32 protein-coding genes are annotated in these 41,846 nt (G+C 37.2%); 21 read left to right on the plus strand and 11 right to left on the minus strand.

Annotation, left to right across the window (positions count from 1 at the left end; translation table 11 throughout):
• Positions 1-201 precede the first annotated feature (201 nt).
• From chiA to JO950_RS11070, 4 genes are all read left to right on the plus strand, one after another.
• Positions 202-5,190: a T9SS-translocated chitinase ChiA gene (chiA, locus tag JO950_RS11055; protein ID WP_237732337.1), complete on the plus strand. Its 4,989-nt coding sequence runs from the start codon at positions 202-204 to the stop codon at positions 5,188-5,190.
• A gap of 301 nt (positions 5,191-5,491) precedes the next feature.
• Positions 5,492-5,851, plus strand: a complete 360-nt coding sequence (locus tag JO950_RS11060) for a helix-turn-helix domain-containing protein (RefSeq protein WP_202702696.1) — start codon at positions 5,492-5,494, stop codon at positions 5,849-5,851.
• Between the two features lie 184 nt (positions 5,852-6,035).
• The gene (locus tag JO950_RS11065) at positions 6,036-6,809 is read left to right on the plus strand and encodes a TlpA disulfide reductase family protein (protein WP_202702697.1); all 774 of its coding nucleotides are present in this window, start codon (positions 6,036-6,038) and stop codon (positions 6,807-6,809) included.
• A gap of 164 nt (positions 6,810-6,973) precedes the next feature.
• Positions 6,974-8,593 (plus strand): ABC-F family ATP-binding cassette domain-containing protein, encoded by a 1,620-nt coding sequence (locus tag JO950_RS11070; protein WP_202702698.1) that lies wholly within the window; start codon positions 6,974-6,976, stop codon positions 8,591-8,593.
• 58 nt (positions 8,594-8,651) lie between these two features.
• Here the strand turns inward: JO950_RS11070 and JO950_RS11075 are convergent, their stop codons facing one another.
• On the minus strand, positions 8,652-8,825 hold the full coding sequence (locus JO950_RS11075; RefSeq protein WP_202702699.1) for a hypothetical protein: 174 nt from the start codon (positions 8,823-8,825) through the stop codon (positions 8,652-8,654).
• A 240-nt stretch (positions 8,826-9,065) separates the two neighbouring features.
• Between JO950_RS11075 and JO950_RS11080 the strand changes: the two genes are divergently transcribed.
• Positions 9,066-11,810, plus strand: a complete 2,745-nt coding sequence (locus tag JO950_RS11080; RefSeq protein ID WP_202702700.1) for a fibronectin type III domain-containing protein — start codon at positions 9,066-9,068, stop codon at positions 11,808-11,810.
• A gap of 59 nt (positions 11,811-11,869) precedes the next feature.
• Here the strand turns inward: JO950_RS11080 and JO950_RS11085 are convergent, their stop codons facing one another.
• From JO950_RS11085 to JO950_RS11105, 5 genes are all read right to left on the minus strand, one after another.
• A complete protein-coding gene (locus tag JO950_RS11085) occupies positions 11,870-12,442 on the minus strand; it encodes a DinB family protein (RefSeq protein ID WP_202702701.1) in 573 nt (190 codons plus the stop codon).
• 57 nt (positions 12,443-12,499) lie between these two features.
• Complete coding sequence (locus JO950_RS11090) at positions 12,500-13,006, minus strand: Crp/Fnr family transcriptional regulator (RefSeq protein ID WP_202702702.1); 507 nt, start codon at positions 13,004-13,006, stop codon at positions 12,500-12,502.
• Complete coding sequence (locus JO950_RS11095; protein WP_202702703.1) at positions 12,981-13,631, minus strand: class I SAM-dependent methyltransferase; 651 nt, start codon at positions 13,629-13,631, stop codon at positions 12,981-12,983. The genes JO950_RS11090 and JO950_RS11095 overlap by 26 nt, the downstream gene beginning before the upstream one ends.
• 193 nt (positions 13,632-13,824) lie before the next feature.
• A complete protein-coding gene (locus tag JO950_RS11100; protein ID WP_202702704.1) occupies positions 13,825-14,901 on the minus strand; it encodes a DUF418 domain-containing protein in 1,077 nt (358 codons plus the stop codon).
• Positions 14,902-14,973: 72 nt separating this feature from the next.
• Positions 14,974-15,576: a Crp/Fnr family transcriptional regulator gene (locus JO950_RS11105; RefSeq protein WP_237732338.1), complete on the minus strand. Its 603-nt coding sequence runs from the start codon at positions 15,574-15,576 to the stop codon at positions 14,974-14,976.
• Between the two features lie 307 nt (positions 15,577-15,883).
• Between JO950_RS11105 and pyrR the strand changes: the two genes are divergently transcribed.
• From pyrR to JO950_RS11135, 6 genes are all read left to right on the plus strand, one after another.
• Complete coding sequence (gene pyrR, locus JO950_RS11110) at positions 15,884-16,423, plus strand: bifunctional pyr operon transcriptional regulator/uracil phosphoribosyltransferase PyrR (RefSeq protein ID WP_202702705.1); 540 nt, start codon at positions 15,884-15,886, stop codon at positions 16,421-16,423.
• A 97-nt stretch (positions 16,424-16,520) separates the two neighbouring features.
• Positions 16,521-17,450: an aspartate carbamoyltransferase catalytic subunit gene (locus JO950_RS11115; protein ID WP_017497616.1), complete on the plus strand. Its 930-nt coding sequence runs from the start codon at positions 16,521-16,523 to the stop codon at positions 17,448-17,450.
• 226 nt (positions 17,451-17,676) lie between these two features.
• A complete protein-coding gene (locus JO950_RS11120) occupies positions 17,677-18,009 on the plus strand; it encodes a ribonuclease Z (RefSeq protein WP_070908864.1) in 333 nt (110 codons plus the stop codon).
• An 88-nt stretch (positions 18,010-18,097) separates the two neighbouring features.
• On the plus strand, positions 18,098-19,003 hold the full coding sequence (locus JO950_RS11125) for a ribonuclease Z (protein ID WP_202702720.1): 906 nt from the start codon (positions 18,098-18,100) through the stop codon (positions 19,001-19,003).
• Positions 19,004-19,189: 186 nt separating this feature from the next.
• Positions 19,190-19,834 (plus strand): pyridoxamine 5'-phosphate oxidase, encoded by a 645-nt coding sequence (pdxH, locus tag JO950_RS11130; protein ID WP_202702706.1) that lies wholly within the window; start codon positions 19,190-19,192, stop codon positions 19,832-19,834.
• A 171-nt stretch (positions 19,835-20,005) separates the two neighbouring features.
• Positions 20,006-20,518, plus strand: coding sequence for a CAP domain-containing protein (locus tag JO950_RS11135; RefSeq protein WP_202702707.1), 513 nt, complete (start codon positions 20,006-20,008; stop codon positions 20,516-20,518).
• Between the two features lie 380 nt (positions 20,519-20,898).
• Here JO950_RS11135 and JO950_RS11140 read toward each other — a convergent pair whose 3' ends face one another.
• The 3 genes from JO950_RS11140 to JO950_RS11150 all read right to left on the minus strand — a co-directional run bounded on the left by JO950_RS11140 (position 20,899) and on the right by JO950_RS11150 (position 32,131).
• Positions 20,899-22,839, minus strand: coding sequence for an OmpA family protein (locus tag JO950_RS11140; protein WP_202702708.1), 1,941 nt, complete (start codon positions 22,837-22,839; stop codon positions 20,899-20,901).
• A gap of 11 nt (positions 22,840-22,850) precedes the next feature.
• Positions 22,851-23,768: a type IX secretion system membrane protein PorP/SprF gene (locus tag JO950_RS11145; RefSeq protein ID WP_202702721.1), complete on the minus strand. Its 918-nt coding sequence runs from the start codon at positions 23,766-23,768 to the stop codon at positions 22,851-22,853.
• Positions 23,769-23,923: 155 nt separating this feature from the next.
• Positions 23,924-32,131 carry a choice-of-anchor L domain-containing protein gene (locus JO950_RS11150; RefSeq protein ID WP_202702709.1) on the minus strand — a complete coding sequence of 2,736 codons (8,208 nt, stop codon included), beginning with the start codon at positions 32,129-32,131 and terminating at the stop codon, positions 23,924-23,926.
• A 501-nt stretch (positions 32,132-32,632) separates the two neighbouring features.
• Here JO950_RS11150 and JO950_RS11155 point away from each other — a divergent pair.
• The 6 genes from JO950_RS11155 (at position 32,633) to JO950_RS11180 (ending at position 38,115) form a co-directional block, all read left to right on the plus strand.
• Positions 32,633-33,118, plus strand: a complete 486-nt coding sequence (locus JO950_RS11155) for a histidine phosphatase family protein (RefSeq protein WP_017496680.1) — start codon at positions 32,633-32,635, stop codon at positions 33,116-33,118.
• 5 nt (positions 33,119-33,123) lie between these two features.
• Positions 33,124-35,193 (plus strand): polyphosphate kinase 1, encoded by a 2,070-nt coding sequence (gene ppk1, locus JO950_RS11160; RefSeq protein ID WP_202702710.1) that lies wholly within the window; start codon positions 33,124-33,126, stop codon positions 35,191-35,193.
• Positions 35,194-35,240: 47 nt separating this feature from the next.
• The gene (locus tag JO950_RS11165; protein ID WP_026110010.1) at positions 35,241-36,131 is read left to right on the plus strand and encodes a Ppx/GppA phosphatase family protein; all 891 of its coding nucleotides are present in this window, start codon (positions 35,241-35,243) and stop codon (positions 36,129-36,131) included.
• A 180-nt stretch (positions 36,132-36,311) separates the two neighbouring features.
• On the plus strand, positions 36,312-36,893 hold the full coding sequence (locus JO950_RS11170; RefSeq protein WP_202702711.1) for a TMEM175 family protein: 582 nt from the start codon (positions 36,312-36,314) through the stop codon (positions 36,891-36,893).
• Positions 36,894-36,910: 17 nt separating this feature from the next.
• The gene (locus JO950_RS11175; RefSeq protein ID WP_202702712.1) at positions 36,911-37,471 is read left to right on the plus strand and encodes a Crp/Fnr family transcriptional regulator; all 561 of its coding nucleotides are present in this window, start codon (positions 36,911-36,913) and stop codon (positions 37,469-37,471) included.
• 62 nt (positions 37,472-37,533) lie between these two features.
• Entirely contained in the window at positions 37,534-38,115 is a 582-nt protein-coding gene (locus JO950_RS11180) for an NAD(P)H-dependent oxidoreductase (RefSeq protein WP_202702713.1), read from the plus strand.
• A 4-nt stretch (positions 38,116-38,119) separates the two neighbouring features.
• Here the strand turns inward: JO950_RS11180 and JO950_RS11185 are convergent, their stop codons facing one another.
• Both JO950_RS11185 and dnaX read right to left on the minus strand, forming a co-directional pair.
• On the minus strand, positions 38,120-38,464 hold the full coding sequence (locus JO950_RS11185; protein WP_081603534.1) for a DNA polymerase III: 345 nt from the start codon (positions 38,462-38,464) through the stop codon (positions 38,120-38,122).
• 287 nt (positions 38,465-38,751) lie between these two features.
• Entirely contained in the window at positions 38,752-39,837 is a 1,086-nt protein-coding gene (dnaX, locus tag JO950_RS11190; protein WP_070908854.1) for a DNA polymerase III subunit gamma/tau, read from the minus strand.
• Positions 39,838-40,122: 285 nt separating this feature from the next.
• Here dnaX and JO950_RS11195 point away from each other — a divergent pair, with 285 nt between their 5' ends.
• From JO950_RS11195 to JO950_RS11210, 4 genes are all read left to right on the plus strand, one after another.
• Positions 40,123-40,521: an NIPSNAP family protein gene (locus tag JO950_RS11195; RefSeq protein WP_202702714.1), complete on the plus strand. Its 399-nt coding sequence runs from the start codon at positions 40,123-40,125 to the stop codon at positions 40,519-40,521.
• Positions 40,522-40,684: 163 nt separating this feature from the next.
• On the plus strand, positions 40,685-41,134 hold the full coding sequence (locus JO950_RS11200; protein WP_202702715.1) for a nuclear transport factor 2 family protein: 450 nt from the start codon (positions 40,685-40,687) through the stop codon (positions 41,132-41,134).
• A gap of 98 nt (positions 41,135-41,232) precedes the next feature.
• Entirely contained in the window at positions 41,233-41,481 is a 249-nt protein-coding gene (locus JO950_RS11205; RefSeq protein WP_202702716.1) for a type II toxin-antitoxin system ParD family antitoxin, read from the plus strand.
• Positions 41,474-41,767 (plus strand): type II toxin-antitoxin system RelE/ParE family toxin, encoded by a 294-nt coding sequence (locus tag JO950_RS11210; RefSeq protein ID WP_202702717.1) that lies wholly within the window; start codon positions 41,474-41,476, stop codon positions 41,765-41,767. Before JO950_RS11205 ends, JO950_RS11210 begins: the two co-directional genes overlap by 8 nt.
• Positions 41,768-41,846: the final 79 nt, after the last annotated feature.

Here is a 41,846-nt window from a genome sequence, read left to right on the forward strand (position 1 = left end):
CTACTATTCACTAATGATTATGGCTAGAATCAGTAATAGTAATATTTATTTTTAGAAGTAATGAATTAAAAATCCAGTGTGTCGTGATGTTATCTATTCGCGGTGTATTGAACCCCGATTGCCGTATTTATTTGCCGCATTTTGGCAGGTAAGGTATTGTAATTGGAATATTTATTATCTATTAACCAATATTTATTAACTATGAAACATTATTACAGATTACTCTTTATGTTACTGTTTCCCTTACTTGCGTCGGCCCAACCAGCCCACGGCAAAAAAGTAGTAGGGTATTATGCGCAATGGGCTATTTATGCCCGGGATTTCAACGTTCCCAAGATAGACGGGAGCAAGATAACCCATTTGAATTATTCTTTTTACGGGACAACTTTTGACCCTGCCCGTCCGGAGAATACAAAATTAAAATGTTTGGATACCTATGCTGATTATGAGCATACGGAAGGCGGAATTCCATGGGATGCTCCTGTAAAAGGGAATTTTTATGACTTGAAAAAGTTAAAAGAAAAGTATCCGCATTTAAAAATTTTAATCTCTGTTGGAGGATGGACCAAAGGTCAGGATCTTTCTCCAATCGCCGCAAGTCCGGTGGCAAGAGCTGCTTTAGCTGCAGATATGGCAAACTTCATCGTCACTTATCCGTTTATTGATGGATTTGATATCGACTGGGAGTATCCTCTTATGGGAGGAACAGACGGTACTGAAATCGTGAACGGAATCCCGGTTCCTCCGCAAAAGTACCACCCGGATGACAACAAAAACCTTGTACTTTTACTAAAAGCCATGCGTCAGGCAATGCCTAATAAACTGGTTACTATTGCAGCCGGAAACAATGTTCGAAATGTACCTAAACAATATTTAGGGCCAAACAACAGGGCAACGTATGGAATGACCGAAGATATTTCAACGTATTGTGATTACATCACTTACTTTGGATATGATTTTGGTGGAAACTGGTATGATAAAACTTGTTATAATGCTCCTCTTTATGGAAGCGGAAACCCGAATGATCCATTATATGGTGCAACTCAGTCAGAATCACTTGATGAGTTAACGAACATCTATTTGAATGTAGTTGGTTTTCCTGCCAATAAATTAATCATGGGATTGCCTTTTTACGGTAAAAAATTTGACAACGTTGCCAATAACGGAACCAATCCAAACTTTCCGGGGTTATTTGTTGCTGCACCAAGATATAATGTTGCAGGTTGTACAAATCCGCAAAACCCAACAGGAACCTGGGACGGGCCGGCAGCTTGTGAGAAATCCGGCAGTATCGAAATTTGTGGTCTGGTCGGAAATCCGGTTACCAATTCACATGCTTTTTTAGATCCAAATACCATGTTAGTTACGCCAACGGCAGCTGCCGCAGGTTGGGTAAGGTATTTTGATAATACTACTAAAGTTCCTTATTTGTACAACAGTAGTTTGAAACAGTTTATCAGTTATGAAGATAAACAATCAATGGATTTAAAAGTACAGTACATCAAATCTAAAAATCTGGCCGGTGGTATGATTTGGGAATTATCTCAGGATACCAGAGGCTCTATTCCTAATTCACTTTTAACTCAGGTAGATACTTCGTTTAAAAGTATTGTTCCCGGAACGGTTAGCATTGGAGGTTCTGTAAAAAATGGAACAGCTTTGGTTACTAACGTTACTATAGAGATTAGAAATGCAAGTAATGCAGTTATAGAAAGTGTAGTGTCTCCAACAGGTAATTTTGCATTTTATAATTTGCCAAAGAATCAAAACTATACCCTTACAGCGATAAAGGCGGCCTATAATTTTACACCGGTTAGCTTAACAAATGTTGCTGCTGATCAGACAGGTGTTGTGATTCAGGGAACACAGCCTTTGTACACAGTAAGCGGAACTATTGTAGTCGGCACAAGTACAACACCGGTTTCAGGAGTTACCGTTACAGCAACGTCCGGTACGACTGTTTTAACTGCTGTTTCCGGTACTAATGGAACCTACAGTATTACAGGTTTAACAGCCGGACTTAATTTTACAGTTACAGCTGCCAAAACTGGCTTTCCTTATACACCAGCTTCGACAGTGTATAATGCAATTGATAGCAATAAAACGTTAAATTTTGCTCAGGGTGATCCAATTGTATATTATATTGTTAGTGGTACGATCTTAAACGGAACTGCCCCTGCTGTGGGAGTTAATGTTACAGCAACATCCACAGGAGCACCTATTACAGGAACTTCTAATGCAAATGGTTTTTATACCCTTACCTTACCATCAGGAGGAAATTATACCATAACAGCTGCGGCTACAGGAAAAACTTATACGCCAGCTTCAACAGTTTATACCAATTTATTAGCCGACAAAACTTTAAATTTAACCGAGTATAACGTTGGAACCAATAAAATTAGCGGTACGGTTAAAAACGGTACAGTTCCGGTTGCAGGAGCTAAAGTAGAAATCGTTTTACCTTGGACCGACAACACACACGGATGGAAAAGCGTTCTAGCAACTACAGATGCACAAGGAAATTATAGCTTTGCCAATTCAGTTGTCGACGGATATGCTATTATTTCGAGTTTGAAATTGAATGCGTGGCAAAATAATGACGTTAATTATTTTCCAAATAATCTGACCAGTTTTGCTGTTCCGTCAACCCCAACGGTTTATAATTTCAATACCGCCGCTACCGCAAGAACGTCCTCTTATGCAATGAGCGGAAAAGTTCTAAACGGAACTACTCCGGTATCAGGAGCTGTAGTTTCGGCAGTTTCAGGTACGACAGTTTTAACTGCTACAACAGATAGAAATGGAGCTTATTCTTTTGGAGGTTTAACTTCAGGATCAGATTATAAGGTATCTGTTGCTAAAACAAACCTGACATTTGCTCCGGTTTCAGCAGTTTCGACAACAGAGTCTGGTAACAAAACTCTTGATTTTACGCAAAATTTGGCCAGTACAAATCTAATTAGCGGAACCGTTAAAAATGGTTCAGTTCCGGTTGCAGGAGCGAAAGTAGAATTAGTTGTGCCTTGGACTGATAATACACACGGATGGAAAAGTGTTTTGGCTACAACAGATGCTCAGGGGAATTTTACCTATGACAATACAGTTACAGCAGGTTATGCACAAGTTTTAAGTTTAAAATTGAATGGATGGGAGAATAACGGAACGAATTATTACCCAAACAATCTGGTGAATTTTGCAATGCCAACAACGCCAACGGTTTATAACTTCAATACGCAGGCAACGGTTGTAACTAAACCAGTAGTTGCCATTACAGCGCCAACGACTCCGACGATTGCAATAAATTTAGGGTCAGCGATTAATTTTGTGGCTAGTGTTGGATTAAGTGCTGCAGATGCTACTACAATCTCGTCTGTTTCCTTTAGTTTAAACGGACAAAGCCTGAGTGCTACCAATTCTTCAGGAACTTATACCGCAACTTGGACACCAGTAGCCAATCAGTTTTCGCTTAGTCATACATTAACAGTTACGGCTACTGCCTCAAACGGTACCACAGATTCAAAAACATATAATTTTGTATTAAACTGTTCAGGTGCAAACTGTCCAAATACATTGCCAGTAATTACTTGGAATTCACCATCTAATACTACTATATTTCAGCCTTCTTTCCAAGTTGTGCCAATTTCAGTGACAGCTGTCGACAGTGACGGATCGGTTTCAGGTGTAACGATTACAATAAACGGAGGTACATTTAACATGACAGCAGGTACAAATAATACCTATACGTATAATTTTACACCAACTGCTTATCAGGATTATCCGATTGTAATCAAAGCAACCGATAATAAATCCGGGCTAACTACATTAAACAATAGCATTAAAATTACTTCGGTAGGTACTAGATTCGTTCCGCTTCCACCAGGCAAAATTATTTTAGGATACGCACATTCCTGGGAAAATGCTGGTGCTCCATTTTTATATTTTTCTCAAATGGTAGGAAGTAAGTTTAACGTAGTGGATTATGCATTCGTAGAAACCGTTAACCGTGATGGTTATACTCCGGTATTAACTACAAATGATACCAGATATTTGACCAATGGAGTTTTTAATAAACAATTGTTAAAAAATGATATCAAGAGCTTAAGGGATAAAGGTATTCCGGTTATTGTTTCTATTGGAGGTCAAAATGGTCATGTTGTTTTAGAGAACGTAACTCAAAAGAATATTTTTGTTAATGGTCTGAAGGCAATTATTGACGAGTATCAATTTGATGGAGTTGATATCGATTTTGAAGGCGGATCGATGAATTTTAGTGCAGGAGGTTTAAGAGATATTTCTTATGCGGGTATTTCTGCTTATCCAAGATTAAAAAATGTAGTAGATGCTTTCAAAGAATTAAAAGCGTTCTATGGTCCTGGATTTTTATTAACTGCAGCTCCGGAAACACAATACGTACAAGGAGGATATTCAACCTATAATGATACCTTTGGTTCGTTCCTTCCAATCATTCAAAACTTACGTAATGAATTGGATTTGTTAGCCGTACAATTGTATAATACAGGAGGAGAAAACGCATTAGACGGTCAGTATTATGGTTCAGCTAAGAAATCAAACATGGTAACTGCCCTAACGGATATGCTGATAAAAGGGTACAACATTGGTACAACAGGAATGCGTTTTGATGGTTTACCGCCTTCAAAAATCCTTATTGCATTACCAGCTTGTCCAAGTGCAGCAGGAAGTGGTTTTTTAACGCCGACAGAAGGAATTAATGCAATGCATTATTTAAGAACCGGGACTACTTTCTCAGGAAGAACCTATACCATGCAGCCAGGCGGACCATATCCTGCTTTGAGAGGTTTAATGACTTGGTCTGTAAACTGGGATTTTTCTTCTTGTGGTAATTCAGCTGAATTGTCTAAAGCGTATGCCGCTTATTTTGCAGGACAGACAGCTGCAAGGGCATTACCTGAAGGGATCGAAACGAAAAACACGACTATCGCTTACTTTAAAAATGATGCTTTATTAGTGACAACTGACTCTGGAGATATTGCTCAGGTAGAAGTTTTCAATACCATTGGACAACCATTGGTGAGTCATAGAAATGTTCATCAAAACAAAGAAGTGGTGCTTCATAACTACAGCTTTACCACTAAGCAATTATTTTTAGTTGTGGTGACGGACAAAGCAGGAAATAAAAAATCATTCAAAGTAATGAACTTTTTGAACTAAAAGGACAGTATGGAAGAATGAAAAATACAGAAATAAAAAGTTGGAATGGTTAAAATTGAGTTTGGTTATTTATTTTTTAATCTAATTTTTATTTCGAATAAATGCTGCAAATTGAGGTGATTTGTTATTTGGTTTTCACCTGAAGGAAGCGCATTATAAACCCGACAATTGTATTGTCGGGTTTTTTTTGTCCAAAAATAATACATTACTCTTTGCTTTTATTTTATAAGTTTTATCGGATATTTAAAATTTTACCTGACGATAGTTTTGTAAATAATTTCTTATATTTGAAAAAAAAAGAATGATTGGGGAGAATGTAAGAAAGATTAGGGTTATTAAGGGATATTCTCAGCAATATATGGCTGATTTGTTAGAAATTTCGCAAGCTGCCTACTCAGATATGGAGACAGGTAAAACAAAGATTAGTTTTGAGAAATTGCAGAAAATTTCTTTAGCCTTAAATCTTGACATGAATTATATCGTTAATTTTCATGAGAGTAAATTGTTCAGTTCTAATTTGAATAATTTGATGACAAACAAAGAAGAGATTAATGACCTTAAAACTCACTTTGCTAAAGAAAGAGAACTTTACAAGGAACAAATCAATACTTTAAAAGGGGAGATAAGTTATTTAAGGAATAAACTTGATAGTAAAGAATAAGTAGATAATGTAAGGCGAAAACTAAATCTTTTTTGAACGTTTTGTGAATCATGCAGTATTCTTTAAAGAAGGAATTTTTTTTAAGGATAAGTGAACCCACAAAGTGCTATTTTTTTTGCTGCTTTATGGACCCTAAAATTGAATTTTAAGTACTTTTGAATTTCATAAATTCATTAAAAAAGTCATGCAAAAATCAATCTGCCTCGTAATCGTATTTTTAATTTCTACTATTATCACAGCTCAGACAAAATTTAGCGAACCCGAAGTTGATCCTATCCAGATTCAAAAAAACTTTAAGGACTGGTCTGTCTATCAAAGTAAAAATATTATGCTTTCAAGAGATTTTCTAGCGTTGGATGCTCTTTCAACGGAAATTTCCAAAGAAACTTTTTTGGATCAATTAGCAAACGAAAATTACATTCCAATTCGATTAAAGTCAGAGCAGGGGATCTATTGCTACAAATTGTTTACAATTCAGCCCAATTCAGATACCAGTATAAAAGCAACAATACACCAAATAGGTTTTGATGCTCTAAAAAACTATAAAATGGAAGGAACTGTTTTTCCTCCATTCTCTTTTAAAGATTTAGAAGGTAACCTGGTTTCAAACGAATCGATGAAAGGAAAGATAGTAGTCATCAAATGCTGGTACATTCATTGTACACCCTGTATCAGAGAATTTCCACAAGTCAACAAATTAGCCGCAGAATACAAAGATCGAAAAGACATGCTGTTTGTAAGCCTTGCAGAAGATTCTGCCACGCAATTAAAAACATTCCTCTCCAGAAAGCCATTGTCCTATGCTGTAATTCCAGACATGAAAGTATACATGAATGAAGCCTTGCAGTTAAATTCATTTCCAACGCATTTTATTTTAAACAAAGAAGGAATGATTGCTAAAGTCCTGCCTAATTTCGAAAGTTTAGAAGTCGCTTTGGATAAAGAGAGTAAATTATAGTGTGTGAGATGTAAAGCGTAAGATGTTATCACATTGGAGCGAAATGAAGTGTTTTACAATTAACATTTCACATCTCACAATCCACATTTTACAATAAACATAAGGCCTTTGCAACTCTGAACCTTTTTTCATACTTTTGCACCAAATTAATTAAAAAGACATTCATGTTAACAGTCAATAATTTATCAGTTCAGTTTGGCAAACGAATTTTGTTTGACGAAGTAAATACAACTTTCACTCATGGAAATATTTACGGAGTTATTGGAGCCAACGGTGCTGGAAAATCTACTTTTCTAAAAATCATCTCAGGTGATATCGATCCAACTTCGGGGCATATTCATTTAGAACCGGGAAAACGTATGTCGGTTTTGAACCAGAACCACAACATGTTCGATGAGCATACGGTTTTGGAAACTGTGTTGATGGGAAATAAAGTTTTGTATGCTGTTAAGAAAGAAATGGATGAACTTTATGCAGACTACAACGATAAAAACGCAGACAGAATTGGAGAACTTCAGGTTCAGTTTGAAGAAATGAACGGTTGGAATGCCGACTCTGATGCGGCGGCGATGTTGTCTAACTTAGGAATCACAGAAGCAGATCATTATACTCTAATGGGGGATTTGGAAGGAAAAATTAAAGTACGTGTGCTTTTAGCGCAGGCACTTTTTGGAAATCCTGATTTGCTTATCATGGATGAGCCTACCAACGACTTGGACTTTGAGACCATTGCGTGGTTAGAGAACTTCCTTGCGAATTATGAAAATACAGTAATTGTAGTATCTCACGACCGTCACTTTTTAGATGCGGTTTGTACACATATTTCTGATATTGATTTTGGAAAAATAAATCACTACTCAGGAAACTATACGTTCTGGTACGAGTCTAGCCAATTAGCGGCAAAACAACGTGCACAGCAGAATAAAAAAGCAGAAGAGAAGAAACAGGAGCTTGAAGAATTTATTCGTCGTTTTAGTGCGAATGTTGCGAAATCGAAACAAGCTACTTCTCGTAAAAAAATGATTTCGAAATTGAATATTTCTGAAATTAAACCTTCAAGCCGTCGTTATCCTGCAATTATTTTTGATCAGGATCGTGAAGCCGGAGATCAGATTTTGAATGTTGAAGGTCTGGGAGCTTCCATCGATGGCGATCTTTTGTTTAAAGACGTTGATTTGAATATGGCAAAAGGCGATAAAATCGTTCTTTTTTCTAAAGATTCACGTGCTACAACAGCATTCTACCAAATTTTGAACAACCAGCAAAAGGCAGATGCCGGAACTTTTGATTGGGGAATTACAACCAATCAGGCTTATTTACCGGCTGAGAATCATTCTTTCTTTGAAAATGATCTGACTTTGGTAGATTGGTTACGCCAATACGCCAAAACAGAAGAAGAGCGTGATGAGGTTTTTATTAGAGGATTCTTAGGGAAAATGATTTTTTCCGGAGAAGAGGCGTTAAAAACAAGCCGCGTATTATCAGGAGGAGAAAAAGTACGTTGTATGCTATCCAGAATGATGATGGAGAGAGCTAATATCTTAATGCTTGATGAGCCAACCAATCACTTAGATCTGGAGTCCATTACAGCTTTTAATAACTCATTGAAAAATTTTAAAGGTTCCGTAATTTTCACCACACATGACCACGAGTTTGCACAAACAGTTGGTAACAGAGTAGTGGAATTAACACCAAACGGAGTCATAGACCGTTACATGACATTTGACGAATACCTGGACGATGAAAAAATTCAGGAATTAAGAAAAAAAATGTACAACCTGTAATTTTATAATTTATAATAAGAGAAATCCCGTTCGCTAGCTGAACGGGATTTTTTTTGATTTATTTTTTGCCAAACAGTTTGGCGAGAATGAAGATAATTATCGCAATAATAAAAATAACGATAAAGATACCAAAGCCCATTCCGGCTTTAAAAATGTCTCCGATAACTTCGCAGCTCGTAAATGAAAATACTATTACAAATACCATTAACAAACGTTTGATTTTATTTTGCATGACTTTGATGTTTTAAGAACTTGCTGTTCTGATTCGTATAACTTAAAATTAGGCCAAAGAACAAGAAAGATCTTATATGATTTAATTAAAAAGTTCTATGATTTAGAGTAAAACCAACTAGGTGCAAAAGGTTAAACAACTTTACAATAAAGAGAAGTAAAGATAAGGGAAAGGTAATGTTCTCTTAAAAGCTATTACGTTTTCGAACAATACTTTTGTTCAGTCTAAACAAAAAAACGTATGAAAAAACTTTACTTATTATTTATGCTTCTGGGGCTAAGTTATGCTTCAAAAGCGCAAAATTTATTTCCTTATCTGCAAAACGCGACACCAACATCTATCTACGTTAACTGGAAAACGGATAGTAATCCGGAATCTATCGTAGAGTACGGAACAACAGCATCAAATCTAAATGTTACGGTTACCGGTAATACAAATGTTTTTACAGATTCAGGTTATCCGGGGAATTATTTCTATCATAGTGCAAAGTTGACGAACCTTTCGGCTAACACGAAATATTTCTACAGAATAAAAACCGGAGCAGATGTGTCTTCGGTTTATTCTTTTAAAACATTGCCCAATCCGGGACAAGCAGCCACAGCTAATGGACACATTCGGTTTTTGATTATGGGGGATAATCAACTGAAAGCTGTTCCGCGTTATGATTCTTTGGTGTCAGCTGCTAAAAGAAAGATAAAACAGAAATGGGGAAAAGACGCATCTCCGGATGATAATATCTCTATGACTTTTATGGTGGGAGATCAGGTTGATGTGGGAACTTTAGATCATTATGAAAATGTGCATTTTAAAAAGAACAGAGGTTTGTCAGGTAATGTGCCTATTCAGACCACAGTAGGAAACCATGAAACTTATGGAACGCTGGGAATGAATTCCTATTACGATCATTTTTATATAAGTGAACTTTCATACAAAGGGATTTCGTCGGGAACAGAGAATTATTATGCCCAGCAGGCCGGTAATGTCTTGTTTATCAGTTTAAGTTCAGAACATACAGGGGCTGAACAGCTAAGCTGGTTGCAAAAAGTTCTTACCGCTGCAAATGCGGATAATACCGTAGAATGGATTTTCTCTTTAAGCCACAGACCTTATCAGGCAGAGCAATATGTGGGGGATATTTCGACCTGGGTTCGTAATACAGCCGTGCCGCTATTGGTAACTTCTCCAAAATATTCAATGCATATTGGGGCGCACCATCATTTGTATCATCGCGGACAATTGAAAAATACACCTACCTATAATATTATTTCGGGAGGTACAGCCTGGGATCAATATTGGGGATCTTCTACAGAGCAGGATTTTGATGATGTACAGAAAACCATTTGTAACTGGATTTACCAAATTGTAGATATTGATGTGACAAACGGAAAAATGGACATTGAAAGCTATTCTATTGGAAGTGTTGATAAATGGAAGAACAACCAGCTAATGGATGAATTTCATCGATATAAAAACAAAGCGGCACCTGCCAAACCTTCGATTACGAATACTTTTACTGCGACAAATACATTGCCGCTAACCGTTTCCGGATCGACTTATACGACAACTACAGAGGAGAAGTTGAATACCAGTCAGTTTTTGATTTCTCAGACACCAACATTCGATATTGTAAAGAAAGAAGTATATAGAGATTTCGAAAATTTATACGGAAAGTATGGCACTAAGAAAGATTCGACTGTAAACATCAATCTGGGTGTAGATATTACCAAAATGGATTTGGCTTCTAATTCACTTCCAAATGGCAAATACTATGTGAAGTTAAGATACAGAGATCGTAATCTTGAATGGTCGCCATGGAGTGATGTTCAGACTTTTACGATTACAGGAAGTAACAATGTAAATACGGCAATAGTTACAGATGCTGTTACTTATTCGTTGAACGCACCCATAAAAGTTGATTTTACTGATGCTCCGGCCAGTACTTCAACGTGGATTGGTTTATACAAAGAAGGGCAGACTCCGGGAGGTTCTTCGCCATCGCAAACCTGGAAATATACGGACGGAAGTGCCAGCGGGTTTATCACTTTTTCTAGCGGACTGGCTACTAAAGGACGTTATTATGCTGCAATATTTTCAAATGGAGGGTACACGGAAATTGCACCGCGAAAATACTTTTATGTAGGGCCGGTACCGACCTTAACGACTGATAAAACCGAGTATTCTGTTGGGACTCCTATCCTTATTAATTATACAAATGGTCCACAACTGGCAAAAGACTGGATTGGTATTTACAGAATGGGAGTTAATCCAGGATCCGGAGTTACAGCAACAAGCTGGCAATATGTTACAACGGCTGCAGATGCTAAATCTTTCACAGGACTGCCAAAAGGCTACTATTATGCCGAGTATTATTTACAGGACGGATTTAATCCGATTGGAAACAAAGTATTTTTTAAAGTAGGAGCGGTCGTTACCGAATTATGGATCAATAAACCGGTTTATGATTTGGGCGAGCAGATTACCGCTTCGTGGACAGACGCTCCGGGAATTGTAAAAGACTGGTTGGGGATTTATCATGATGGAGATAATCCGAATGAAAAACCACTGGTGAGTTATACCTATTTCGAAGGACTTTCTGAAGGAACAAAAAATATTGCAGCTACGGAATTACCAACACAAAAAGGGAAGTACTTTTTGGTAATGTTTACTAACGATTCTTATAATGAAGTTTCCAACAGAGTATCTTTTGAAGTAATCGATCCACATCTGAACAACGATGAATTTAAAATCGATAATGGTTTGAGAGTCTATCCAAATCCAACAAAGAATGATACGGAAACCTTTATTCAGTCCGAATATCCTATTGATGAAATAGAAATTTACAGCATGGAAGGGAAATTATTATATGCTACAAAAAATGTAAACAATAATAAGTTTTCTCTAATCAATCAGGATTTACCAAAAGGAGTTTATATTCTAAAAATACATTCCCGTAAATTGTTTACGGCTAAACTAATTGTGAAGTAGATTTTTTTTTTTTTTTTGAAACCCCATTTGCGTTTGTAAGTGGGGTTTCGTTTTTTAGGTTATGACAGTTCGTGTTCAGGAACTGTCTTTTTTATTGATTCTTTTATGGTGTCAATTTGATTCAGATGTCGTAGGATATGATGAATAAAAAACTGAAAAGTATCTCCCAGTTTTAATCTTAGTAAACGGGATAAAGAAGTGGGGATTTTGATACGATTCAAACTCACCTTTTTGGATTGTTCCAGTAGTGCTAATAATTCAAGTTGTTGGTTGATGAATTTATCAATTACACGCTTGTCAAGCTCAAAGTTTAAAGGATTTTTATCTTTAAAGGTTTTCATTTTGTTCAGCTTTTCTTTTGGAAGCATACTTTTGGCAAAATAACCGCCTAAAAATCCACTATTAAAATGGGTTTCAGAAGAGGTTTTCGAGTTCTTTATCTTGTCTTTTATCTGAGGCAGGTAATAATCACCATACAAATTCAAATGCTCCATGCATTCGAGAATGTTCCAGGACGCAGGATCTTCTTTCCACGTCAAAGTTTGTATGTGATCATTCTTAAGTTTCTCCGCCTGATTGATGCTATCTTTCGTTTGATCGATTAGTAATTGTATGAGTTTTTCTGATTGCATAGGTTTTATTTTTGAAGCAAAGTTTCAAAAAGTTTTTCCGGAAATGATTGATTGAAATCAAGACTTTTTTAATCGGGATAAAGTCTCCGGTGTCATTCTTAGATAGTTGGCAATGTGTTTGTTTGGCACTTCCTGAAAAAGCTGCGGACTTCTCCTTAAAACTCTTTGGTATCTTTCTTTTGGAGAATTGGTTAAAATATCAATTTCGCGTTCCATTTGCTGCACTACTAAGTTTTCTAAAATAGTAATCCATAGGTTTTTATTGACTTCAATTTTTAAAAACTGATCGATTTGTTTTTTTGTGATGACCTTCAGAACTGTTTTTTTAATGGCCTGAATACACAGGTCAGAAGGCTTTCCTGTTAAGAAAGAATCCAGTGACACAATTAAATTTTGCTGGTAACCAAATCGAATGACTTGTTCGTCATCATCGTCCAAAACAAAAAGCCGTAAGCTTCCGCTCTCGACCAAATAAATATTGTCGTCTATGCTTCCTCTTACTTTAAGAAATTCATTTCTGTTTAGGGTTATTGTTTTTTCAGAAAGTGCAATGATTTCTTTCATTTTTTTGAGCAATTAGTATCGTATGAATTTCAATATTTTCGGATTTTGGATATTTAATTTCAAACGATTTAATGATTTTGAAATTATGTATAGAAAGCTGTTTTTCTATGTTCTTTAAATTGTGATAATAGAAATAGGTTCGGTCGCCGGTGCTTCCCGAAATGAAACCTGATTCAGTCGAATGCCCTTCAACAAAACTAAGATAAAAAATACCACCAGAACAGAGTATTTTATCAATGTTGTTGATTAGTTTGGAACAATCTTCTTCGGACAAATAGGGCAGACAAAAACCACAAATAATGGCATCAAATTGTTGATTTACTTTGTTGAGGTCTCGCGTGTCCATTACTTCAAACTGGGCAAAAGGATTGTTCTTTTGTGCTAATTCAATCATTTTGGGAGCAATGTCAATCCCTCTAATTTTTAAATTGGGTTTCTTTGATAATAAATATTTTGTGATGTTTCCCGGGCCACAGCCAATTTCAAAGATATGAAGCTGTTCGTTTTTCAAAGCATCGCAAAAGAAGTCGTAAGTTTCATTATACAGCTTTAAATCCATGAACTTATCTTGATAAATAGTTGCAATTTTATCCCAGGTTTCGAAAGTTTCTTTGTATTGATCCATAGCTTTAATCTTGTGTTTGGTCTGTAAGCAAGAAGTATAGGTAAGTGCTGTACTGCTAAAATATAATTTTAAATTTAGAGACGGAAATAGTTTTTTTGATGTAGACTTTTAGTCTGGTCTCCAGCTTTAAAGTTTTTTTTGACAGTTTATGGTCGGCTCAAAATGATTGGGCAATGGTTCCGGTAAAATTTAATTAGCGGGTTATTTTACGCATAAGGGCTTCAAATGGGCCGTTCTTAAAGTGTCTTGCCCAAAGTTTACTAAAGTAGTAACTGAGTGCAAAGTACGCAATTGAAAACAGTAAAATATAAATTGGTTTTGTCGCTTTCGGATCTGTTGAATATTGGACCAGATCATTACCTGTTAGTGCAGAAAATAAAATGATCCCAATAGTAAGATGTGAAATATAATGCGTAAGCGTCATTTGACCCGTTGGTGCAAAATTTTGTACATATTGGTTATTTCCGTTTTTTTCTCCGATGTACATAAAAAAGGCAATCAGCATCAGAGCAAATCCGGAGGTGCTTAGCATAAAAGGAAGGTACGGAGGGAGATAATCGGCATTGATAAATAAATGTAAATTCTCTGAAAGTACAAATTGGCCGGACAGTAATTGAAGTAATGCTATCGATACATATAGTAAAAGTCCAAGCACAAACATTTTTTTCTGCATTTTGATGCTGCTCCAGTTTAGTCTTCCGAGATACATTCCTAAAAGAAAATAAGCAATCCAGGGGAATACAGCATTCCAGCCATTGTAAAAAGTATTTCTGATAAACCCGTTCAGGGTATAAAAATCTTTGTATTGAAAAGTGGCAATGTTCCAGCCCGTTTCATAAGGAACGATAAAAATTAAAAGGTGAAAACCAAATACCGCCACAGCCGCCAGAAACAGAAAAAACCTTTTGTCTAAAAAGATTATAAAAGCAATTATGAACATATAGCAACCGTAAAAGTGCAAAATATCGGCAGGCCAGATCAGGTTAAGTAAAAGTCCGATGACAAATAAAAAACCAGCTCGTTTGAGGATGGTATTTCTCAGCTTGTTTTTCTCGGCAGCAGTATATTCCACTCTGTTGGTCATAAGTGCAATACCCATTCCTGCCAGAATTACAAAAACAGAACTTGAGTTGCCGCTAAAAAGAGACATAAATTGTGCAACAGTACTTTGGTCGTTATGGGAGCCAAAAACCATATTGAAATTAACAATAAACATTCCGAAGATGGCATATGCTCTTGCCAGGTCAAATCCTATAATTCTTTGTTTCATTTTTTTATATTTTATGAAACAAATGTCGAAATGAAAAATCGCGGGAAATTTGACTTAAGTCAAATAATACATTTAAATTCGGGACCGGATCCTGCTTAGCGTTTCCAGCGATATTCCAAGATAAGAAGCAATATGTGTAAGCTGGATGTTTTTAATAATATACGAATGTTCTTTAATTAATTTAAGGTAGCGGGTCGTAGCGTCCAGTGTGCGAAACTGAAACAAGCGATCCTCTAGCCAAATCGCGTAATATTCGGTAAGCATCAAATCTAATTCTGTCAATTTTGGGAATTGTTTTTTTGCATTCTGAAATCCTTTAAAGTCAGTTTGTGAAATGGTGATGTCTGTCACGGCCTGAATAAATTCGTTGCTTGTCGTTTGCAGGCAATAACTATTAAAAGACACCGCGATATCATCTTTAAAGTATAATTCTGTCGTGATTTCTTTTCCATCATCGAGGTAGTACTTTCTAACAATCCCTTCTTCTATAAAATAGCTTTTACTGCAAATTTCATCTTGCCGTAATAAAAAAGCTCCTTTTTTTAAAGTCCTGGTAGTGGAGATGTTATTTAAAGCGGCTAAGGTTTCCTGATCAAGGTTGTTTATAAAAGCATCTATTTTGGTGAGATAGGAATTCATTTTTTCGGTATGTATTCGGTTTTTAAAAGTAATCATAGCCAGGATGATTATTTTTCTCCTAATCTTAGGTGTTTTGGTTGGTCAAATATAATAAAATAGCAAAAAGGATCTGATTAAGTTAAGAGATGTTGATGAGGTTGTACGAAAGGTTCTTTGACTTGTATAGTTTCATGAGCAACGAATTCCAATTTTGTGCTGTACTATTATTCATTTCTACGGAATTTAAAGAGAATGCTTTGTGCTATTACAACGCTAAAAATTTATTCAAATATTTGTATTTAGAAAGAGACTGCAAATAAATTCTGATTTTGTATATTTGCCCAACCAAACATTATACTTAATTATGAGCCAAAAAGTATTACTTAATTCAAAAGAAGTTACTATCATACTCCATCGTTTGGCTTGTCAGTTAATCGAAAAACATCTTGATTTTTCAGATACTATTTTAATCGGAATTCAGCCAAGAGGTGTTTTTTTAGCCGAACGTTTGAAACAAATATTAGAAAGCGAGTACAAAACGCCCGAAATTTCTCTGGGTTATTTGGACATCACCTTTTTTAGAGACGATTTCCGCCGCACCGAAAAACCGCTTGAAGCGAATAGAACCCAAATCAATTTTATAGTCGAAAATAAAAAAGTCATTTTTATTGATGACGTTTTGTTTACCGGACGAAGCATTCGTTCCGCGTTAACTGCTATTCAGTCTTTTGGAAGACCTTCAGAAATTGAATTGTTAGTTTTAATTGACCGACGTTTTAGCCGTAATCTGCCAATTCAGCCCGATTATCGTGGCCGTCAGGTAGATGCTATCAATGACGAAAAAGTAAAAGTAAGCTGGAAGGAAAATGACGGTGAAGATGTTGTTCACTTGGTAACAAATTAGTTTAATCGGTTAACCGGTTAATTGTTTAATCGGAAGGAATCGATTAAACAGTTAAACAAATAAACGATTAAACAGTAAAAACAGTTAAACATTAAACATGAAAGAATTAAGCGTAGATCATTTATTGGGAATTAAATATATCAATGAAAATGATATTAACCTGATTTTTGAAACGGCCGATCATTTTAAAGAAGTCATTAACAGACCTATTAAAAAAGTTCCTTCATTACGAGATATTACCATTGCCAATATTTTCTTCGAGAACAGTACAAGAACTAAACTTTCCTTTGAATTGGCACAAAAAAGATTATCGGCTGATGTGATTAGTTTTTCGGCAGCCCAGTCTTCGGTTAAAAAAGGGGAGACCCTGATTGATACTGTAAATAATATCCTTTCAATGAAAGTTGATATGGTTGTAATGCGCCACTCCAATCCCGGAGCGGCTTATTTTTTATCCAAAAATGTCAAAGCCAGTATCGTGAATGCCGGAGACGGAGCACACGAACACCCAACTCAGGCTTTATTAGACAGTTATTCGATTAGAGAAAAATTAGGCGATGTGGCCGGAAAAAAAGTGGTCATTGTAGGAGATATTCTGCATTCGAGAGTAGCTTTGTCTAACATATATGCTTTGAAGATGCAGGGAGCTGAGGTAAAAGTATGCGGGCCAAAAACACTGATTCCGAGATATATTGAATCACTTGGTGTCACAGTTGAACCCAATTTGCGTAAAGCTTTAGAGTGGTGTGATGTTGCTAATATGCTTCGTGTTCAAAATGAACGTATGGATGTGAATTTTTTTCCATCGACACGTGAGTATGCACAGCAATACGGAGTAGATAAACCGTTACTCGACTCTCTTGGGAAAGAAATCGTTATCATGCACCCGGGACCAATTAACAGAGGGGTAGAGATTACTTCCGAAGTGGCTGACTCCGATCATTCTGTTATTCTGAATCAGGTCGAAAACGGAGTAGCGATCAGAATGGCAGTGATTTATTTGCTAGCGTCTAAGATTCAACAGTAATGTGATATAGTTTTCAGTCGCGGTTTTCAGTCTCAATATTGACAGGGAAATTTCCCTGAGACTGAAAACTGAGACTGAAAACTGAGACTGAAAACTGAGACTGAAAACTGAGACTGAAAACTGAGACTGAAAACTGAGACTGAGACTGAGAACTGGGAATAAGAACTGAAAACTAAAAAAACTTCGTACCTTAGCTTTTCAAATCAGAAGTGTATATATTATAAAGATGAAAGTAGATCAAAAAGGACATACCGTTACCATTAAAGATACTCAGGGAGATTTTAATGCTTTTTTGGAAAGAGTAACGCAACAGTTTAAAACCTTTGAAAAACAAAATATTATAATCGATTTATCAGCAGATAGTGATGTATCGGAAAAAGAGGTGAAACTTTTTTTACCCCTTGCCAAGCAACAGAAGAAAGCCAAAAAATCATTTGTAATAGTAGTTTCAGATCTAGACTTTAATGCCGTTTCAGATAAATTAGTCGTTGTTCCGTCACTTTTGGAAGCGCACGATATTATCGAAATGGAGGAAATCGAAAGAGACCTCGGGTTTTAATTGTAGATTTTAGAGTTCAGATTTTAGATTTTGAATGTTGAAATCTAAAATATATATTCAATCTAGAATCTAAAATCAGCAATCTAAAATTAAGCTTACCATACTTGGCTGTTATGCCGCTACTCCCAGAACAATTACGAACCCTACTTCGCAGGTTTTAGAAATAAGAAATCGGTTATTTTTAATTGATTGTGGTGAGGGAACACAGGTGCAACTTAGAAAGAATAAGATTAAATTCTCCAAAATAAATCACATCTTTATCTCGCATCTTCACGGAGATCACCTTTATGGATTAATTGGAACTATTTCTACTTTTTCTCTTTTAGGAAGAACGACCGATTTACATATTTACGGACCGAAAGGGATTAAAGAACTTATTCTGCTTCAATTAAAATTGACGGAATCCTGGACGACCTATAAATTGTTTTTCCATGAATTAGAGTCAAAAGAAAGCGAAGTTATTTTTGAAGACAATAAAGTTATTGTAAAAACGATTCCATTGAAGCATCGCGTGTATACAAACGGATTTTTGTTTCAGGAAAAACCCGGTGATCGAAAATTAAATGTAGAAGCGGTTCAGCAATACAATATTCATACGGCCTATTTTCAAAAAATAAAAGGAGGTGGTGACGTTACACTTGACGATGGAACTGTAATAAAGAACAAAGAATTATCCTTTGATCCTATTCCGTCAATGAGTTACGCGTTTTGTTCTGATACAGTGTATCACGAAGACGTACTTCCTATAATTAAGGATGTTGACGTTTTGTATCACGAATCTACCTTTTTGGAGTCAGAAGCCGCTTTGGCATTGAAAACGTTACACTCAACCGCAAAAGAAGCCGCAACAATTGCACTTAAAGCAAATGCAAAAAAGTTAATTCTGGGACATTATTCAACACGTTACGATGGTATCGAACGTTTTAAAGTAGAAGCCGAAACCGTTTTTCCAAACACACTTTTGGGAGATGACGGGAGGAGTTTTGAGTTTTAAAATGTGAGTTATGCGTTATGCGTTATGCGTTATGAGTTATGAGTTATGCGTTATGAGTTATAAATGACAAAATGGTAAATTGTTTTTTCTTTTTTTTTGTAAGAATTTGAAATCAAAAAAATCTACAATCTACAATCTACAATCTAAAATCTGCAATCTAAAATCTGCAATCTAAAATCAACAATCATGAACGATTTAAGCAATTATAGAAAATCTTACGAAAAGAGTGAATTATTGGAAACCAATATTCCCGAAGACCCAATCAATCTGTTCAACCGATGGTTTCATGAGGTAGAAGATTTTGGTGCAAGCGGAGAAGTTAATGCCATGACGGTATCGACAATTGGATTGGATGGTTTTCCGAAATCGAGAGTGGTTTTATTGAAGAAATTCTCGGAAGAAGGGTTTATTTTTTATACCAATTATGATTCGGAAAAAGGGAAGGCGATAGCCGCAAACCCGCATGTTTGTTTGTCATTCTTTTGGCAGGAAATGGAACGTCAGGTCATCATCAAAGGAATCGCTACCAGAACATCAGATAATATATCTGATGGCTATTTTGATTCTCGTCCTGATGGAAGTAAATTGGGTGCGATTGTTTCAAAGCAAAGCGAAGTGATTCCGTCCCGAACTTTTTTGGAAGAAAATTTGAAAAAACTGGAAAAAGAATTCGAAGGAAAACACATTCCCAGACCTGAAAATTGGGGTGGTTTTTTAGTAACTCCTTTAGAGGTAGAATTTTGGCAGGGGAGACCCAATAGATTGCATGACAGAATTCGTTATCAAAGTCAATCTGACTTTTCATGGAAGATGGAAAGGTTATCCTCTTAGCTTGTAGGATTATTACTTTCGATTGTAAAATTATTGCGTATTTTATCGATATTATTTGTAGTTTAACGATAAATTGAATAAGTTTGAGAAAGAAACAAGTCAATTTATTTTAATAAATATTTAAAGGATTTGCCCCAACATCTACTTTAAAAATTAAACTACTATGTCATTATGAAAAAGATGATGCGTAACATGAGGTTCGTTGCAATAGTTGCCCTACTTGTTGCAATGAGCTCCTGTTCAGCGGACAGCGCAGAGGGTAGCGAAAACCCTGCTACAGCCGAGGCTGTCGTTGCTAACTACAATTACAATGATTCAGAAATCGAATCGATGAAACTTATCAATGATTATCGGGTAAGTATTGGTCTGAATGCTCTGAAAGGAATCAATCACGTTTCATTTAAGTGCGAAGAACACAACAAATACATGATCGCAAACAATGTGGTTGATCATAATGATTTTACTTCGCGTTCCAATAATATCATGAGTGTTTTAGGTGCTAAAAAAGTAGGCGAAAATGTTGCTTACAATTATAAAACTTCTGAGGCTGCTTTAAGAGCCTGGTTGGATAGCCCCGGACACAAGGCAAATATTGAAGGAGACTATACTCATTTTGGTTTGTCAGTTTCGATTGACTCTAAAACCGGAAAGAAATACTATACGAACATCTTTGTGAAGATGTAGAGAAAATATTGGACTGGTTTAGTTTTTATTGATCGTTGTAATTCAGAGAATTGCAACGATTTTTTTTGGCTATGTATGAAATTAGTTCTTAAGGTGTACTGATGTAAAAGTGGGTTAGTTGTTCTCAAAGAGTCTAAATAAAGCATAAGGTTAAACGCTATGAGTGACGAAAACTATGGTTGGTGTGAAGCCTAATCCCAAATAAGTAAAGAAGACGAATCATACAGATTCGTTTCACGAAAGCGGAATTTTAAAGGAGTTATTTACAAGTTTTAAAAAAACAAATTCCAAATTCCAATCAGTATTTAATCTGCTTTTGGAATTTGGAATTTTAGAGTTTAAGATATTACGTTTTTTTAGAATTATTTGAATTTGGTTTTTTACAAGGCTGTGATAATAAATTCGCTTCGTCTGTTCATTTGATGTTGTTCTTCTGTACACGGTACACCATCAGAACAGCCATTTACCAGTTGGGTTTCTCCATATCCTTTTCCGGTTAGTCTGTTTTTAGCGATTCCGTTTTTAACGAGCCATTCAATTGTTGATTTAGCTCTTCTGCCGGATAAGGCTTCGTTGTATTGATGTGTAGCACGACTGTCTGTGTGTGAACGAATATCAAGTTTCATCGTTGGATGGCTGTTTAAGACATCAAGTATTTTTTCTAAATCCAGAGCAGCTTCTGTACGGATATTTGATTTATCCAGATCAAAGTAAATCATTTTGATACCAAAACATTTTCCTAAATCATCGCCAATAGTGACTTTACAGGCGGATTTTTCCAATGCAATAGGAAGACTGGTTTTTCCGGTTAGTTTTCCAATGGTAATATTGATTTCTTTGGTGGTATATTCTTCTTTTTCTGCTCTTACATTATACGTTTTTCCACATTCAACAGGGAAACTGTAAAAACCGGTTGCATCTGAAATAGTAGTGTTTTTTATATTGCCCAGATTGTCATACAAGGTTAATTTTGTGTTTGGTAAAACAGATAAGGTTTCAGCGTCTGTAATGATTCCGTTTAGCTCTTGTATGCATTGCAGTTTTCTTGTTTCGAGAAATTTGTAGATGTCATCAGAACCTTGTCCGCCATCTTTATTAGAGCTAAAATAGCCTCTTCTGGATACAGGATCAATAATGTAGGCAAAATCATCTTTAGGCGAGTTAACATCCGCTCCAAGATTCTGAATATTGCTTATGGTTCCGTTATCTTCAATTTGACCTACAAAAACGTCCAGACCGCCAAGTCCGGGATGTCCGTCAGAAGCAAAATAAATTTCATTATCGCTGGTAACAAACGGAAATGTTTCTTTTCCTTGTGTATTTATCACTTTACCTAAATTCACAGGTGTGCCATAACTGCCATTGCCATTGATGCTTACTTTGTAAATGTCAGACTGACCTACTGTTCCGGGCATGTCTGAAGCGAAATACAGCGTTTTTTCATCAGGACTAAGTGCAGGATGTGCTGTACTGTAATTATCACTGTCAAAAGGAAGTTCGGTTATGTTGGTCCATTTTCCGTTTTCAAGAGTGGCTCTGTATATTTTGATTAAAGTAATTTTGTTGTCATCTTTTCCTTTTTTACCGTTTATATAATTGTTTCTGGTGAAGTAAACCGTTTGTCCGTCTTTCGTAAAAGCGGGAGAAGACTCGTGAAACTTTGTATTAAGTGATGTTTTGAATTTATTGACTTTCACTGTACTGTTGGCAGGAGGGTCTGTATCGGCAAAATACAAATTCGTAAAATATTCTCCGGTCCATTTGTGTTTGCGTTGTGAAAAGTTTCCGGTATCCCGGGCAGAGGCAAAGTATATTTTACCGTTGTAAACATAGGAACTGTAATCAGAGTATTTAGAGTTGATTCCGGCATCTTCAATTTTGTATCGGCCGGAATTGGCTTTGATTTTGTCCAGATAGTTTACATCCTCGGCATATAATTTTGCTCTGTCATCGTTCTTAGATTTAGCCAAAAAATCAGCCATAATTTTACCAGCCTTATCGGTTTGTCCGATTGATTTCAGACATTGTGCATATCGATAGTAATACTCTGGCTCGACAGCGGTGTTCATCGCAAATAATTCACCGTACCATTTTGCGGCAGCTTCAAAGTTAGAGTTGAAGTAGTGTGAGTTTCCGAGCTTCTTAAACAAATCTTCCGATTTGTATCCTTTATCAGCTACACGTTCATAGGTTTTAATAGCGTCGATATACGCATAATTGTCGTAGTTCTTATCGGCAGTATTAATTTTCGATTGTTGCGCATAACTGCCGGCTGAAAAAGAACAGATAATTGTTAAGCAAAGGAGTATATAATTTTTCATAATCGTTATTTTTAGAAGAAACGTGGCGTTGTCATTTTACCATTGTTTTTGAAGAATTCGTAACGCAGGAATATCTCATGTGATCCTGAATTATAGTTGTTTAAACGTGTGGTTTCGCGGTCGTAACCATAACCAAGATAAAGACCGTCAGTAATCTGGAATCCTACCATAGCACTAAGTGAGGCGCTCCATCGGTAGGCCGCTCCAACCACAAGTTTATCCATGAACATAAAGTTGGCAGAAACATCTACCTGAAGCGGTGCTCCTTGGACCATTTTGGTTAGTAAGGCGGGTTTAAATTTGATGTATTGAAGTCTATCAAGATCAAACACATAACCTGCCATTAAATAATAGTTGATTTTATCTTTGTAAATGGCATAATCATTATCACTGTACCGGTTGGTTTCGATAAAATTAGGTACCGATAAACCAATGTATGCTTTATCAGAATGCCAATAGACTCCGGCTCCCACATTCGGTGAAAACTTATTGTTTAAATCCTGAAACTGTGGATCTCCCTGACTCTCCGGATTTAATTTGCTGACATCCAAATTGAACAGGTTGGCTGTTCCTTTGATACCAAACGAAAGTTTAAAATCGGCTGAGGTCTGAATAGTATAGGAAAGGTCAACCGAAAAGTTATTTTCGTTAGTTGGGCCAATTTTATCATTTATTAAAGAGGCTCCAATTCCTAAATTACTATTATTTATAGGGCTATTGATTGAGAAAGCGCTGGTTTCTGGTGCCCCGTCGAGTCCAACCCATTGGGTGCGGTATAATCCAAAAACACTTAAAGCTCCTCGCGATCCGGCATAGGCAGGATTAATATTTATGGTATTGTACATGTATTGTGTAAATTGTGCATCTTGCTGTGCATAGCTCGCAATTGTTACAAACATAATGACGAAGAAAAATAATTTTGTTCTCATAGTGGTATTTATTATTTTCATTAGTACTACTTTTTATCAATTTAAATTGTAAAAAAGTCTATGCATTTGTATATTCAAAAATAAGGATTTTTTTATTAATTAATTGTAAATTGTTTCTTTATGTGCTTGCTATGCAGTGAGATATGTTTAGTTTTTTATTTCGATAAATAAAGATATCCGTCTTTTTTATTATTCTGTAGTACATTATTTCCGTCCAGTGATTTGTAGTTAATAATGTAGAAGTAAGTTCCTGTTGGCAGCCCGTCAGATTGTTTCACAGTGGTTCGGCCTCTTGAAATTCCATCAAAGGCATTGGTTTGATTGTTGTAATTGTGTGTTTCAAATACTAATACCCCCCAACGGTTATAGATTTCTACATCATTCTCAGGATAACAAGTGGTATCGCCAATACTGTCTATAGTGAAGACATCGTTGATTCCGTCACCATTTGGAGAGAAAGCATTGTGAACTACTATACTTCCACAGGCAAGTACTTTACAATCATCATTTATTGCCATATTCAGTACAATACTTCTTGGACAGCTAGCATCAGGTATTTTGTATTCGAATGTATAATTGCCTATTGCCAGACCTAAAGGATTGAAATTGTTTCCTTGTATGCTGTTAGTATTACTGTTATCTACCCAGATTCCGTTAGTAGGAGTATTTTCAGGTAACAAGGATAGCAAGTTAATAATGGTCGAATCATCGTTACAGGCTGTACTACTAACATTTGTTGTTTCGTTAGGAGTTGCTGTGATTGTAACAGTTGCAGTTGCGGTACATGCTTGATTTCCTTTGTTTACAGAAGATGTTGCTGTAAGCGTGTATGTACCGGCCGGTAAATTGGTATTTCCAACAGTTTCATTTTTTTCATTTTTAATGATAACAGTTGAGCCTGGACTATTAGTTACCAGAATCGAACCAGTTCTTCCGTTCGAACAGTTCACATTTGTCGCAACTCCAGATACTGAAACTTTGTTTTGTACCGTAAAGGTTTGAGTTAATAGTGTTTTATTACCGGCACAATCTGTTAAAGTATAGGTTCTTGTTAGGATGTAAGGACTTCCGTCACAACCGCTTCCTCCATTATTGGCGTCACTTACAGTAATGTTTACCGTACTGCTGCAATTGTCCACAGCATTGGTGATGTCGCTCGGATTTCCAACAGGGATATCAGCAATAGTTTGCAGATTTGCCACATTTACCGGAGCGGTTCCTGTAGGTGGAGTGGTATCTCTAACGGTTATGATTTGAGTGTAAGAAATTGTATTTCCACTACAATCACTGGTGGTCCATTTACGGGTTAAAGTGTAATTTGTACTACATTGATTTTCAGTATTACTTTTTGTTTCGCTGAAAACAATTGGTAAGTTACCACTACAATTATCGGAAGCTTCCATATTTGCCGGTTGAGGTACAGCATCACAAGAAACAGTAATATCGGCAGGTAGCGTTCCTGTAAAGGTTGGTTTTGAAGTATCCTGAATAGTAATCACCTGAGTGAAAGTATCTGAGGTATTTCCACAATCGTCTTTCACAGTCCAGGTATTGGTATACGTTCCGGCATTAGAACAACCTTCAGAAGCTACAAATGAACCGCTTACTTTTACGATGTTTGAGACATTAGTGTCGCAAGCGTCTGTAGCCGTTGGGAATAAAGCCTGTGCGGCAGTTAAAGCTGCTGTATCGCTGCATTCTACTGTTTTGTTTAAAGAAGCAGTTTGTGTAGACCATGTTGGTTTTGAAGTATCCTGAATGGTAATCACCTGAGTGAAAGTAGCTGAGGTATTTCCACAATCGTCTTTCACCGTCCAGGTATTGGTATAGGTACCGGCATTAGCGCAACCTTGAGAGGCTACAAAAGCACCGCTTACTTTTACGATGTTTGAAACATTGGTATCACATGCATCTGTAGCCGTTGGGAATAAAGCCTGTGCGGCAGTTAAAGCTGCTGTGTCGCTACATTCTACTGTTTTGTTTAAAGAAGCAGTTTGTGTAGACCATGTTGGTTTTGAAGTGTCCTGAATGGTAATCACCTGAGTGAAGGTATCAGAAGTATTTCCACAATCGTCTTTCACGGTCCAGGTATTGGTATACGTACCGGCATTAGCACAACCTTGAGAGGCCACAAAGGCACCGCTTACTTTTACGATGTTCGAAACATTAGTGTCGCAAGCATCTGTAGCGGTTGGGAATAAAGCCTGTGCGGCAGTTAAAGCTGCTGTGTCGCTACATTCTACTGTTTTGTTTAAAGAAGCAGTTTGTGTAGACCATGTTGGTTTTGAAGTATCCTGAATGGTAATCACCTGAGTGAAGGTATCAGAAGTATTTCCACAATCGTCTTTCACGGTCCAGGTATTGGTATACGTTCCGGCATTAGCACAACCTTGAGAGGCTACAAAAGCACCGCTTACTTTTACAATGTTTGAAACATTAGTGTCGCAAGCGTCTGTAGCCGTTGGGAATAAAGCTTGTGCGGCAGTTAAAGCTGCTGTGTCGCTACATTCTACTGTTTTGTTTAATGAAGCAGCTGCAGTAGACCATGTTGGTTTTGAAGTATCCTGAATAGTAATCACCTGTGTGAAAGTAGCTGAGGTATTTCCACAATCGTCTTTCACGGTCCAGGTATTGGTATACGTTCCGGCATTAGCACAACCTTGAGAGGCTACAAAAGCACCGCTTACTTTTACGATGTTTGAAACATTAGTGTCGCAAGCGTCTGTAGCGGTTGGGAATAAAGCCTGTGCGGCAGTTAAAGCTGCTGTGTCGCTACATTCTATTGTTTTGTTTAAAGAAGCAGTTTGTGTAGACCATGTTGGTTTTGAAGTATCCTGAATAGTAATCACCTGTGTAAAAGTACTTGAAGTATTTCCACAATCGTCTTTGACCGTCCAGGTATTGGTATACGTTCCGGCATTAGCGCAACCTTGAGAGGCCACAAAAGCACCGCTTACTTTTACGATGTTTGAAACATCAGTATCACAAGCATCTGTAGCGGTTGGGAATAAAGCCTGTGCGGCAGTTAAAGCTGCTGTGTCGCTACATTCTATTGTTTTGTTTAAAGAGGTAGCTGCAGTAGACCAGGTAGGAGCAGAAATATCTTGTACAATGATCACCTGACTAACAGGAAGTGAGATGTTTCCACAGGCATCAACAGCAGTCCAGGTTCTGGTTTGTGTATAGGAACCCGCACATCCACCAGGAGTAATAACATCTTTGTAAGTTAAGGATGAAATAACGCCATTATTATCTGTTGCGGTGGCAGTAGCAAATACTGGTGTCGCAGGACAATTAATAGTAGAAGTTTGTGGCAGAGGATCAATTATTGGTTTAATAGAATCCCCGTCGATAATAGTAACTGATTTAGATATGGTACAAGAGTTTGCATCTGTAACCGTTACGGTATAAGTTCCGGCGGCTAAATTAGAAGCTGTAGCTGCTGTTCCACCAGACGGAGACCATAGGTAAGTATATCCTGGAGTTCCACCGGAAACAGTTACAGTAGCTGATCCCGTATTATCACCTCCACAGCCTACATTCATTTGTGAAGTGGTAGCGGTTAGAATTGTTGGTTCAGTGATGGTAAAAGTTTTAGTGATGGAACAAAGATTTGCATCTTTTATGGTCACGGTATATGTTCCGGCAGCTAAATTAGAAGCCGTTGCCGCAGATCCTCCGGATGGAGCCCAGGAGTAAGTATAGGCTCCGGTTCCTCCGGCAGGAGTTACCGTTGCAGAACCATTTGTTCCGGCATTACAAGATACATTCGTTTGTGAAGTTGTAGCAGTCAATGCAGCTGCAGGTTCGGTAATGGTTATAGTTTTAGTAATCGTACAAAGATTAGCATCTTTAATCGTTACAGTGTAAGTTCCGGCTGCTAAATTAGAGGCTGTTGCTGCAGATCCTCCTGATGGTGCCCAGGAATAGGTATAAGCTCCGGTTCCTCCTGTAGGTGTTACTGTTGCAGAACCTGTTGTATTTGATTTACAAAGTACGTTGGTTTGTGAGGTGGTTGCAGTTATAGCAGTTGGTTCTGTGATGGTAAAAGTTTTAGTAATCGTACAAAGATTAGCATCTTTAATCGTTACAGTGTAAGTTCCAGCTGCTAAATTAGAGGCTGTTGCTGCAGATCCTCCTGATGGTGCCCAAGAGTAAGTATAGGCTCCGGTTCCTCCGGAAACTGTTACCGTTGCAGAACCTGTTGTTCCTGCATTACAAGCTACATTCGTTTGCGAAGTAGTAGCCGTTAGAGCTGCGGCAGGTTCGGTAATGGTTACAGTTTTAGTGATGGAACAAAGATTGGCGTCATTAATGGTTACCGTATAAGTTCCGGCAGCTAAGTTAGAAGCTGTTGCTGCTGATCCTCCAGATGGTGACCAGGAATACGTATAGGCTCCTGTTCCTCCTGTAGGGGTTACTGTTGCAGACCCTGTTGCATCTGATTTACAAAGTACGTTGGTTTGCGAAGTAGTTGCAGTTATAGTGCTTGGCTCTGTGATGGTAAAAGTTTTAGTAATCGTACAAAGATTTGCATCTTTAATGGTTACGGTGTATGTTCCGGCAGCTAAGTTAGAAGCCGTTGCTGCAGATCCTCCCGATGGAGCCCAAGAATAAGTATAAGCTCCGGTTCCTCCCGAAACGGTTACCGTTGCAGATCCTGTTGCTCCTGAATTACAAGACGCGTTGGTTTGCGAAGTAGTAGCCGTTAGAGCAGCTGCAGGTTCAGTGATGGTAAAAGTTTTAGTGATGGTACACAGATTAGCATCTTTAATCGTCACAGTATACGTTCCGGCAGCTAAGTTTGAAGCGGTTGCTGCAGATCCCCCGGATGGTGCCCAGGAATACGTATAGGCTCCTGTTCCTCCGGAAACTGTTACCGTTGCAGACCCCGTTGCATCTGATTTACAAAGTACGTTGGTTTGAGAAGTGGTAGCCGTTAGAGCTGCGGCAGGTTCAGTAATGGTTACGGTTTTAGTGATGGAACAAAGATTGGCGTCATTAATGGTTACTGTATAAGTTCCGGCAGCTAAGTTTGAAGCCGTTGCTGCTGATCCTCCAGATGGTGCCCAGGAATACGTATAGGCTCCTGTTCCTCCTGTAGGGGTTACCGTTGCTGACCCTGTTGCATCTGATTTACAAAGTACGTTGGTTTGCGAAGTAGTTGCAGTTATAGTGCTTGGCTCTGTGATGGTAAAAGTTTTAGTAATCGTACAAAGATTTGCATCTTTAATGGTTACGGTGTATGTTCCGGCAGCTAAGTTAGAAGCCGTTGCTGCAGATCCTCCCGATGGAGCCCAAGAATAAGTATAAGCTCCGGTTCCTCCTGAAACTGTTACTGTTGCAGACCCTGTTGCTCCTGAATTACAAGACGCGTTGGTTTGCGAAGTGGTAGCAGTTAATGCAGCTGCAGGTTCAGTGATGGTAAACGTTTTAGTGATGGTACACAGATTAGCATCTTTAATCGTCACGGTATACGTTCCGGCAGCTAAGTTAGAAGCGGTTGCAGCAGATCCCCCGGATGGTGCCCAGGAATACGTATAGGCTCCCGTTCCTCCAGAAACTGTTACTGTTGCAGATCCTGTTGCATCTGATTTACAAAGTACGTTGGTTTGTGAAGTAGTAGCCGTTAGAGCAGCTGCAGGTTCAGTGATGGTAAAAGTTTTAGTGATGGTACAAAGATTAGCATCTTTAATCGTCACAGTATACGTTCCGGCAGCTAAGTTTGAAGCCGTTGCTGCTGATCCCCCTGATGGTGCCCAAGAGTAAGTATAGGCTCCTGTTCCTCCGGAAACTGTTACCGTTGCAGATCCTGTTGCATCTGATTTACAAAGTACGTTGGTTTGCGAAGTGGTTGCGGTTAAAGCAGCTGAAGGCTCGGTGATGGTAAAAGTTTTAGTGATGGTACAAAGATTTGCATCTTTAATCGTTACCGTATAAGTTCCGGCAGCTAAGTTTGAAGCCGTAGCGGCTGATCCCCCGGATGGTGCCCAGGAATACGTATAGGCTCCTGTTCCTCCTGAAACTGTTACTGTTGCAGACCCCGTTGCATCTGATTTACAAAGTACGTTGGTTTGTGAAGTAGTTGCCGTTAATGCAGTTGAAGGTTCTGTGATAGTAAAAGTTTTAGTAATCGTACACAGATTAGCATCTTTAATCGTCACGGTATACGTTCCGGCTGCTAAGTTTGAAGCCGTAGCGGCTGATCCTCCCGATGGTGACCAGGAATAAGTATAAGCTCCTGTGCCTCCTGCAGGTGTAACTGTCGCAGATCCCGTTGCATCTGATTTACAAAGCACGTTGGTTTGCGAAGTAGTTGCGGTTAAAGCAGCTGCAGGTTCAGTGATGGTAAAAGTTTTAGTGATGGTACAAAGATTGGCATCTTTAATCGTCACAGTATACGTTCCGGCAGCTAAGTTAGAAGCGGTTGCGGCAGATCCTCCAGATGGTGACCAAGAGTAGGTGTATGCTCCGGTTCCTCCGGTAGGTGTTACCGTTGCAGAACCTGTTGTACCTGATTTACAAAGTACGTTGGTTTGCGAAGTAGTAGCCGTTATTGCTGTTGGTTCTGTGATTGTGAAAGTTTTAGTAATCGTACAAAGATTGGCGTCTTTAATGGTTACTGTATAAGTTCCGGCAGCTAAGTTAGAAGCTGTTGCTGAGGTTTGTACTGGAGTTGTGTTCCAGGAGTAGGTATAAGGCGTAGTTCCTCCGGCAGGAGTTACCGTTGCAGAACCTGTTGTTCCGGCATTACAGGCCACATTAGTTTGTGATGTGGTAGCGGTTAAGGCAGCAGCCGGCTCTGTAATAATGATTTGTTTGGTACCGGTACATCCTTTAGAATCAGTAGCGGTTACAGTGTAAGTTCCGGCAGCCAAGTTAGAAGCCGTTGCTGAGGTTTGTACCGGAGTTGTATTCCAGGAGTAGGTATAAGGCGTACTTCCTCCCGAAGCAGTTACCGTTGCAGAACCTGTTGTTCCTCCTTTACATTTTACGTCAACATGAGAAGCGGCAGTTTCTGTTATCACAATGTTAGTTTGACTTACAACAACGGGTTTTGTATCAGAACAACCGGATTGTGTGTTTTGACCTTTAATGTAATAAGTTCCTACTGGCGCTGCAGTTGGGGTATTGTACGGAATAGTAGCAGCTGCATCTTGCCAATAGGTGTAAGTGAGCCCTGAAGTACTTCCTGCGGTAACGGCTGGTAAAGTAAGGTTTGCAGTCCCATTTACACATACAGGCGCAGGATTAGTGATAACCAAAGTGTTTGTAGCAAAACTTTTTGCTTTTAAAAATACACCGGCATCCCATTTTTGATCTGATGCGTCGGCGATAGCCATTTTTATTTTATAATTTTGTCCAGGCGTAACAGCATAAGTAGCAGTAAGAACAACTGTTGAGCCGTCATATTCCATGGTTGTAGAAGCAGGAGGGTTGTTTACATAGTATGAATCGTTTACAGCAGGAAACGCAACATTGTTTACATTGGTTCCGGCAGAGTGTATGTTGTTTATGGTTACGGCATCACCGTTTGGCAATTGCGCAAGATTGATCGCGTTGTTGGTATAGGTTCCGGTAATTCCAGGACCACTTAAAAAGAATCCAAAGGCATCATTAAATTGTGTGTTTACATATTCCAGATATTCTTCCGATGCAAAAACGAATTTGAATTCTACTAGATTTCCATCCGGGATAAAATTGAATTCTAATATAGAAGCATCACGCATCGTTCTACCAGAGATGGCACTCAAATCCTGATCATTTGCTTCACTTACCATCTCATCCGATTTGTTGGTATACGTATTCGGACCCATGGCAGAACTAATTTTACCTGTTGATAAAAGAAGCCCTTCATCGATAGGAAAAGTTGAGGTTCCCTTGCTGAAATAACCCAATTGGCGGTCTCCAGCAGTGGCAGACCAGGTATGGTTGACCCAGGTCCAGGTGTTGTTGTTATTTCTGTAATAACCGAAACGAACATTACTTATGGTCAAACAGCCAGAGGTTAAGATATTGCGAACAAGTTGATCCGCACTATAAGCATTATAACCTGTTGAGGAATTGGCGACATCAATAGAGCCGGCAACAGCTGCCAGTGCACTAACGGCCTCTGTAGAAGCTGCTGTTTTTGCTGTCTTTGAGGTTGCCTTGCTATATGGAAGAGTATTTCCATATCTAACAGGGATTTCCTGAGCAACAACTGCCGAAGAATACATGGCTAATCCTAAAATTAAAATTAAAAATGATTTTAAACTAATTTTGGAAAAGGCATCTTGTTGAGCATTTTTGTGAAACGGGAAAAAATAGGTACCACATTTAATGAAATTTCCCACTTCTTGTAGAGTAGTTTTAGTTTTCATATTTTAGGATTTTGTTTTTTGAAGTACTTGTGATATTTTAACAGAACCAAAGTTATAAGGTGTAATTAATTTTGATTTTTTTTCTCCGTAACTAACCTAAAAACTCGTTGAAGTGTATTTTTTTTGTTAAATGAAGCGTTAAAAAATACTTTTTTTAGACATTTTTGATAAATAAAAAAGGCTCTGAAATTTATATTTTCCATTAAAAACAGAATTTTAAAAATGGTTTAAATATTTAATATTCAATTATTTAGCTTGTTTTTTGAGAATAGTACTACTATCGACTAAGTGCTTGATTTAATAGATGAAGAACACTTTTTGCTAAAAAGAGAGATTCTTCTTTTTTTGATTTTTGAGATTTTAGACTTAGGCGTTCTTTGTTAAAATTTTGTTTAAATGTTAACAGAAGTAAAAAAATGAAAAGGTTTAGAATTTCTTTTGTAAATTAGAAGTTCAATAAAAAAATCATCTTCACTTAAGAAGTTTGTAAACCTTTTGCTTATGAAAAACTTAATTTTAATACGCCATGCAAAATCAAGTTGGGAAGCTCCGTTAAAAGATTTCGATAGACCTTTAATGAAAAAAGGCATTTTAGACGCACACGATGTATCGTCTACAATTTTAGAGTTTCTTCCTAAAACTTATATAATGTGGAGTAGTACTGCTGCAAGGGCTCTGGAAACAGCGCTCATTTTTGCACAGAATATTTCATATCCTCTCGAAAGTATCATTTTTAAAGACGACCTTTATACCTTTGATGACAGACAACTCGAAAAAGTTATCAAATCATGTGATAATAGTTTTGAAAGCGTTATTCTTTTTGGACATAACGAGGCTATTACAAATTTTGTTAATAAATTTGGGGATGTTTTTATCGAAAATGTACCTACGTCAGGCTTTGTATCACTACAGTTTGATGCCGAAAGCTGGGACAGCATTCATAAAGGTAAAACTCATAAAACAATTTTCCCCAAAGATTTAAAATAGATAAAGTGTACGAACAGAAATATATCGATAGAGAAAAAAGTTGGTTAGCGTTTAATGCAAGAGTACTTCAGGAAGCCGGAGATAATTCAGTTCCACTTTTAGACAGGTTGCGTTTTGTTGGAATTTTTTCAAACAATTTAGATGAATTTTTTAGAGTTCGTTATGCTGCAATTCGACGATTAAGCCTTTCAGGGATTTCCGGTGAAAAATATTTAGGTGGTGTTTCAGCGCACCAATTAATTAAAGATATTACCGAAATTGTTATTCAGCAGCAATCTGAAAGTTTGCGTATTTTGGGAAATATCGAAGCAGAACTGGAAGCCGAAAATATCTTTATTATCAATGAAGATCAAATTACAAGAGATCAGGAGAGCTATCTGAAAGACTTTTTTGTTCAGAAGTTAAGCCCTGAATTGGTAACCATCATCTTAAATGATCTGGCAGAATTTCCTGTTCTTAAAGATACCTTGGGATATTTGGCAGTTCGTCTGGAAATGAATACCAATGACGAAGTTCGCTATGCTGTTATCGAAATTCCTAAAACGATAAACAGGTTTGTAGTGCTGCCGTCAGAAGATGATAAACAATATGTGATACTGATTGATGATGTTATCCGTTACAATCTGAAAAACATATTCAATATTTTCGATTACAAAAGTGTTTCGGCACATATGATCAAAATTACGCGTGATGCCCAGTTGGATATCGACAGCGATTTGAGTAAAAGTATGCTTGAAAAAATTGCATCATCCGTAAAAGACAGAAGAATAGGAGAGCCCGTTCGTTTTATTTATGATAATTTGATTGAAGAAGATACATTGCGTTTCTTTTTGGATAAAATGAAAATCGTTGAAACCGATAGTATAATTCCGGGAGGGCGTTATCACAACAGACGTGATTATATGAGTTTTCCTAATTTAGGCCGATACGATTTACTGTACAAACCAAACGAACCTTTACCAATTCCGGGTTTGAGTCTGGAAGGAAGTATTTTAGAAAAGATCAGTAAAAAAGATTATCTTCTGCATGCCCCATACCAGTCATTTTCTTATCTGACAAAGTTTTTACGTGAAGCTGCCCTGGATCCAAAAGTTACCAGTATAAAAATCACTTTATACCGTTTGGCAAAAAACTCACAGATTATCAGTTCCTTGATTAATGCTGCGAAAAATGGTAAAAAAGTAACGGTTCAGATCGAACTTCAGGCACGATTTGATGAGGCATCGAATATTTCCTATGCCGAGCAAATGCAAACGGAAGGAATTGATTTGATTTTTGGAATTAAAGGTCTAAAAGTACACAGTAAAATTTGTGTGATCGAAAGAGTAGAAGAAGGAAAAACACGTCGTTACGGATTTATTTCAACCGGAAATTTTAACGAATCGACGGCTAAAATTTACACCGATGTAACCTTGTTTACCTGTCATCAGCAAATTCTGAAAGATATTTCTAAAATATTCGAGTTCTTTGATATCAATTACCGAGTGCACCGATACAAACATTTAATAGTATCCCCACATTATACCCGAACAAAATTTATCAAATTAATCGATCGTGAAATTTTGCACGCGCTGGCTGGTAGGAAAACACATATTAAATTAAAAATGAACAGTTTGTCCGATTTTAAAATGATCGATAAATTGTATGAAGCCAGTAATGCGGGAGTTAAGATTCAACTTCAGGTAAGAGGGATTTGTTCGCTAATTCCGGGAATTCCGGGAATGAGTGAAAATATTGAAGCAATAAGTATCGTTGATAACTATCTGGAACATTCAAGGGTTTATATTTTTGGAAATGCCGGATTGACCGAAGTATACATTTCATCAGCCGATTTTATGACTAGAAATCTTGACGGAAGAGTCGAAGTTACTTGTCCAATTTATGATCTTCAAATAAAGAAAGAACTAATAGATAATTTTAATATTGCGTGGAAAGGGAATGTCAAAGTGAGATATCATTCCTATAAACTGGATAATAAATACAAGCCTAGAAACCATCACGCTCCATTTAGAGCACAGTTAGAAACGTATAAGTACTATCAGAATAAAATAACAGTTCAGGAAGAAGTGGTGTAGCGTAAGCGATTAATTAAAAACAATAAAAAATAAAATCATAAGTGAGCATGATTAATATAAGGAAATTTGCAGCGATAGATATTGGATCGAATGCCATGAGGCTTCTGATATCGAATGTTGTAGAACAAGATGGAAAAGAACCCCAATTTAACAAAAGTTCGCTTGTTCGTGTGCCAATTCGTTTGGGACAAGATGCCTTTACCGTAGGAGAAATTTCAGCAGAAAATATAGACCGAATGGTGGATGCCATGAAAGCATTCAACCTTTTGATGAAAGTACATAAAGTAGAACGTTATATGGCGTTCGCAACTTCGGCAATGCGCGAGGCCTATAATGCGAAGGAAGTTGTGGCATTAATCAAGAAAAAAGCCGATATAAAAATAGAAGTTATTGACGGTAAAAAAGAAGCCGCAATTATTGCTTCGACCGATTTACATCATCTCCTAAAAACAGATGAAACTTATCTTTTTGTGGATGTGGGTGGTGGAAGTACCGAGTTTACCTTATTTTCTGACGGAAAAATGATCAATTCGAGATCTTTTAAAGCCGGAACCGTTCGTTTGTTAAATAATATGGTGCACGATGTAGTTTGGGATGAAATCGAAAAATGGATCAAAACCAATACCGCTGATTATGAAGAAGTGACCCTGATTGGTTCGGGTGGAAACATCAATAAACTGTTTAAAATGTCCGGGAAACAGCAGGAAAAACCACTTTCGTACATTTATATCAATTCACAATATGCTTTTCTGAACTCCTTAAGTTATGAGCAAAGAATCGCCGAATTGGGATTAAACTCAGATCGTGCCGACGTAATTATTCACGCTACCAGAATTTATCTGAATGCTATGAAATGGAGTGGTGCACGCCAGATTTACGTTCCTAAAATCGGACTTTCTGATGGAATTGTAAAAGCGATGTATTACGGTAAGATTTAGGGATGTCAACTTTTTTTGCCGCGATTCGTGCGATGTGAACAGTTGAAGCAGTTGCATAATTTGTTCATACCAAATATCAAAGAATAAATTGGTGGAGATTTGTGAAATTCGTGGCAAAAAAATCTTTAGAAATCTTTTGAATCTGTGGCAAAAATAAATGTTAACCAACAAATACAATAAATGAATAAAACCAGACTTGAGGCTTTTAGTGATGGTGTTTTGGCTATTATTATAACCATTATGATTTTAGAAATTAAAGTACCGGCAGGTCATGAATTCGCCGATTTAAAACCGCTAATTCCTAAATTTCTAAGTTATGTTCTGAGTTTTGTTTATGTGGGTATTTACTGGAACAACCACCATTATTTAATTCATAGCCTGGGTAAGGTAAATGGGAAGATTCTTTGGGCTAACTTGCATTTGCTTTTTTGGCTTTCCCTAATTCCTGTTGCAACTGGTTGGATGGGCGAACATAACTTTGCCAAAGCCTCTATGGCTTTGTATGGAACTGTATTGCTTTTATGCTCCATTGCTTATTTTATTTTGCAACGCATTATAATTCTTAATGAAGGAGTAAATTCCACGTTGGCAAAGGCGATAGGACGTGATTTAAAAGGACATACTTCTTCGGTTTTGTATATTTTTGGAATCGTATTTTCGTTTTATAACGAGTGGATTTCAGGTGCAGCTTATTTTATTGTTGCTTTATTATGGCTCATTCCGGACAAAAGGATAGAGAAAGTTTTTGCCTCTAAAAATTAATTTATTTTGAGTTTATAATGAAATCAGTTTTTCAATCCATTAAGAATTTACCGCAGGAAATATTAGATCAGTTGGATGATTTAATTACAGTCCGAAAACTTAAAAAAGGTGATTTTTTATTGAGAGAAGATCAGGTTTGTAGTGAAATTGTATTGATCAAAAAAGGAATTTTAAGATCCTTCTTTTTCAATCACCAAGGCAATGAGATTACCAATTGTTTTGCTTTTGAAAACGAATTTATGGGATCGTTTTCGAGTTTTATTACACAAAAAGTTGCTGAAGAAAATATTCAGGCACTCATCGATACTGAAATTGAAGTCATCAGTAAAGATGGGATAGAGAAACTGTATCAATCCAGTATTTATTGGCAGGAAGTGGGTCGTAAAATTGCAGAAATGGAGTATGTGGCGTTGCAAAAAAGAATGGTTTCTTTTCAAAAATTATCAGGGACTCAGCGCTATGAAGAACTTTATCAAAATCATAAAAATTATATTCAGCTGATTCCGCTTCAATATCTGGCCTCTTATCTGGGGGTTACTCCAAGACATCTAAGTCGAATTCGCAAAGCAATTTTATAGGACATTTGTCCGGTTCCTAAGAGAGGTTTCTCTATTATTTTTGTTTCAAAAAAAATATACAAATGGGAAAAAATATTCTTATCATCAACGGTCATCCAAACCCATCCAGTTTTAATTTTGCGATTGCAGAATCTTATTTTAAAGGGGCAATCGCTTCGAAAGCCACAGTGGATACAATTACAATTGCAAAGCTGGATTTTAATCCGAATTTGCAATTTGGCTATCAAAAACGTATCGAGCTGGAACCTGATCTTCTGGCGTCTTGGGAGAAGATTAAAAAGGCAGATCATTTAGTTTGGATTCATCCGGTTTGGTGGGGTGGTTTGCCGGCAATTACTAAAGGATTTATAGATCGTTTGTTTTTACCGGGGATGGCTTTTCAATATCGGGAAAATTCGGTTTGGTGGGACAAATTATTAAAAGGAAAAACCGCGCATATTATAACCACTTTAGATCAGCCCGGCTGGTATTACAGATTGTTTTACGGAAGACCAAGTGTCAACCAGCTTAAAAAAGCTATACTCGAATTCTGTGGGATCAAGCCGGTAAAAGTGAGTTATATCGGAATTATAAAAACAGCCGATGAAACGCAAAGAAAAAAATGGCTTCAAAAAGTATACGATTGGGGATTGCTTACGAAATAGAACGTTAAGAAGGTAAATCTAATCCAAATGTTGAACGTAAAAGTTCGATGTTTGGGTTGATTTCCAGGAAGCGATTGTATCGGTCCTGATCGTTAAGACTGCGTTTAATTTGAATGGTTTCATTAACATGAGCCTCAATGGTAATATCATGATTGTGTAAATGACCTTTTAAATGCCCTAAAAGCCCATACATCTGACCTTCAAAATCCAGTTTAGAACCTTCGTTGGGTAATTCAAACGTGATTACTGTTCCGTTTAATTTAGGGTCATTGATCAACAATAAAGACTGCATAATTTTATGACCTTTATCACCCAAACGCTGAGCATATTTGTTCCATTGCAGCAACATTTCCGTTTCTGTAAATTCTTCCGTAGGCAGTTCGGTAGTCGGTTTTACAACCGTTTTATTGTTGGCTTCCAGTTCTTTTTTCTTGCGAATACTGGATAAAGAAAAGGCAGAAACCTTGGGTTCTGTACTTGTTTCAGGCTGAGGAGCTGCTGGAGCTTCCGCTTTCGGTGCTGAAGCAGTTTGTTCATTTTGTGGAGTGGCAGTTTCTGGTGTGTGAGTAGCTTCTGCTTTTGCAGTTTTAACTTCAACTATAGAATATCCGCCATTTTTATAATAAGTAGGGGGAATTATGAATTGCTCAACTTTTTTTTTTCTCCATCAAAATTGATAGAGGCCAATTGCATCAAACACAGTTCAACCAAAAGACGTTGGTTTTGACTTAGTTTGTATTTTAAATCGCAGTCATTAGCAATGTCAATGCCTTTTAGTAGAAAATCCTGTGAACATTTTTGCGCCTGAACACCATACATTTGCTGCGCCTGTTCGCCTACTTCAAGTAAAGCAATTGTTGCAGGAGTTTTACTGACCAGTAAATCTCTGAAATGCGAAGCCAGTCCGGCAATAAAATGATGTCCATCGAAGCCTTTTGCAAGGATATCGTTGTACGCCAGTAAAAGATCCGGAATTTTATTTTCTAAAAGTAAATCGGTGATACTAATGTAAGTCTCGTAATCTAAAACGTTTAGGTTTTCGGTTACCGCCTGACGTGTTAAGTTCGTTCCACAATACGAAACCACACGGTCAAAAATTGATAAGGCATCCCGCATTGCGCCATCAGCCTTTTGAGCAATAATGTGCAAGGCATCGTCTTCAAAATTGATTCCCTGACTTGCAGCAACGTCAGCTAAATGTTCTTTAGCATCTTTTACCGTAATTCTTTTGAAATCAAAAATCTGACAACGAGATAAAATCGTTGGTATAATTTTATGTTTCTCTGTGGTAGCCAGAATAAAAATAGCATGTTTTGGTGGTTCTTCCAATGTTTTAAGAAAAGCATTGAAAGCTGCAGAAGACAACATGTGGACCTCGTCAATGATGTACACTTTATATTGTCCGGTTTGCGGTGGGATTCTAACCTGATCAATCAGATTACGAATATCATCAACAGAGTTGTTGGAAGCGGCATCTAACTCAAAAACGTTAAAAGCAAAATCTTCGTTTGGATCATCATATCCGGGCTGGTTTATTTTACGGGCCAGGATACGTGCACAGGTTGTTTTTCCAACACCACGCGGTCCGGTGAATAAAAGAGCAGAAGCAAGGTGATTGCTGTCAATAGCGTTCAACAAAGTGTTGGTAATGGCTTTCTGTCCCACTACATCTTTAAATGTTTGTGGACGATATTTACGTGCCGATACTACAAATTGTTCCATATTCTGTTTTATTCGTTAGCAAATATAGGCTGAAAATTGCCAAATCACAAATCTGAAATCGATAAATGTTGGAGTTGTTTTTGAGTGTTTTGAATATGAGAAAGTAACGTTTTAGAAATTAAATTTTGGCACTGAAAAAAAACGGAAGATATATTTTTTTTTGCTTTTCATGTTTAACTTTTTCTTATGAAACTGATTGCGACCTATTGGTCAGAATTCAGGTTTAAATTTATATTTTTGATGCAATCCTTTAGGGAAATCTAAAACCAATTAAAATTGCCGGATATGAAATTATTTTTTTCGACTTTGCTTTTGGTTACCACATTTATTGTGAAATCTCAAACTGCAGCTTCAGACAAGCCGGTTTATCAACTACGTATTTATGAGATTTTTGAGTCCAATAAAAATCAGTTCCATGAACGGTTTCGCGATCACGCCATGCGTATCATGATGAAGTATAATTTTAAGATCACCTCCATCTGGGAATCCAAATCGGACAAAAAAACAGAGTTTGTTTATTTTCTGGAATGGCCGGACGAATCTACTATGAAAAAAGCGTGGGAAGGTTTTAAAAGTGATCCGGAATGGATAGCGATTAAAAAAGAATTTACAGCAAAATATGGTAATGTAGTGGGGAATATTGAAGACCGGATTTTGACAAAGACGGATTATTCCCCAAAATGATCCCTGTGATTTTTTTAAGGTTTGTTTAGAGGTTTTACACTCTGAAATTTACAAAGAGTATTACTTCAGCAGCAGGTATGTTGTGGGTTTTGCTTCAAAATATTTGAAACGTGCGTCTCGTTGGTAAATTTAGCCGCAATCTCATTTTAACTCCTTAATTTTTATGAAAAACTATTTATTGGTAATTGTATTTGCATTTTTTTCGTCTGCTCTTCAGGCACAAACCGCTCAGGATTCGCTTGATATCAAACGTGTGGCTTTGGCTTACATCGAGGCGCAACACCATCCAAATCCTAAATTGATGGAAAGTGCTTTGCATCCCCGATTGGTAAAACGATCTGTCTTTAGAAGCAAAGCCGCTCAGAAAGATTATATTTCAGAATACTTTGCAGAGAATATGGTGATCCTTGCGGAAACATATAATGCGAAGGGAGACAAATTCCCGAAAAACCCCAGAAAGGAAATAAAGTTATTGGATGTTTCGGCACGAACAGCATCAGTAAAATTACTGGCCGATGCCTGGATTGATTACATGCACATCGTAAAAACCAATGGGGAATGGAAAATCATAAATGTGCTTTGGCAGTACAATGATGTGTCACAGCATGAGTAGATGTTTTTCTTTTTTTTAAGAAAATTTTGCAATGATTTTGTTCCGTTAAGGTATAAGTTACCAATTTTTGGTAATTTTACAGTACTGAATAAAAAATTATGGGAAAAAATAAATCAATATCGCTTGGAGATCATTTTGAGCACTTCATTGAAAATAGCCTTTCTCAGGGAAGATTCAAAAATGCCAGTGAAGTGATCAGAGCTGCATTACGCCTTTTAGAGGAAGAAGAAAATCGTTTGCTTCTTTTAAAAAAAGCGGTTCAGGATGGTTTGGACAGTGGTCGTGCAGAGAATTTTGATGCCAGGAAACATCTCGAAAGTTTAAAAGCAAACAAGAGAAATGGCTAAGTATTATTTAACGAATAAAGCGGTTGAAGATTTAGCTGAAATTTGGAATTATACTTTTGAGGAGTGGTCAGAAAATAAGGCTGATACATATTATGAGCAGCTTTTGAGTTCTTGTCAGGAAGTTGCGGATGATCCAGGTCTTGGAAGAAAATATGATATGGTAACCGAAAAATTGCTTGGTTTTAAAACAAATCGGCATATTCTTTTTTATCGAATTATTTCAGATAGTGAGATTGAGATTGTGAGAATCCTTCATGAAAGAATGGATTTGAAAAGTAAGTTTTGATTTTTATTGGTCTCAGATTCGGGTTTAAAACCCTGCAATTTATTGCAGTACTTTAGTAATGCGAAAAAATCTATATCTT

The organism is Flavobacterium sp. UGB4466, from assembly GCF_903469665.1.
GTDB lineage: Bacteria > Bacteroidota > Bacteroidia > Flavobacteriales > Flavobacteriaceae > Flavobacterium > Flavobacterium lipolyticum.

Excerpts from the sequence above, each read along its gene's own strand:
- JO950_RS11170 (WP_202702711.1), top strand. The coding sequence starts at position 36,312 with ATGAATAAAACCAGACTTGAGGCTTTTAGTGATGGTGTTTTGGCTATT.
- JO950_RS11060 (WP_202702696.1), top strand. The coding sequence starts at position 5,492 with ATGATTGGGGAGAATGTAAGAAAGATTAGGGTTATTAAGGGATATTCT.
- JO950_RS11115 (WP_017497616.1), top strand. The coding sequence starts at position 16,521 with ATGAAAGAATTAAGCGTAGATCATTTATTGGGAATTAAATATATCAAT.
- JO950_RS11155 (WP_017496680.1), top strand. The coding sequence starts at position 32,633 with ATGAAAAACTTAATTTTAATACGCCATGCAAAATCAAGTTGGGAAGCT.
- JO950_RS11150 (WP_202702709.1), bottom strand. The coding sequence starts at position 32,131 with ATGAAAACTAAAACTACTCTACAAGAAGTGGGAAATTTCATTAAATGT.
- JO950_RS11120 (WP_070908864.1), top strand. The coding sequence starts at position 17,677 with ATGAAAGTAGATCAAAAAGGACATACCGTTACCATTAAAGATACTCAG.
- JO950_RS11205 (WP_202702716.1), top strand. The coding sequence starts at position 41,233 with ATGGGAAAAAATAAATCAATATCGCTTGGAGATCATTTTGAGCACTTC.
- JO950_RS11185 (WP_081603534.1), bottom strand. The coding sequence starts at position 38,464 with ATGTTGCTGCAATGGAACAAATATGCTCAGCGTTTGGGTGATAAAGGT.
- JO950_RS11135 (WP_202702707.1), top strand. The coding sequence starts at position 20,006 with ATGAAAAAGATGATGCGTAACATGAGGTTCGTTGCAATAGTTGCCCTA.
- JO950_RS11090 (WP_202702702.1), bottom strand. The coding sequence starts at position 13,006 with ATGAAAGAAATCATTGCACTTTCTGAAAAAACAATAACCCTAAACAGA.
- JO950_RS11105 (WP_237732338.1), bottom strand. The coding sequence starts at position 15,576 with ATGATTACTTTTAAAAACCGAATACATACCGAAAAAATGAATTCCTAT.
- pyrR (WP_202702705.1), top strand. The coding sequence starts at position 15,884 with ATGAGCCAAAAAGTATTACTTAATTCAAAAGAAGTTACTATCATACTC.
- JO950_RS11145 (WP_202702721.1), bottom strand. The coding sequence starts at position 23,768 with ATGAGAACAAAATTATTTTTCTTCGTCATTATGTTTGTAACAATTGCG.
- JO950_RS11065 (WP_202702697.1), top strand. The coding sequence starts at position 6,036 with ATGCAAAAATCAATCTGCCTCGTAATCGTATTTTTAATTTCTACTATT.
- JO950_RS11095 (WP_202702703.1), bottom strand. The coding sequence starts at position 13,631 with ATGGATCAATACAAAGAAACTTTCGAAACCTGGGATAAAATTGCAACT.
- JO950_RS11085 (WP_202702701.1), bottom strand. The coding sequence starts at position 12,442 with ATGCAATCAGAAAAACTCATACAATTACTAATCGATCAAACGAAAGAT.
- pdxH (WP_202702706.1), top strand. The coding sequence starts at position 19,190 with ATGAACGATTTAAGCAATTATAGAAAATCTTACGAAAAGAGTGAATTA.
- JO950_RS11080 (WP_202702700.1), top strand. The coding sequence starts at position 9,066 with ATGAAAAAACTTTACTTATTATTTATGCTTCTGGGGCTAAGTTATGCT.
- JO950_RS11195 (WP_202702714.1), top strand. The coding sequence starts at position 40,123 with ATGAAATTATTTTTTTCGACTTTGCTTTTGGTTACCACATTTATTGTG.
- chiA (WP_237732337.1), top strand. The coding sequence starts at position 202 with ATGAAACATTATTACAGATTACTCTTTATGTTACTGTTTCCCTTACTT.
- JO950_RS11075 (WP_202702699.1), bottom strand. The coding sequence starts at position 8,825 with ATGCAAAATAAAATCAAACGTTTGTTAATGGTATTTGTAATAGTATTT.
- JO950_RS11210 (WP_202702717.1), top strand. The coding sequence starts at position 41,474 with ATGGCTAAGTATTATTTAACGAATAAAGCGGTTGAAGATTTAGCTGAA.
- JO950_RS11200 (WP_202702715.1), top strand. The coding sequence starts at position 40,685 with ATGAAAAACTATTTATTGGTAATTGTATTTGCATTTTTTTCGTCTGCT.
- JO950_RS11100 (WP_202702704.1), bottom strand. The coding sequence starts at position 14,901 with ATGAAACAAAGAATTATAGGATTTGACCTGGCAAGAGCATATGCCATC.
- JO950_RS11165 (WP_026110010.1), top strand. The coding sequence starts at position 35,241 with ATGATTAATATAAGGAAATTTGCAGCGATAGATATTGGATCGAATGCC.
- JO950_RS11070 (WP_202702698.1), top strand. The coding sequence starts at position 6,974 with ATGTTAACAGTCAATAATTTATCAGTTCAGTTTGGCAAACGAATTTTG.
- JO950_RS11140 (WP_202702708.1), bottom strand. The coding sequence starts at position 22,839 with ATGAAAAATTATATACTCCTTTGCTTAACAATTATCTGTTCTTTTTCA.
- JO950_RS11175 (WP_202702712.1), top strand. The coding sequence starts at position 36,911 with ATGAAATCAGTTTTTCAATCCATTAAGAATTTACCGCAGGAAATATTA.
- JO950_RS11180 (WP_202702713.1), top strand. The coding sequence starts at position 37,534 with ATGGGAAAAAATATTCTTATCATCAACGGTCATCCAAACCCATCCAGT.
- dnaX (WP_070908854.1), bottom strand. The coding sequence starts at position 39,837 with ATGGAACAATTTGTAGTATCGGCACGTAAATATCGTCCACAAACATTT.